This window comes from Enterococcus sp. LJL99, from assembly GCF_054871725.1.
Genome location: NZ_JBTXLT010000006.1, coordinates 230,687 through 283,056, shown reverse-complemented (window position 1 = coordinate 283,056; position 52,370 = coordinate 230,687). Strand labels below are relative to the sequence as shown.

Here is a 52,370-nt window from a genome sequence, read left to right as displayed (position 1 = left end):
TTGTTTAATCTGACGAGCCGTGAGCATTGTATCGTCATCGATTTTAACTTCAGAGTATTGTTTCACCCATCGAGCGACAGAAGATAGGGCAATACGATATTCGTTAGCTAATGCGTTTTGTGATTTTTCACTTTCATAAAGTTTTACGATTGATTTTTTAAATTCCTCATCAAACTTTCGCTTTGTTTTACGTTTATCTATCATAATCAAAAAGTCCTTTCTTAAATAGTGTCTAATTTATTAATAGTATAACAAAAAAGCTGTCTACTTTATTAGTATACATGCATAATGACTTTTCCAGTAAGTATGCAAGGAGAATCTATGGTTTCGGGAGAGTATACTGCAAAAATTTTAGTAAAAGGGGATAATGGAATCAATGAAAATTGGATTGAAGATTTCACGATAACTAAAGAAGAAGCAGATAAATATAATGAACGAGATATTGGCCTTTATGAAGAGAAAACGACCAACTAGAAATTGATTGCACTAATCGTTGATGGCACTCTAGCATTGATTGCTATCGTATACATAGTCATTTCTAAAATGCGTAAGGTAAAGTCGGATAAGAAAAAACAAAACATTCGTAAAAAGAAAAAAGCTACAAAATCTAAACAAATAAAATAGGGTGTTTTACATATAGAAATGATCGAAATGATTTTTTTGGGATTGATTTCAGCTGCCTTGATCTTTACGATAATTTCCCTTTTTTATGGAGTAAATTTTTTCAGGATTGGGAAAAAACTTAATCGCTTAAAAAAGCGAAGAGTGAAAAATAAAAAGAAAAAAAACGTTTGAAAAGAGAAATGTTTTCTTTAAGAAAGCAAAAAAAGAGAATGGGTAAATTTTTCTTCATTTGTTTAGTCCTGGGAATTTTTCTATTAGGTGGGTATATTTACTTGAAAGATTACATGAGTAAAAATTTATCTCAAGAGGATATGAAAATACTGATGCGAGCGTACTTTTTGATTAGGGATTATGATGCAGAATTAAAAAATACGAAAGACTCTGTTGGAGAAGCAGAAGAAATTTCGAAAAATTTAGCTGATATGTCGAATAAAATGTCTTCTTACATGGTGGAAACGCCAAGTGATTTAATTTCTGCTGATGGGCAACGTTTGTTGAACAGATATTATAAAAATATATCAGAATTAGGTGTTAATACAGTTCCTTTAAATAAATTGTTTTATGGGAATGCTGAAGGTGCAGATGAATACATTGCCAATATTGAAAATATCAAACAGAAGGAAAAGGATCTTTTTGATTACTTCAAAATTGACGAAAGTAGAATAAAGGAGAAATAATTTGACGCAGAAGAAAAAAGCTAATTCTAGAAAAAGAAAATTGAAAAAGAGTGCGAGTATTTCAGTGCCTCAATTAATGGTTTCTATCCTAATTGGTTTTATAGCCATGATTCTTCTGCTGCTGTTCTTTTTCAGACTGACCATTATTAGTAATAGCGCAATGACACCAACACTTGAAAAAAATGCTGTTATTTTGGTAAAAAAAAGAGTCAAAACACTTCGAAGATTTGATTTGGTTACTTGTCGAGCTGAAGGAAAAACATTTACTTTAAGGGTTATTGGTTTGCCAGAAGAGGTTATTTTTTATCATGACGACAGGTTGTATGTCAATGGGGAGCCAATCGATGAAAAATTTATTGTTGATGAAATCAATCAAACGAACAAGAAAAATGAATTCTATACAGCGTCGTTCTCGATGAATCTATTTGGAGATATCAATACCATTCCGAAAGGGTGCTATCTATTGCTCGGGGACAATAGAATGTACGGAAATGATAGTAGATATTTTGGCTTAGTGGCAGAAAATGAAATAAATGGGATTGTATTAGCTAGACTATTCCCCGTTAATGAATACCAACTTTTTTAACTATTTAAATTAGTAGAGAACAGTTAAACACGAAATGTTTTTTGTTTAATTTACATGAAAAAAATTTTATCAAAAGGAGAGTGAAATATGCATAAGCTTGGGATTTTATCTGAGTCATCCACTGCTTTAACAACGTTATTTCAATTAGAGGGGTATAATACATTCATTATTAAAGATAAGAATCATAGTTTAGATTTAGATGGGATCGTTCTTAATTTGGATAATGAAAATCGATTAGCGCAAACAATCGATTGGCTATTATATTTAAAGGATTATCCTAAAGTTTTTGTTTGGGTACTGACTCCTAATTTATCCAAAAAGGAAGAAGAAACAAAAATTTTTTTAGAATTAGGAGCAAATGATGTTTTATCAGAAGACAATGAATTAGAAAAACTGATGTATACAATCAAAAATACCTTTAGACGCATTCGGAAAATAGAAAAAGGGCAAAAGATTTCTGTGAACCAATTGTTGAATGAAAAAAATCGATCAATCGATATTAATGGCGATGATATTCAATTAACACCATTGGAATATAAAATGGTGTCTTTATTAGTTAGTGAAATAAACAGCACCCACACGTATGAGAGTATTTTTCAAATGATTTGGGGCGATGGAGCAATTGAATTGTCCGAACAAAAGTTTAGAGTATCTAATGTTATTTTTCATTTAAGGAATAAAGTGAAAGACAGTAGACAAATTGAAATTGTAACGACTCATGGAATTGGCTATAAAGTAGCCGAATTAGAAAACTTTTAGTCGTTCTGATAAGTAGAAATGAACGAATTTAACTAAATAAACCGCAAATCACGAAAATAGTCTCGTGATTTGCGGTTTATTTAGTTAAGAGAAGCTCTGAAATCAAAATCAGGTGACTAATGAATTAACGAGCTATTTCTAGCTGATGATAGATTTCTTGATTGTTAATTTTTTGAGAGTACGTTATTTTAGGATCATCTGAAGTAAATGATGCCACGTGAGGTGTTTTTTGATCGATATTGATCCCAGAGTAACAAAAACAAAGGGTCTGTTTCTTTGTTTGAATTTGTAATTTAGCTGTATCTGAATTTAGGTTTTGTGCGACATGATGGAGATAGTCGCGAATCACTGATGGATTTTCTACTAGCACATTGATTTCATGTTCAATTACTAAAGAAAGACTATCATCAAATATAGCTATAAAATCTAGAATCACTTTCCGAAGCTCTAAATTAGTTATTTTTCGCAACATCTGTAGTTGTTGTAAGTGTGCTTCGGTATTTTCCTGAATGGACAATAGATGTGTCTCGATATAGCGACTAGCTGCTTCTGGTTCATCTACTTCAGCATAGGCATAAACAGCTGCAATCATATTTTTATAATCATGTTGGATTTTTCGCAAATCTTTTTGTATGGTTTCTAAGTAATGAGTATACGTATTTTGCTCAGATATTTGTGCCTGAACGTGTTCTATTTGCTGTTTGGACTGAATTTCTTTTAAAGCAAGGATCAGTATGGTCACAAGAAATAAAAGACCAGCATTTATAATTATTGACGAGGTGTTGTTTGTACGATAGATAATATAAGCTAATGAATGGCTAAATTGATACATTAAGAAAAAGATAAATGAAAAAATAGAATAATTTGCTAGTGAATAAAGTTGTTTTACAATAGTTTTATTTTTCAAAAAATACAAAGAGGTTAGCTGAATAATTATAGTGATCAATGGAATGATACAGTTATATAGAAAAAAAATCGTTATTGACTTGGAGAGCGATTGCTCAAAATATCCTACTGGAATAAATAGTAACCAACTAATAAATTGATACAATGTAACTTGAAAAGTTAAAAGAAATAGTACCGAAGTCTTCTTTAAATTGTGGAATAAAAAGGAAATCAAAAGGAATAACATTAGTGAATCTAAAAAATTCACGATTGGGTAAGTCCAACTACGAATATGATGATAACGAACAATGTCAGCATAAGTTAAAAGAGAAAGAATCAAAGAAGATCCCAGAGCATAGATGAATACAGCGATTAAAATTTGTGGTCGTGTTTTTTGTTTTCCGAGTAATATAGTGCAAATGTAAATAACGGTAAATGGAAAAAGACAATTGTTTAGAAAATTCCCAAAAAATAATTGTATTAATGACATATCGTAACTCCTTTTTATAAGTTTTTTATTTTTAAGATTTGAATAAATTGCTGTTGTTCAATCCGAGTATCTTGAAATACATTATGGTAGTTACTAATGATCTGACGTAAATTGCTCAAGCCTAAACCACGATTTTCACCTTTAGTAGAAAAGCCTTCTTGCCATATTTGATGTAAGATAGGTTGTTTTCTAAAAGAATTTTTCACTATAATTGTAACGATTCCATTTTCTTTGAGGAGTAATAACGTAAGGGTATTTTGTTCTGCATGAATCGACTCTTCGATTGCATTATCTAATAAAATACCGATACAACGCAAAATATCGGAGGTTTCCATTGCAATGGCATCAATAGGTTCTTGGACTTCGACGAATAAATTCAGCCCTTTTTTTTCAGCCTCCATGATTTTTGTCAAAACCAAACCTTTAAGTTCGATAAATTCAATTTTCCCTAGTTGATTGATTTGTTTTAAATGTTGAGATACGGTTTGATCGACTTGGATCACTTCTTGCTTGATTGTTTGCTTAATAGCTAAGGTATCTTTCTCCAGCGATCGTTGATAAAGTTGTTCGATAATTTTTTTGTAATTTTGGTGTATCATTTGAATTTCTTTTTGTGTTTTTTCCAAATGCTCTGAGTAAACGACTTGTTGCTGAAAAATTTCTTTAGAAGCAGTTAACTGAACTTTTTTAGTAATAGAATAAACGAGGTAACTAATGATCAGTACGAATGAAAAATAGCAAATCAAGAGAACGAGACTATGTTCGGCGTAAACCGTACCTAGGAAACTATCTGCAATAAGGTAAAGGAAAATAATAATGAGTGATAATCGATTTTGGTCAAATAAACTGTTTAAATATTTATGTAGCTTTAATTTCTGGAAAAGTTTGATTATCTGCAAAAAGAGTATAAAAACTATGCTATAAAAAAAGAGATAGAATAAAGGCATTGAAAAAGTAAATATTCGATCATAAAGTGTTGAAGAGATGATGAAAACAGTAGTTAAATGATGAATCGTTCCATAAATCATTTCAGATATGCAAAACAATAACAGCAGATGTATAATTGATGTTTTCCGGAAAATAAGTTTGATAAAAAATAAATAGACGATACAAACTACTAGATTGATCACTAATTGAATCCATCCTTCAAAATGACCTAATTGTTCAATTTGTTGAATCGTTAGTAATGAACAGAAAATGCCTGCCGAAGTTCCAGCTAAGACAATCAACGCTATTTTTTTAAAAAATAACATCGTTGAAGTAAAAAAATGTTGCCCAAGGTAGCAATAACTTAGAAAATTCATTATCATTCCAAAACTATTTAATAAGACGGCGGTAAAAAACATAGTAAAATTCTCCTTTTATGCTATTAAGAACAGGTATTTATTGCTCAATCATAAGTCTTTGAACAAACTGATCTTGTTCGATTTGAGTGTCTATGAATACATTTTGATAGTGATTGATAATTTGTCTTAAATTACTTAATCCTAGCCCCCGATTGCTTCCTTTAGTGGAGTACCCTTCTTGCCAAATTTTATTCAGATTTGGTGACTTCTTAAATGGATTTTTGACAATGATCGTAATCATTGATGGCTCTTTATAGAGGACTAAAGTTAAAGCTTGCTGAGTTGAATTGGCGCTTTCTTCAATGGCGTTATCGATTAAAATGCCGAGACAACATAGGATATCAGGCGTCTCCATAGCGATGAAATGAATCGTTTCTGGAACCTCAATAAAAAGTTCAATGTCTTGTTTTTCTGCCGTCATGATTTTTGTTAAAATTAATCCTTTAAGTTCAACAAATTCAATTTTCACTAGTTGATTGGTTTGTTTTAAGTTATGAAAAATAGTTTGGTCGATGTTAAGTAAATCATCATGAATTGTTTGTTTGATGATGGAAGTATCGTTGACCAAAGAGGCTTGATAAAGCTTGTTAACAATACTTTTGTATCTTTGGTGAATCGTACGAATTTCTTTTTGGACTTTTTCTAAGTGATCCGAGTATATCGCTTGTTGTTCCAACTGTTTTTGGGCAATCCTAAGTCGGCTTTCTTGTGTAATCGAAAAAAATAGGTAACTACTAAATAAAATCAAGATAAAGTAGCTACTAAAAGCGGTAAAAAGGACTATAAGGCTTGCAGAAGAAGATAAATCAACCCAGGTATCAATAATGAAAAAAGACAAAATAATAATAAAGGATAGTTTGCGATAGACGAACAAATTTTTTATGTATATATCTATATGGCATGTTTTTAACAACTTGAGTATGAAAAAAGAAACAATTAAAACGACGCTGTTTGAAATCAGGTTTGCTAAAGGCATTGAAAAAGCTAACAAGTGAGAATATAGAGTTGAAGCTCTTAAAAGAAAGAGAACAAATAAATCTATGCTTTTCAACATCATTTCAAAAATACAAAACAACAATAGCAATCTAAAAAGCGAAATGTTTGGAAAAAGTAAGTGATTAGTTAATAGATAACCAATTATGTAAAAGCTAGTAGCAACAACTAAGAGTCTAGAATCTCGTATATAACCAAATTGATTGATTTGTTGAATGGACAGTAAGGTAGAGCTAAAACTAACCAAAATTCCTGATAAAATCGTCAGGGAGATTGGTTTGACAGGCGGATATCTTGGGGTGAGAAATAGCAAATTAATATAATAATGAACACCATATAAACTTATAAAAGTTATGCTGTTGACTAAAAATAAGGATAAAAACATAATTATCACCTCCTGTTAAGTAGTGGTTTGAATCTCTTGTTGAAAAATAATGTTACTGAAATCCATCTTTATAAAAGACCTCATCTGTCTCATACAAGCTACATGTTCTTTTGATTTGTAACAAAATTTTGGGGAAATTCGGCTATTACTATAATTTTCAAGTATGTCCTAATTAAAATACTCCTTTAGCAATTTTTTTCCTTTTCTAGAAATTAGACATGTATCCTCATTAATCATTTCCAAATTAGATTGTTGATAGTTCACGTGTTTTATTTTTTTTAAATGAACTAAGTAAGAGCGATGAATTTTACAAAATTCATCGCCTAGTTCATCTGCAATTTTTTGAAGATTTCCGCGAAACTCTATTAATCTATTTTCTGCACATAATTTTAAAAAATGAGGACGATCAGCTGTTTCAAAATAATAAATATCTTTGACAGGAATTTGTTGAATGGTATCCCCTAATTTGACGGTAAAATAACTATCAAGTGATCCTTGCTCGTGTTCTATTAATTGATGGATATCATCTAAGCATTCGTGAATCATACGAATCAGTCGTTCAGGGTTGTCTTTTGTTAGATAATTTAGCGCTTCCAATCGATACTTGAATGTTTCAAAAATCAATTCTTCGTGAGTCGTTACAAAGATAAAAAAACCACGGGGATCTAAAGCACGTAATTCCTTAGCTAGAAGAAACCCATCGTAATCTGAATGCTGTAAGTCTACATCCAAAAAATAAATGCTTCGTAAATTCTTTTCTTGTTTTCTATGCTGCAGCAAAGCTTTTGGATCATTAGAAGCGAAGACGATAGCCATATCATAATCAGCAATCATAATATAGGATTCAATTATTTTTTGTATAAAAGATAACGTTTCAGAGTGGTCTTCGCATAAATAAATTGGAATCATCATTTCCACCTCGATATATGCTACTAAAAGTATATCATTGAAGGGAACGTGTGACTATAAGTTTTTAAAAAATACAAAACGTGTATTTAATAGTCAGATTTTATTAACTATGGATGGTTAGAATCAATTTCCTATAGCTCAGTGTGAGGTAGTTTTGATTGAGTAATGAGTTTTGGAAGGCTGAATAAGTTTTTAATGATTCTCAGTTATAACAGGATATATTCGTAAATAGTGTTTCGCGAATAGGAATTTTTTTTATTTAGTAGTTGTTAATTCGGATGGCGAATAGTTGTTGATTTCTTTTAAACAATAGTGTAATAAAGGGATGGCTAATCTCCACTATTAGAACTATTTTTTATCGGTTTTGATTTATATAATAAAAGTAAAAATGGAAGCGATGTTATTTTTAAACTTTGTTTTAATTTAAAAAATAACAATGGTTTTTAATTAATAATATATTAGAAATATCAAAATACACTATTTTATATTGAAAAAATAATGTATTTTAGTTAATGTGACAAAACTTTCACATAGTAAAGTAACGTAGAGTTTTTATTTTATTAATAATCGTTAAGATTGTTTTGTTTTTTTAAAATGATATGATTGAAAAATTTTCATTGAAGGAATGGAAAAATAAAGCACAAAGATTTCCGAGTATATCATTCTTATGTTTAGTTGTTTATGATCCGTTGTCTAAGTGAAGGAGGCAGAATATTTGAATAAAAAAAAATCTTATTTAGCAGCTGTATTAATTATGACGGCCGCGATTCTCTATTTTTTTTGCTCTGATGGTTTATTGCAAGCAAAGTCGGATTTCCGTGGAAATCATGATCTATTCTTTTCAGTCATAGATTCTGACGAATCGATAAATGAGCTTGCGATTATGGAGCAGGAAAAAATTGAAGTTAAATTACATAATACAAATCAAGAACTCAATGAAGTGGGAATTACGATACCAGATGAGTTGAATTTCGATTTAGTTGAAACTCAAAAATTAATTGAACAAGTATTTCCAACTTTAGAGAAAAAGGACGGTATTGTAAGTGTTGATGGAAATAAAATAAAACTTCAATTTTCTCATCCAGAAATCAATCTGGAATCAATTCCGTTAGTTTTTTCTGCCAAACAATTTTCGAGTGAATCACAAAATAGCTCCAAGTTAATTGCGACAGCAAATCTTGGTGGAAAAGAGTATCAATCACAAGAGGTTGAATTGGTTATCCCTAAAAACAACAATGAACACACGATTCAGCCTCGAGCGGGCGATTTGAATGTTGATTTACATCTTGAATCGGTCTACAGTTCAATTGAAGCTGGAGCCGATGGGATTTTTCAATTGAATTTTAAAGTAACAGGAAGCCAAGCTAGTTATCAAGATGCGACAATAGAAGTAAAATTACCAGATAATGCACTATTTGATCAGGATATTGAACAGTTAAAATTAGCAGATGTCACTCCTACATATGATGAACAAACTCATGCCTTAAGTTATTTTTTTAAAGAACTAAATTCAGGTGTTTCTTTTACACAATTATTTAAAGTTCAGACTGAAAATGGATTTGTGAAAAATGGCACTAAATTAAAAGCCTCAGCAGAATTTAAAGCGCCTAATTATTTTGAGAATACATATACAGAAGCAATGATTACCGTTGCTTCGGGCTTGACGATGTCAGCTAATAAAGAATATGTACGTACATATTATAGTAATGGTGTTGAAAATGATGAAGTACCTCAAGAAGGAAATATTGGGGAATGGCAAGTTCGAGTAAATATTCCAAAGAAGGATACCGGTCAGCTTTACATTCAAGAAGAATCGCAAATCATAATCACGGATCAATTGCCAAAAGGCTTAGCTTATGTAGAGGGATCTACGGATGGAACATATGATGCGAAAAATCATACGTTGACTTGGCTATTTGATGCTCCTGATTTAGAAGAGCAGGAACGTATGACTACCGAATTATTTACCAGTGATTTTACAGTTCGGACAAAATTTCCAGATAAACTAACCAAAATTGAAAGTTATACCAATAATTTATCGGTATCTGTAGTTGATATAAATGGAGAAACGATTGAAGAGCAAGCTTCGGCTGCTGCGACTGTTTTTCCTCCATCAAGTAATGTGATACCGCCTGTAAATGGGACATTATTATACCCAACACATTTTGGTCCTTTAAATGGAAAAGGGGATATAAGTAATGATACTTCGAAACCTAATCCCAACCCTACAGTATATAATTCAGCAACATTAGGTTTTTCGTTTGAATCAACACCAATGCAAGCGGATAGTCCAAATAAACCGTTTGATAGTTATGATGTCACTTACAAAATCGATGACCACTTAGATTTGAAAAACATATACTTACAAAGACCACGATATGCACCGAATTATACTTACTATAGTAATAATTTGAATCAGACATTATCTGATAGTGCTGCGCAGATGGAGCTTTATGGAATGATTAATGGCAAAGAGCAACTATTAATCAAAAATCCTGAATCTTTAAAATATTATAATTTAGAAGAATTAGGTATAGATGAGCACATTAGTCAATTGAGATTTCATTATACATATCGTGCGGCAGGAACTGGTCAATCTGTTCGTATGCGTTACAGTATTCAAGAAGGGTATTTTGGACAAGTGAAGAATTCCTATGGGTTTAATTACACTGGATATAACAAAAATGGTACAAAAGTATCTCAATCACAAAGTGTAAATGGAACGCCAATCAGTCAGTACGCAGCTGCGAGAACAGCGAATGTTATTAAAGCGCCTACTGATAATAGTATTCCGATTGTTTCCAACACGATTAATTATGAAACGGAAGAAAATGGAACAGTTATAAGTGGTCCTAATCGAGTTCATGGGACTTTTAAAAGCGATCCTAGTTCATTAGTTACAGTTAAGGGTTCTTTTGACACCTATGTCTTATTATCACAAGGTGTTAAACTGGATACCGAAAATCCTGACGGTTTCTTTAGTTTGTATAATGGGTGGACACCTATCGATGAAACAGAAATTAAGGGAACTGTTTCAATCAAAGATGAAAATTATTTAGGACAAGAACGGCAACTGCTTCATGTTCATTGGGATTATGATACATTGGATGCAAATGATACGTTGACCTACAATTTTAACATTAATGTTGGTGATGATGCATCGTCACTACTCATGCCGGAAGCCTATAGTTTTTTGGGAAATGCAACGTTCAAAGTACCAACAAGTACTGGAAATTCAATCACTGATTCAGTAATCCAAAATGATATCAATGATATAAATGGTAATGGTGTTAAAAATGAAAAAATGGTCAAAACAGGGAATCAGTATTATTTAGCGAATGCTAGTGGTGTCGTTATCCAAGAATTAGTCAAAGGGGAGCTAGACGAAGATTTTTCTATGTTTGGCCATACCGTATTGGATGGGGATATTCACTATCGTTTTGAATTTACCAATAAAGGAACAAATAAAATCTCGACCATGACGTTGATGAATGTACTACCGTCCGTTGGAGACCTAGGAATCACAGATAATCAACCCTTAGATAGTATGTTTACACCGTTGATGAAAGGTCCAATTGACCTACCAGATGAATGGGACGACAAAGTAGAAGTTTACTACAGTGAAGCAATGAACCCAAAACGTGATGATTTGAATGATAGTGTCAATTATCCATCAACGACTCAACCAATTCCAAATCCAGTAGGTGCACAAGATCCGAAATGGATGAAAGAAAATGATGTCGACAAGTGGGAAGAAATTCATAGTTTCATGATCAAAATGAAACAAGGTGAGTCTTGGGAAGCTACTGAAACGATGACGTTGGATTTTGATATGAAAGCGCCGGATAAATTGGATAAAGAGTTGATTGATCCATCGCTTCCAGAATATGATCGAGCTGCTTGGAACTCATTTGCTTTTACTGTCAATGGTCTTCAAGCGGTTGAACCAAGTAAAGTTGGGGTCGTTGTAAATAATGAATTTAATTTACAGATGATTAAAGAAGACGATGAGGAAAGTAGTAAACGATTAGCTGGCGCAGAATTTACGTTTTTCGATCAAGAAAAAACAGAATTGGATACGCAAACGACGAATGAACAAGGTGAGCTTCAGTTTATGGGAATTGCACCAGGGACATACTATATTCAAGAAACGAAAGCACCGCCGTTTTATGAGTTGAATCCTACAGTTTATGAAGTTGAAATCAACAATAAAGGCGAAATCACGCTGAAAAATCCAGATGAGTTTGTCAAACAAACAGAAAATGCAAACGAAGAAGCACAAATCAAGCTGGTAGTATCTAACCGATTGAAGAGACTGCCTAATACAGGTAGTAAAAAGTTGATTACTTTGTTAATCGGAGGAGTCCTACTAGTAGCAGTTGGAATTGGTTATTTAATAAAACGAAATCAAGAAAGAGGAAGATCACATAATGAAACAAAATAGAAAAATTTTATCTGTCGCTATGGTTCTCTCGATATTTTTAGGAACACTGAGTGTCCTTTTGGGAACTACGCTTTCAGCGTCCGCGGCACCGAAAAATGCACCAGAAACATCTAATGTGATTGTACATAAATTACAGTACAAAGATGATGCACCAGTGACTATTGTTAATGATGGAACAGAATTAGAGTTACCTGATGGCGTGGAAAATTATGATCCAGCTAAATATGGTGAAGTAAGTTTTAGCTTAGTGGACATCACTGATTATAGTAAAAATAAATCAGAAGACGATATTCAAACAGAATTAAATGAGTTAGAACAAACAGGTTATCAAGGTTGGATTTCTGCTAATGGCACATTAGTTGCTCAAGAAACTGTAAATGCTAACGGAATTGCGACTTTTAACGATGTTCCGGCAAAAAATGCAGACGGAAGTCACCATGTATATACAGTGTTAGAAACAAAAAGCCCAGCTGGATTAGTGAAAAAAATCGCACAGCCAATTATCATTTCGTTACCGATGACTAATAAAGATGGCGACGGCTTTTTAACAGATGTGAATCTATATCCGAAAAACCAAGTCCAAGAATTAACGTTGACGTTAACCAAGTATGCAGATGAAATCAAAGCAGGACAAGAATTATCAGGTGTTGAATTTGATTTGTATTCCGGGAAAGCAGGAACAGGAACAAAAGTCAATGACGTGCCTTTAGTAACAAATGAGCAAGGACAATTGACCGTTACAGGATTAACAATTGGTAGCTACTATTTAGTGGAAACCAAAGCACCAGATGGGTATGTGATCCACGCGAATGCCCAAAATAATGCTAATAATAAATTAACCTTTGAAATCACTGAAGCAGGAATCGATTCTGATGCGTTGAAAATCGATTTTGTAAACTTTAAGAAACCAGTAAGTGAAAAAACGGTTGAAAATGGAACAGCATCTGGAACAAATAATAGTAGTTTTGAAATAGGCGATAAAGTTGCTTATAAAAATACCATAGATGTACCGAAAGATATTGCGGGTAGTCAATTTGTAAGTATTGATGGTGAAACAGTCACGACACAAAATTATACAGTATTTAACTATACCGATATCGGTGGTAAAGGATTAACGTACAATGGTAATGAAAATAGTGTGGTTGTAACAGGTGAAGAAGGTAAAAGCTTAATACTGGGTACAGACTATACGTATGAAGCACAACCAAATGGGTTTAAAATCGACTTTATTTTAGCAGATGGTAAAGTAAGTCGTAATGTAGAAGATTTAGCAGGTAAAAAAATCTATATCGATTACCAAATGACGATTAATGAAGAAGCAAAAGATGTGATTTCAAGCGGTAACGGGATTGATAACAGTTATGATTTGACTTGGAACAACAATCCAAAAGGTGACGTTGATGATGAGCATATCACAGGAAAAGTTCCAGTTTATACAGGTGGGGCGAAATTTGTCAAAGAAGACAGTAAAACACAAGACCGTTTAGCTGGTGCGAAATTTGTTTTAATCAATGCTAAAGGCGAGTATTTTAATGGTTGGGTAACAAATGACCTTGGGATGAAAGAAGCGCAATGGGTTACTGAACAACCAACAACTGGAGACGGCGTTTTAACGTCAAGTGAAGACGGAACGTTTGAGATTTTTGGTTTAGCTTACGGTAGTTATTCCTTGAAAGAGATTCAAGCACCAGATGGTTATGCCTTAGCAACAAAACCTTTTGAATTTGAAATTACTGCTGATACATACAATGGCGAAATCATTGGTATTCAAAATTCGAAAAAATCTAGTTTACCAATGACTGGTTCAATTCAATTAGTAACAATGACTCTGGCAGGTATGCTTTTGCTTTTTATTGCGGGATTTTATTACAAAAAAAGATTGCAAGGAAACTAAACTCTAAATAGCAACGAGTTTAAAACAAAATTGCTAAAAGTGATAAAATCGAAAATAGACTAGTGTAAAATAACGCTCCGAATTCCTCGGTTATTTATTCTTGTTTTTATTCCAAGAATAAATAATTAGAGGTTTTTTTATTTTGCTATCACGAATCTGCTTGGTCTTGCTAGAAATATTAATAAAAAAATATTATATTGCATCTCGTTAATGATATAAAAAAATATTATATCTAGTGTTATTTTTAATGGAGTGGTTATTTTAAAAATAACAAAAGTTTTTAATTAACGGAAAATTAGAAAAGTCATAAAACACTATTTTTAGTTGTTTTAATAATGTATTTTAGTTAAGTGTATAGAGTTTTTTGTTTTTAAAAGTAACGATGATTAATTAAGTTGGATAGACGTTGTTAACATAAGCACAGAATCCTATCATCAATAAACTGAAAGTAATAAAATCAAAAAAACAAGAACTTCAGACGTAAGAATAGTTAAGTAAAATTGAGTGGACGTTTCATAAAATATGTAATGATTTTATGGAATGTCTGTTTTTTTCTTTAGGTGTACTACGAAATAATTATTTTTTGAATAGTCAATTTAAACAGTTTAGCGGATAAGTTGGAGGAACGGTAGATTTTGAGCTGCTGTCTTTTCTGAAAAAGTGGTGCTTTTCATTATTGAAGAAAACCTCTATAATAACAGTAAACTTGAAAAGAGAAGAGGAAATCGTTTGCGTATATTATTTATTGGTGATGTAGTCGGTTCGCTAGGGCGTGAAACACTGGCTACCTATTTACCAAAAATGAAACAAAAATTTCATCCCCAAGTAACCATTGTTAATGGTGAAAACGCAGCAGCTGGAAGAGGGATTACGGAAAAAATTTATAAAACATTCCTGCAAAATGGCGTTGACGTTGTTACTTTGGGCAATCATTCGTGGGATAATAAGGATATTTTTAACTTTATTGGTGATGCTAAGAAAATGATTCGACCCGCTAATTTTCCCGAAGGAACGCCAGGACAAGGCCTTGTATTTGTAAAAGTGAACCAATTGGAATTAGCAATCATTAATTTACAAGGACGAGTATTTATGAATGATTTAGATGATCCTTTCAAAAAAGCTGAATTACTCATAACCGAAGCTAAAAAACGAACCCCATTGATTTTTGTCGATTTTCATGCAGAAACAACGAGTGAAAAACAAGCGATGGGCTGGTTTTTGGATGGCCAAGTCAGTGCGGTCGTAGGAACCCATACCCATGTACAAACCAATGATGCTCGTATCTTGCCAGCAGGAACGGCCTATTTAACAGATGTGGGAATGACGGGACCGTATGATGGCATTTTAGGAATGAAACGGGGCCCCGTCATTGATAAATTTTTGACAGCTTTACCTAAGCGTTTTGAAGTTGTAGAAGAAGGTAGAAGTATTTTGTCTGGTTGCTTGATTGAAATTGATGATACTACAGGGCAAGCTAAACAGATTGAACCGATTCAAATCAGTGAAGATCGACCATTCGAGTAAAAAAATAAAAACCACTAATCATGAAATTTTTTTAATTTTATAATTAGTGGTTTTTAGTATAGTTGGAGATTAAAAACGATTAAATAATTCGAATGTTCAGGGACTTAGCTGAAATTAAGAAAGAAAATTTTAGGTTACCTCAAATTTGAAGAACACCAAGTAAGAATCATTCAATATCAAAAGGAAATTTTTCGTGTTTCTTGTCATTTTCGTAAATTCCTTCTTATTACGATAAATCATGAAGAACGTAGTGAATTAATGAGGCATCGTACCTACTTGGAGCTGGACACTTTTTTTTAAAATTAACAAAATAAACTTTTTAGATGAATTTATTCATTTTTAACAAAAAAATCTTGAGCAGATAGCTATTTATTATATAATGTATAATAGGAATAGTTTATTGGAGGGGTTAAAAATGGAACAGTCGAAACTAAATTCATTGTTTTCTTTGACGAAAACTTCACAAATGATTTATGAAAAAATACCTGAACAAAAAATCATTAAAATCTATTCTTTGGATGAAAACGAATTGGTTAATGGTGTGCTTGAATTTGATATCAATCATACGAATAAATTATCAAAGAAAATCAATCAAAAAGGACTACGTTTTGTATCCACTGAAGATTATTTTAATGAAAAATGACGTATTTTAAAGTAAGAGAAGTAAATGAGTGTTGAGTAGAAAATATTTTTGTTTCATTTAGAAAATTGAGAGCCAAAGAGTAAAAAGTGGTTGATTTTGAAACATTTCTCTAATCATTTTCAGCACGAATCATTGTGAATCTTATCCAGAGAATTGTTTGTAGATCAGCTTTTTTTACCTCGTTTAGTAAGTTTTGTCGATGAAACAAATATTTTTTTTATTTTTACCTTATTTATATTTTGTGACAGATCATTTTAACATGAAAAAGTGTTGTTTTAGTTGTTGGTCTCTGCTGTGTTGTACCTAAAAAAAGTATGTTAAAATAGGCATAGCCGCTGATAGGTGAATTTCGAGAAAATGAAGGTGTGAATAATTATGGAACCATCTATTGTTGATGAAGAGATAAACAAAGAATTGTCCCGTTTATTATCACTTATTGGTGAAGATGAGGTTATTATACGTTACAAAGAATTAGAGAAGAAGATCAAAGAAAATGAAAAATTGACGAAGTTAGTGGAAGAAATCAAAGCAGCCCAAAAAGATGCGGTTCAGTTTGCGCATTATGGGAAACCAGAAGCAGAGAAAGAGGCTATTTCAAGAGCCGATGCTTTGACTCAGCAATTTGATGATCATCCACTAGTGATTGCTTATAGAGAACAGTTGATTGAAGCGAATGACTTATTACAATATATAACAGATAGAATTCAGTACCGCATAAATGAAGAGCTAGAAAAGGAAGGATAGTACTATTATGCCTCAAAAAACCAAAAATACACCGATGATGGAACAATATTTAGCGATTAAAGGGCAGTACCAAGATGCTTTTCTATTTTATCGCTTAGGTGATTTTTATGAAATGTTTTACGAAGATGCTGTAAATGCAGCTCAATTATTAGAATTAACGTTGACTAGTCGTAACCGAAATGCCGATGAACCGATTCCAATGTGCGGAATTCCTCATCATGCAGCCCAAGGCTATATTGATACCTTGATTGAACAAGGGTATAAAGTGGCGATTTGTGAACAAGTTGAAGATCCCAAGACAACCAAAGGAATGGTCAAACGAGAAGTTGTTCAGTTAATTACGCCTGGAACAGTCATGACTAGTAAAGGATTGGACGCTAAAGACAACAATTATCTGACTGCGATTGTAGAAGCGAATGGTTTATTTGGTTTATCTTATGTAGATTTAAGTACAGGTGAATTAAAAACAGCAATTTTGGAAGATGAAGAAAGTGTCGTTAATGAAGCGTCAGCACTTCAAACAAAAGAAATGGTTTTAGGTAGTGAACTATCGGAATCATTAAAAGAGACGTTACAAACTCGTTTGAATATTATTTTTTCAGAGCAAAATGAATCACAGGAAAATGCGGAATTTAATTTTTTAACAAGTGAATTAACACATCCATTAGCGATTGAAGTAACTGGTCGTCTGCTAACTTATTTAGCCTTGACCCAAAAACGTGGTTTGGCTCATATTCAAAAAGCGGTAAATTACCAACCTGATCATTTTTTAAAGATGGATCATTACTCAAAATTTAATTTAGAATTAACACAGTCGATTCGCACTGGACAAAAAAAGGGAACTCTTTTATGGTTGCTTGATGAGACGAAAACAGCTATGGGCGGACGACTTTTAAAACAATGGCTCGATCGACCACTAATTCAAGAAAAACAAATTTTTGCGCGACAAGAAATGGTTCAATCCTTATTGAATGCATATTTTGAACGTGTCGATCTACAAGCAGCGTTGACAAAAGTATATGACTTAGAACGTTTGGCTGGCCGAGTTGCCTTTGGAAGCGTAAATGGACGCGATTTGATTCAGTTAAAGACTTCACTTGAGCAAGTGCCAATGATCCGAGAATTGATTATTGGTATCAACCAAGGACAGTGGAATGATTTATTAGTTGATTTAACTCCTGTTGAGGATATTGTCGAATTAATCAATCGTTCAATTAATGAAGAAGCACCTTTACAAATAACGGAAGGAAATGTCATCAAAGATCATTACAATCAAAAATTGGATGAGTATCGGGATGCAATGCGTCATGGAAAACAATGGCTTGCAGAATTAGAAGCGAAAGAACGACAAGCTACAGGCATCAAAACGCTGAAAGTTGGTTTCAATCGAGTATTTGGTTATTATATTGAAGTGACTAAAGCGAATTTAGTTAACTTGGAAGAAGGAAAATATGAACGGAAGCAAACTCTTGCCAATGCGGAGCGCTTCATTACGCCAGAACTAAAAGAAATGGAAACCTTGATTTTAGAAGCTGAAGAAAAATCAGTCGATTTAGAATATCAGTTGTTTTTAGAAGTTAGAGAACAAGTAAAAGAAAATATCGATCGTTTACAAAAATTAGCTAAAACAATCAGTGCTGTTGATGTTTTGCAATCTTTTGCGACAGTTAGCGAACGTTATCAGTATGTTCGACCAACGCTAAAAAATAATGGGCAAGACTTGCAGATCGTTGAAGGTCGTCACCCTGTTGTTGAAAAAGTTTTAGGTCACCAAGAATATATTCCGAATAGTGTTCAAATGACGAAAGAAGATATTATTTTACTGATTACTGGACCCAATATGTCAGGGAAAAGTACTTATATGCGTCAACTAGCTTTAACCGTTGTAATGGCTCAAATCGGTTGTTTTGTACCAGCTGAATCAGCGACGCTACCAATCTTTGACCAAATCTTTACTAGAATAGGAGCATCGGATGATTTAATTGCAGGACAAAGTACTTTTATGGTGGAAATGATGGAAGCCAATCAAGCATTACGTCATGCGACACCAAATAGCTTGATTTTATTCGATGAATTGGGACGTGGAACGGCCACGTATGATGGAATGGCCTTAGCTCAAGCAATTATTGAATATATTCATCAAGATGTGAAAGCCAAAACACTTTTTTCAACACATTACCATGAATTGACCGTTTTAGATGAAAAACTTAATGGTCTAAAAAATATTCATGTTGGGGCAGTAGAAAAAAATGGTGAAGTCGTATTTCTTCATAAAATGATGGAGGGTCCAGCGGATAAAAGTTACGGAATTCATGTAGCAAAAATTGCTGGTTTACCAACCTCATTACTTGATCGTGCAGCAACTATCTTGAGTGCTTTAGAAGCAGAAGAAACGCCAATCAAAATCGAATATCAAGAAACAATTCAAGAAGAAACAGAACAACTTTCCTTGTTCAAAGAAGTATCAACGGAAGAACTTGGTGTAATCGATACATTGAAAAAAATCAATTTACTAGAAATCACTCCAATGGATGCGCTGAACAAATTACATGAATTACAAAAACGAATTTAACCTTTATTTGAAACTTCTAGAGTAAAAGAACAGTGGTTGAAACACAGGAAAACTGAGTAAGTGTTGTGCAAGAGTGACTCGTTTTTCGAAGTTAAGTAGGTTTTTCTATAGGTTATAGGATCTTTCTTGATTTCATCAAAATTTCTGGAGAGTTGATTTTTCCTTATCGTTTTAAAATAAGTTTTAGTTGATGAACGAATAAAAGCTAAGGATGGAAGGAGACCGCAAAGTAATGGCGAAAATCCAAGAACTATCGGAACAACTAGCCAATCAAATCGCTGCGGGTGAAGTTGTAGAACGTCCTGCATCGGTAGTGAAAGAATTGGTTGAGAATGCAATTGATGCTGGAAGTACCCAAATCGATTTATTTATTGAAGAAGCAGGCTTAAAAACAATCCAAATCATTGATAATGGTGAAGGAATCTCTAAAGAAGATGTGTTAAATGCTTTTAAGCGCCACGCAACAAGTAAAATTCATACGAGAGATGATCTCTTTCGTATTCGTAGTTTAGGTTTTCGTGGAGAAGCACTGCCCAGTATTGCATCTGTTTCAGAAATTATTCTTGAAACAGCTACTGCAGAAGAAAATGAGGGAAGTTATGTTGTTTTAAAAGGTGGTAAAGTCGAAGAACATCGTCCCGCAGCCTTGCGAAAGGGAACCAAACTAACGGTTTCAAATTTATTTTTCAATACGCCTGCTCGTCTAAAATATGTCAAAACGATTCAAACAGAGCTGGCTAATATTGGAGATATTGTGAATCGCCTAGCTTTGAGTCATCCTAAGATTGCTTTTCGTTTAGTTCATGATGGTAATAAGATGATGTCAACCGCAGGAAACGGCGATTTAAAACAGACGATTGCAGGAATCTACGGTATTAGCACTGCAAAAAAAATGTTGAAAATCGAAGCGGAAGATCTGGATTTCAAATTATCTGGCTATGTTTCCTTACCAGAAGTTACTCGGGCTAGTCGTAATTATTTATCCACAATTATCAATGGTCGTTACATTAAGAATTTTTCATTAAATAAAGCAATCGTGGATGGCTATGGATCGAAATTGATGGTTGGGCGATTTCCAATTGCGGTAGTTGAAATTGAAATGGATCCATTGTTGGTCGATGTGAATGTCCACCCGACAAAGCAAGAAGTCCGTTTAAGTAAAGAAAAAGAATTGATGAGTCTGATTAGTAATGCCATCAAAGATGTTTTAAGTCAAGAACAACTGATACCAAATGCGGTCAATAATTTAGGTTTCAAGAAAAAAGTAGAGCAGCAAGCTAAAACGGAACAATTAGAGATTCCATTATCGGAAGAACCGAAGAAAGATCGTTCCTTAAAAAATGGGGGACTATCATTTGATCCAGCAAGCGGAACTTTTTTCGTTAATCAAGAAAATCCTGTGGCTTCAGAAAATGAAAAAAAACCTGAAACTAAAGAGGCAACGGAAACTGTTTCAACGCCTTTAAATAATGAAGAGAACCGAATCGAAGAAATAGAAAATAGGACAACTTCATCTGAAATAGTCGCAGAAACAACTGAGATTTTTACAATTACTAATTCTAACTCTAGTTCAGTGGAAACTGATGCTCTGACGGTTGAACCTGTTACTGGTGAATCACCTGATTTTTCAGCGGATGATGTCGCTGGTTCAGCTTTATCAGAAGAACATCAAATAAGTGAGCATCCAGAATTCGATTTTTCTAAAGAACGAGAAATACAAAAAGCTTTGAACAAAGTAAATGATGAAAAACCAAAACAACGATTCCCAGAGTTAACTTATTTTGGACAGATGCATGGCACTTATTTATTTGCTTCGAGTAAAGATGGGCTATATATTATTGACCAACATGCTGCGCAAGAACGAATCAAATATGAGTATTTTCGGGAAAAAATTGGAGAAGTTTCTGATGATTTGCAAGAGTTACTCGTTCCCATTGTTATTGATTATCCAAACAGTGATGCACTAAAAATCAAAGAACAAAAAGAAATGCTTGAAGAAGTAGGGATCTTTTTAGAAGATTTTGGTCAAAATAGTTTTGTGATTCGGGCGCATCCGACGTGGTATCCGTCAGGTGAAGAGGAAATTATTATTCGTGAAATGATTGATATGATGTTAGTCACTGGCAAAGTGAGCGTTAAAAAATTTCGAGAAGCAACAGCGATTATGATGAGTTGTAAACAGTCGATTAAAGCCAATCATTATTTAAATGAGCAACAAGCACGTGTTCTTTTAAGCGATTTGGAAACTTGTGAAAATCCGTTTAATTGTCCACACGGAAGACCTGTTTTGATTCATTTTACTAACTCAGATATGGAAAAAATGTTTAAACGAATCCAAGATCCCCATTAAAATAATTCGGGCGTATCTGCAAGTTGCGATAAAAATTACCGCTAGGCTTGCAGATACGCCCTAAAACTATTAAATGGCTGGAAAACTAGAAGATAAGACAAATTGTTTTTGGAAAAGGGTTAGTAGCAATGTTTGATCTATTAGTTAATCTTCTTGCAACAAACTAGTATAGTTAAAACAATGAATCCTTTGTGTAATGATAAAATTCAGTTGTGTTTTTAATATGTTATTAAGAATGGTGGGCTATTGCTATTATGATTTTTGGTTTCAGCGTATAATAAAAGTGAATCATAGTAACGGAAGGTGTGAAACATGAGTAAAATAAAACAATATAGTTGGTTCTTTTTATTGCTGTTTACTGTCATTGATTTTTTGATTCCTTATATCTTAGGCTTATTTTATCCGCATTATCGCCCATTTCATCAAGTAATTAGCGATTTGGGTGAAGCAGGAAGTCCTGTCAAAGATACATTTCGCTGGACATCAGTAATTGTAGGACTCTTGTTAATTTTAGCTTTGCCAGGAATTTACCAATATTTTTCCAAAATAACAAAAAGAGGCGCAACTCTCTTGATTATGTCTCTTGCTGCATTTGGAGTAGGACAATGTTTATTATCAGGATTGTTTAGTGTCAGTCGTTTACCATCAGGGTTTGATTTATCAATGTTTATTCATCAAGCTGGATCTGCAATTGGAACAATTGGCATGCTGTTGGTTCCCCTTGTTCTAGCAGTAATTTATGGAAAAGCTAACAGTGTGAATGAACGAAATATTTACTTGATTTTGTTTGCTATATCATTACTTTTTTCTGGTATCAATGGATTATCACAAGCAGTGGAATTTACATATAAAGGTGTTTGGCAACGAATCTCAATGTTATGTATGTATTTGCCAACAATGTACTTAGCTCTATCGCTTAAAATCAATCAAAAATAAAAATAGTTTAGGAAAATTACATAGAGGTAAACAAAATAGAAAGAGCCTTTTTTATACTCGTAGAATGCATAGAATAATGTATTTTGCGAGTTTTTTGTAATTGTATCAGCTAACAATTGGTGCATTATAAGCTAATTGTCATTGTTCTACTTATTTTCTTCGGTATCATCCTTTGAGGTTTGTTTTTTTTCCATATAATTGATTGTTGCAGGGATGATTTTTTGGACGTACAACCAAATAAGTAGGAAAAAAACAGTAGGTAAAACTAAATTTATGAGCAAATGGATAGTGGCATTTTTGATAAACATATTAATAATTCCTGTCATATAGCAACTGCAATAAAACGTTAGCGAGATATTTTTAAATTTAATAATTTTCATTTTGGTATTTTCACTAATTGTTTTTTTATATTTTACTTCATAATTGTCTGTATTGATTAATAAGGTAATCATCGTTCCAAAAACACCAATTTTAGCTGTCGTATCTGCCAACAATAGAATAAAAGAAAGAACACAAATAATCGGAAGATAAAAAATAATATCTCTTACTTCATTTTTCATGCCATTCTTCCTCCTATTATTAATGATTACTGGGGCAAATTTTACCAGTAAAACTTCATCCTAACGATCTGTAGAACTATTCTTCCTCAATTACTTTACTGCGGAACTTTTGTTAGTTCAAGTAAAAATTACTTATTCCTAGTTTTATCAAGCTAAAATTAACTTTTTTATAAAAAAATTATTTTAGTTACCACTTTATGCGGATAACAATTCGGTTAATTAATTCTTTTTTCATAATTCTCTCTTTTTCAATAACGATATTTAGAAAAAAAAAGAAAAAAAAGCGAGTAGTTTGACTATAATGGATGCAATAAACCTATTTTGTAAATCATTCTATAGAAATAGTCGGGAAAAATGAGATTGGAGCAAAAGTGGTTAGCTCTGAGAACCGAGTAGGTACGATGCATCATCGAATCACTATGCTCTTCGTGATTTATCGCAATAAGACGGAATTTCCGAAAATGACAAGAAACACGAGAGGTTTCCTTTCGATGTTGAATGATTCCTACTTGGTGTTCTTCAAATTTCCGGTAAATTTCGGCTTGTTTCCGAAAGAGCTGCTTTTGTACCACCGTTTGTTCAGGTTTAGAAGATAGAACAAAGGTGCTCTTTACTTTTGTTTTACTAACCGTATCTTTTGTAAAAAAAATAAATCCGTAGTACATTAATTTTGTAGTCTATAAAAATGTCGTTTCTGATAGAAGTAAATGTTATACGAAATAGTTAAGGAACTTATCGTGCGTCCTAATAACATTTTTAGATGAAGTTTTTGTCGAAAATTGTTCATTATAAATTTGATTATTAAAGCGATTTGTTTTACGGGTGTTGGTTTTTAATAATCAAGGAACGAGTTATTAGGGATGAAATTGTATTTAAAAAAATTGAGAAAGGAGGAGTAACGAAGAATGCTAGGTGTTATTTTATTATACGTAGGTATGGTGCTGATGAGTAATGGATTTTACCGTCTACAAGGAACAAAGGATAAATCGATTGTGGTGATGAATTTGTTTACAGGTGGACTAAGTTTAATCTTAAATCTTGTCGCGCTTTCTTATGGAATTATTGCAGATAAAGAAGCTTCATGGTTCTACGCTAGTGCAACAGGACTTCTATTTGCCTTTACCTATTTGTATACTGCGATTAATTCAATTTTTAATTTGGATCAAAAATTATATGGCTGGTTTAGTTTGTTTGTCGCAATCAATGCAATTCCAGCAGGTATTTTATGTTTCTATGGTTATGGCGGAAACGCATTATACGGCATTATTTGGTTTTTATGGGGCATTTTATGGCTTACAGGTTTTATCGAAAATACCCTTGGAAAAGATTTAGGAAAATTTGTGGGATATCTAGCGATTGGCGAAGGAATTTTCACTGCATGGATTCCAGGCTTTTTGATGCTAGTTAATTTATGGCCTAAATAAGTTGAGAGGAGAATGAAAGGATGCAATTGACAACAAGAGAACAAGAAAAAATGATGATTAGTTTGGCAGCAATGATTGCTCAAAGAAGAAAAGACAAAAAAATCAAATTAAATCATCCGGAAAGTGTGGCATTGATCACCGACTTAGTTTTGGAAGGGGCTCGTGAAGGGAAAACTGTTTCAGAATTAATGAATGAAGGTCGTGTACTGTTAACAAAAGAAGATGTTATGGAAGGTGTTTCCGAAATGATCCCAATGATTCAAGTAGAAGCAACTTTTCCAGACGGTACAAAATTAGTCACGATTCATGATCCTATTCAATAAAAAATAAGCATAATATTTTTGATCAAGGAGGAAATGATATGATTCCAGGAGAATACAAATTAGCAAAAGAACCAGTTGTATGTAACGAAGGATATGATGCAATCACGATAGAAGTCAAAAATGTGGGCGATCGTGCGGTTCAAGTTGGTTCACATTTCCATTTTTATGAAGCCAACGAAGAAGGGCTGAAATTTGAACGTGAACAAGCTCGTGGTAAACGGTTGGATATTCCAGCAGGAACAGCGATTCGTTTTGAACCAGGTGAAACAAGAAAAGTAAACTTAATCGATATGGGTGGTAAACGCCGTATTTATGGTTTTAACAATAAAGTAAACGGCTATTTAGATGACGATCGTAGAGCATAAATGCCAAAATAATTGAAAAGAGGGAAAAATATGAGCTTTGAAATGGATAGAAGTAAATATTCGCAAATGTTTGGCCCTGTACTAGGCGATAGCGTACGTTTAGGAGATACCGATTTATTTGCAGCAATTGAAAAAGATTATACTGTTCATGGTCAAGAAAGTAAGTTTGGTGGAGGGAAAGTACTAAGAGATGGCATGGGTGTCAGTGCAACTGAAACACGTAAAGCCAATCCTTTAGTCGCCGATACCATTATTACGAACGCGACTATTGTTGATTATACTGGAATTATTAAAGCTGATATCGGTATCCGTGACGGAAAAATCTTTGCCATTGGTAAAGGCGGTAATCCAGATAATATGGACAATGTTGATTTCGTTGTCGGAGCAAGTACAGAAGCTATTTCAGCAGAAGGATTAATTGTTACTGCTGGCGGATTAGATATTCATGTTCACTTCATTTCACCAGGACTAGCACATGCAGGTCTTGATAATGGGATTACAACACTGTTTGGTGGCGGAACAGGTCCGGCAGATGGAACGAACTCTGCGACGACTTCTCCAGGTAAATGGCACATTGAAAAAATGTTGCAATCAGCTGAAACGTTACCAATTAATATGGGCGTCATGGCAAAAGGTTCTGGTGCAACACCAGATACAATTGCAGAACAAATCGAAGCTGGCGCGATGGCCATTAAAACCCATGAAGATTGGGGCGCAACCAGTGCTGGAATTGATAATTCATTAAAAGCAGCTGATAAATATGATGTTCAATTCGCAGTTCATACGGATTCATTGAACGAAGGTGGCTTTGTCGGCAATACGTTAGATGCTTTTGCTGGTAGAACGGTTCATACCTTCCATACAGAAGGTGCTGGTGGCGGACATGCCCCTGATATTATGGTTGTTGCTGGTCATGATAATGTATTACCGTCTTCAACTAACCCAACTAATCCATATACAATCAATGAAATCAGTGAATTGTTTGATATGGTTATGGTTTGTCATAATTTAGATCCTAAATTACCAGAAGACGTTTCTTTCGCAGAATCACGTGTGCGTAAACAAACTATTGCAGCTGAAGATGTGCTTCATGATATGGGTGCGTTGAGTATTATGACGTCTGATGCGATGGCAATGGGACGTGTTGGTGAAGTTGCAATGCGTTGTTGGCAATTAGCTGATAAAATGAAAAAACAACGTGGTCCATTAGATGGAGATACAGAATTTAATGACAACAATCGTATCAAACGTTATGTAGCGAAATATACAATCAATCCAGCGATTACAAATGGTGTTTCAGATTATATTGGATCCGTTGAAGAAGGCAAATTTGCTGATTTAGTGATTTGGGAACCTGCTAAGTTTGGGACAAAACCAAAAATGGTCTTAAAAATGGGCATGATTACGTATGGTGTCATGGGCGATGCAAGCTCAAGCTTACCAACACCACAACCTCGTTTGATGAGAGATTTATTTGGTGCTTGTGGAAAAGCTGTTGAAACGACAAATATTACCTTTGTCTCTCAATATGCTTATGATCATGGTGTCAAAGAAACAATGGGCTTAGGAAAAGTTGTTTTGCCTGTTCATAATACTCGAAATCTAACCAAACGCGACATGAAATTAAACAACTATAGTCCAAAAACGATTACGGTTGATCCTCATACCTTCGATGTGAAAATCGATGACGAATTGATTACCTGTGATCCAGTTGAAACCATTTCATTAAGTCAACGTTATTACTTATTCTAAACTTATAGGAGGTTGGGACAAAAGTGATGAGCTATCGGAAGGAAATGTTCTTAGCTAGTAATTAGCTATGAAGAATCGATTTTTGAATGAAGCGAATCAAAACTTTTGTCCCATTCTTTCTCTAATTTTAACTGAAATTTTCATGAAAAAAATCTAAAGGAGGCAGCTTATGATTTTAACAAAAGTAGATACAACCGTTGAGGAATTAACAGATATTGAAAACTATCATGTAGAAACGGTTGTTTTAAGCAGTGACGAATTAAATAAAAAAATTATTCGCGTAACAACTGATCATGGAAATGAATATGGGATTCGCCTATCAGATGAAAGTGAAGGGTTACATAATGGCGCGATTTTTTTCTTAGATGATCATAATTTACTAGTCATCAATGTTCGTTCGGAAGAGATGATTATTATTGAACCAAAAACAATGGATGAAATGGGTGAAATTGCCCATATGCTAGGAAATACGCATAAACCTGTTGTTGTAGAAGAAGGAAAAATCGTACTAGAGCTTGATCCAACAGTGATCGAGTTATTGAATAAAAAGCAAGTCAGCCATAAAGTCGAAAAAATCAAATTGAAAAAACCATTGAAACACGTGGACTTGTCTCATGCACATTAATGGAAAAGCCTTTGAAAATTATCTAGATGTGGTTCAAGTTTGTGATTCAACGTTTCCAATCGGTACCTTCAACCACTCATTTGGAATGGAGAATTATTTAAGAACAGACAAAGTGACGAATGCAGATGAATTCGAAATTTGGTTAGATACCTATTTAAAAACACAGTTCAAATATGGTGAAGGATTACTGATTGCTTTGTGTTTCGAGGCATTAGAAAAGCACGAAATTGAAAAAATTTGGACCTATGACTCGATCATTACTTGTTCTTCTCAAGCGAGTGAAACTAGAAATGGTACTAAAATGATTGCCAAACAAATGATTGACTTAGTTCAAATCTTACATGATATTCCACTTTTAGATGGTTATAAAAAATTGATCAAAGAAGAAGTTGTTTATGGCAATCCGGCAATTGTTTTCTCAATTTTTGCTCATTTTAAAGGTTTGGAAGCACAAGAAGCGACATTATTATATGGCTATAGTATTAATTCTACGATGATTCAAAATGCTGTACGTGCAGTTCCGTTAGGTCAAAAAAGTGGTCAGTTAATTTTACAACGAACGTTTGCTTTATTAGAAGCAATTATCCAAGAAGTTGCAACGTTAGACAGCTCTTATCTTGGTGCGAATGTACCAGGAATTGAATTATCTCAAATCAAGCACGAAACACAAGTCTTTCGATTATTTATGTCTTAGGAGGAAGAAAACAGATGAAAAAAACAGTAATAATCGGCGTTGGTGGTCCAGTTGGATCAGGAAAAACGCTACTTATTGAACGCTTAGTTAGACAAATGAGCCAAGATTTAAATGTAGCAGTTATTACCAACGATATTTATACAAAAGAAGATGCCAATTTTTTAACTAAAAACTCTGTTTTAAGTGAAGATCGCATTATTGGCGTTGAAACAGGCGGTTGTCCTCATACTGCAATTCGTGAAGATGCTTCAATGAACTTTGCGGCAATCGAACAATTACAAGATCGTTTTGACGATTTAGATATTATCTTTTTGGAAAGCGGTGGCGATAATTTAGCAGCAACTTTTAGTCCAGAATTAGTTGATTCTTCGATTTATATTATTGACGTAGCTCAAGGTGAAAAAATTCCGAGAAAAGCGGGTCAAGGAATGATCAAAAGTGATTTGTTCATCATCAATAAAATCGATTTAGCTCCATATGTTGGCGCAGATTTAGATGTTATGCGAAAAGATACAGAAGTCTTCAGAGATGAAAATACATTTTTATTTACCAACTTAAAGGACCAAGAGGGTTTAGATGCTGTCAATAGCTGGATTCGTAAAAATGTTTTACTAGAAGGATTATAGTATGAAGCACGATGTAGATGGCTTGATTCAAATGGCGTTTATCAATCGTAATGAACGTACCATCGCTTCAAAAGTTTATCATGAAGGTAATTCGCGTGTTTCTTCGAATATCCCGTTACCCAATGAAAAAACGCCTTACTATTTCTTTATCAGCACTGGCGGTGGCTTTATTGAAGGTGAAAACTATGAAGTCGATATGACAGTGGAAAAAGAAGCGCATGCAATTGTTACGACGCAAGCACCAACCTATGTTTATAAGTGTGAAAATGGCAAACAAACCACTCAAACTGTTCAGATAAACTTAGCAGACGAAAGCACGTTTGAATATTTGACGGATGAAGTAATTCCATACAAAAATTCAATCTATAAGCAAGAAACGATGATTCACATGAAAGACAGTTCAACAATGGTGTTAATCGACGGTGTGACTGCAGGCTGGTCAGAAGATGAGAAGCCCTTTCAATATACAAATCTTCAAATGAAAACGACGATTTTTATGAATGACCGCTTGATTTATAACGATCATTTATTATGTGAACCGCCAGTCAATGAAATGTCAGCATTAGGGTATTTTGAAGGACAATCAAATTATAATAGTTTGATTGTTGTTAGTCCTAAATGTACGGATGATGTGATTGAAAAAGTCAGACAAGCATTAGACGCAATCGAGACCGATGTCGATTTTGGTCTTTCAAAATTAGAAAAGCCAGGTTTTGTCTTAAGAACTTTAGGTGATAAAGGGGAGAAAAATAGGCAAGTCTTAATGGCAGCCTTAAATTGTTTCCGAATGGAAGAATTAAACGCACCTGAATTAGTGCTTAGTAAAAATGATCATTATTTCCAAAATTGATTATGTAACAATCAGTGATTGATGGAGAAAATCGGTGGAATTTTTAAAAATCTGACTGAAAAAAGATTCGTTTGTAACTAAGTCGCTAAAAGGTATAGATTGAAGGGAAAACTAAAATGGATATTGCAAAGAGTACATTTAAAGATGAAATGATTGATTACTGGTCAGAACGCTCCGAAACTTATGGACAGCAACACCAAGAAGAATTGTTGGGCGAACAAAAAAAACGCTGGCAAGAAGTCATTGTAAATCAATTAAACACAAGTGAACAAACCGTTCGAACGGTTTTGGATATTGGTACAGGCCCAGGTTTTTTGTCCATTTTATTAGCTGAATTAGGATATGAAGTAACTTCAATCGATATGACCGATGAGATGTTGGCGCAAGCTCAAAAAAATGCAGGTGATTTGGCTGATGTAATTAATTGGCAACTGATGGATGCGCAAGAATTACAATTTGAAGCAGAACAATTCGATGCCGTTGTCACTAGAAATGTTACTTGGAATTTAGAAAATCCTGAACAAGCCTACCAAGAATGGCAGCGCGTTTTGAAACCAGGCGGATTATTATTGAATTTTGATTCCAATTGGTATCACTATCTTTATGACGAAAATGTTCGAGAAGCCTATGAAGCCAATCGGAAGCAAACGCAAAAATTAGCAGTCAAAGATTATTATGTAGATACAAATATTGATTGGATGGAGAAATTAGCCAAAGAAATGCCGTTATCAAAAATTTCTCGTCCAGTATGGGATAAACAATTATTGCAAGCGCGTGGCTTTGATTCGGTTAGAATCCATGAAAACATGAATGATCAGCTATTAAGTGACGTTCAAAAAGTTAACTTTCAATTTTCACCTATTTTTCTAATTATAGCAAAAAAATAATAATTTATTTAGGTGAGTTTAAGTTTTACTGGAAATGATGGTATGGAGGAAAAAATAAAAATGAATAAAAAACGGGTAATTGTTGGTTTTTTCAGTCTATTATTTATGGTACTAGTCCTTGCTAGTTGTGGCAAAAAGGAAAAGCAAGATCACGAAGTAGGAAAATTAAATTACGGTAGTACCAAAGATATTAGAGATATCAATCCGCACTTATACAATGGAGAAATGTCGGCTCAAAATATGGTTTTTGAAGGTTTAACCAAAAATGAAGACGGCAAAGTCAAACCGGCTCTAGCTGAAAGCTGGATGATTTCAGAGGATGGGAAAGAATATACCTTTAAATTGAGAGACGGTGTAATGTTTTCCGACGGTGAACCATTCAATGCAGATGCGGTTAAACAAAACTTTGATGCGATTTTAGCCAATAAAGAGCGCCATGCGTGGTTGGATATGGTCAATGAAATTGATACGACAGAAGCTGTGGATGAACATACGTTTAAATTGACCTTGAAACATCCCTACTATCCTACCTTGATTGAACTTGGTTTGACACGTCCTTTCCGTTTTATTTCACCCAAAAGTTTTAAAGACGGGGGCACTAAAGACGGCGTAGTTAATTATGCGGGGACAGGTCCGTATAAATTGACTGACCACAAGGATAATCAATCAGCCAGTTTTGAAGTGAACGATACGTATTGGGGAGAAAAGCCTAAAATCACCGAAGTTGATTGGAAAGTAATTCCTGATTCCCAAACGCTGCTTTTGGCACTTAAAAAAGGAGACATTGATTTGATTTATGGTGCGGATGGCGATCAGCTGAATATGGATGCGTTCAACTCTTTGCGTAAAGATAACTCTTTTGAGTCTGTTTCAAGTCAGCCCGTTGCTTCAAGAGCGATTTTATTGAATAGTAAACGGGAAAATCTCCAGTCACTAGCAGTTAGAGAAGCAATCACTCATGCTATCAATAAAGATAATATTATTAATGGTGTTTTAAATGGTGCGGAAGATGAAGCAGAGACATTGTTGCCGAAAACAGCTCCGTATTCTGATGTTGATTTAAAGCATTTTGATTATAATGTGGAACAAGCTAAAACGTTATTAGATGAAGCGGGTTGGCAAGTCGGTGCGGATGGAATTCGGTATCAAAATGGCAAACCACTCAACCTAACTTTTTCTTATAATGCCCAAAATGCCCAAGAAGGAACTATCGCTGAATCAATCCAAGCCGATTTGAAAGAAGTAGGAATTGATATGTCGATTATTTCCGAAGAAAAACAAAACTTCCTTGATCGGCAAAAAAATGGTGATTTTGATTTACAATATTCTTTATCGTGGGGAACACCTTATGATCCGCAATCTTACGTATCTTCTTGGCGAATTCCAGCTCATGGCGATTATCAAGCCCAAACTGGCTTAGAGAAAAAAGCTTGGTTGGATCAATTAATTACTGAAGTAATGATTGAACCAGATGAAGTGAAACGCCAAGCGGATTATACCGAAATTTTAACGTATATTAATGATCAGTGTGTCTATGTTCCTATTTCCTATTCTAAAACGAAGGCCATCGGAACAGCACAACTCAAAAACGTAACGTTCAATGATTCCCAATACGAGATTCCTTTTGAAAAAATGTATTTTGAAGCAGAATAAGAGAGTGGTGGTGAAATGCTCAAATCAAGTGTTAAAACTATTGGAAAAGCGTTGGTCATTTTGTTTTTAACCACCTTCATTCCCTTTTTTCTCTTGACTTACTTGTCTAATGATCCAGCCGAAGTGGCTTTACGAGTGCAAGCAATTACGCCGACAGAACAAAATATCAGCCAAAAACGTCATGAGTTAGGCTTAGATCAACCATTTTTCACGCGTTATAGCCATTGGCTAACAGATGCTTTGAGAGGGGATTTTGGAACAAGTTATGCGACCGGAAAAAATATAAGGGAAATGATCATACAAGCATTTCCTTACACCTTATTTTTAACGTTGATAACCTTGGTTTTTGTTTTTTTAACGTGTCTTGTGCTAGGGATTTTAGCAGCGAACTACACGGATCATTGGATTGAAAAAACATTGCGTGTTTTGACCTTCATTTTAGCTGCAATTCCTTCTTTCTGGTTAGGAATCATGTTGATTTCGTTTTTTTCAGTTGAATTGAACTGGTTTCCTACTGGTGGCTATACAGGCTTTTTGTCCGTTATTTTACCTGCAGTTACCTTATCATTAGTGTATTCAAGTTCTTATATTCGCTTGATTCGTAATGATTTGGTTCAAAATAGACAACTTCCTTATGTCGCTTACTATCAAGCAAGAGGTTTTTCAAAAAATAAGATTACTAAGCATTTATTAAAAAATTCATTGCGCTCATCAATCGTTTCGATTGGTGTTAGCATTCCTAAGCTGATTGCTGGTAGTGTTATCATCGAAAGTGTTTTTGCTTGGCCTGGGATGGGATTTCTTTGTATTACAGCTATTCATAACCGAGATTTACCTGTTTTACAAGCTTATATTGTGATTATGTCATTATTTTTCATTTTCAGTAGTTTTTTGATTGATGGACTAAATAAACGAATCGATCCACGGTTAAGAGAAAGAGGGAACCAATGAAGTTAATCAAGCAGATAACAAAAGATAAATTCGTTGCGATTTCTTTTATCGTTTTAAGCCTCTTGTTGCTTGGAACTATTTTTGCCGATTTTTTAGCACCCTATGATCCAAATGAACAAGAAATCTTGAATAAATTAGCTTCACCAAGTTTGACCCATTGGTTGGGCACCGATCAATTAGGGCGTGATATTTTTTCCCGTATTTTATATGGCGGAAGAGTAACGATTCTACTATCCTTTGTGATTGTTGTGCTGATTCTACTTGCTGGTTTTATTTTTGGCGGTTTAGCAGGAACGATAGGTGGAACATTTGATGTAGCTGTTATGCGAGTTTGTGATTGGTTGCTTTCCTTGCCGAGTGAAATGATTTCTTTATGTATTATTGGTATTTTAGGTCCAAGTATGTTGACAATTGTCTTGGCGTTAACTATTGTTCGCTGGCCTTGGTATATTAAAATGATTCGTTCAGAAGTGAATAAGGACAAAAATAAAAATTATGTATTATTTTCTTTGAGTTCTGGGAAAAGTAAGTTTTGGGTGTTCAAAAAACATATTTTCCAACCATTAATGCGTTCATTGCTTGTTTATTCAACCTTGGATATTAGTGCTGTTGTGATGAGTATCAGCGCCCTTTCTTTCTTGGGAATCGGTATTCAACCGCCAACAGCTGAATGGGGCCGTATGTTAAACGATGCTAGAGAAGTTGCGGTTGTGGAGCCTTGGCAAATGGTTCCAGCAGGTGTGGCAATTTTTATGGTGGTAGCTATGCTTAATTATATTGGTGATGCAATGACAGAAACGATGCATGGAATGAATTGAGGGTTGTAAATGGAAGAAAAAGAAATTTTATTTGTCAATGATTTGACTGTTGAAGAACTAGCAACTAAAACTCGTGTATTATCAAATGTGAGTTTTGATGTCAAACAGAATAGTTGTTTAGGGATTTTTGGCCCTAGTGGAAGTGGAAAAACAACCTTATTAAAAGCAATTATGCGGATTTGTCATCCTTCTTTACAGCCAAAAGGCGAGATACTGTATCTTCCAGAAAACGGTCAAGAACAACTGATTCAAACAAAGGATCAAACCAATAAAAAAATTAAGTTAAGTCATGAGTTTTCTTACATTCCTCAAAATGCAGCAGAGGCCTTTGACCCAATCGAAAAAATGGGCACCCAATTGGAAGAAACGTTTCTTGAAAATCAATTGAGTAAAGAACAAACGAAGCAACGAATCAATACGCTGCTTAAAAAGATGGAGTTGTCAGAAAGTATTCTAATGAAATATCCTTTTCAATTATCTGGTGGTACGTTACAACGTTGTGCGATTGGACTAGCGATTGAGATGAAAACAAACGTAATCGTTGCAGATGAACCGACCAGTGCCTTGGATAGTTTAAATAAAAAAAGAATCGTTGATCTTTTATTTGAGTTAAAACAAAAAAATCAAACAACGATTCTATTAGCTACCCATGATGTAGCAATTTTAGATCTTTTATCGGATGAAGTGTTGGTATTAGTGGATGGCAAGAAGGCTGAACACAAAAAAACAAATCCGTTAGATGAAGATGATCAAACTTATTTAGGGGCAATCCGCAAGAAAAAGCGTAAAATAAGTGGCCCGTTTTGGAGATTAAAAAATGAAAAATTGGCTCGAGGTTGAACATATTTCAAAAACCTTTTATAAAAAAAATAATTGGTTCAAAAAAAATAAACTTGAAGGTGGACTAAAAGATATTTCTTTTACTGCTTCGGAGCCAGTCATCGGTATTTTGGGTGAGAGTGGGAGCGGCAAGACAACCTTAGTCAAACTAATTGCGGGCATTGAAAAACCAGATAAAACGTCTGGGGATATTCGATTTGCGGATACAAATGAGAGCAAAACAAATCATGTTAGTTTAATCTTTCAAGATTATACAACAGCTATCAATCCCAACTTTACGATTGAACAAGCGCTGTTAGAATCCCTAGAACCATTGACAAATAAAGATGAAGCAACTGAAAAAGTCAAAACCATGGTAAAAAAAGTGGGTTTATCAGAGGAATATTTAGTTAAAAAAGCAACACAGTTGAGTGGCGGACAGGTTCAGCGTGTTTGTATCGCAAGGAGTTTATTATCAAAGGCGAAGATTTTGATTTTTGATGAAGCCTTTAGCTCGTTAGATTTATTGACAATCGACCGCTTACTTGATTTACTACTACAATTAAAACAAGAATTTGATTTACGCTATATTTTCGTGACACACAATTTAGAACTCGCTACTTATTTTTGTGATAAGATCATTTTTTTGAAAGAGGGTCGCTTAGTTGAAGCAGTGGCAACGCGTGAGTTGATGTCAACAACGTCACTTTATGTTCAAGCATTGATTGATGCACAATTGTGATCCTTTTAGTGGGACGTATTCAGAAAATGAGTAGTAAAAATTCAAGTATTTTTCGCCAAATTGGTAAAAATCTCCAAAGCTTGACTTTTATCAATGTTTTCTAAAAAGTTCCTATAGCCTTGTTCGAAAACGATTATTTTCAGACAGGTCTCAGAATAGATCGATTAAAAGGGAAAAATAAATTTATGGTTGATTGGTAGAATAATTTATTTTAAGAAGGGAAGACGTTTTATGTCGAACGCAATAAATACAGGCGATACTGCATTTATTATTTTATGTACAGCAATGGTTTGTTTAATGACACCAGGCTTGGCCTTTTTCTATGGTGGATTATCAAGAAAAAACAATATTTTAGTTATTATGGGGCAATCATTTGTATCAGTAGGAATTACTACATTAATGTGGGTTTTTGGCGGTTTTGGCCTAGCTTTTGGTTCTGATATTCATGGAATTATCGGAAATCCAGCTGATTTTTTCTTAATGAAAAATGTTGGCTCACTAGCTAATTTATTACACGGTGCAACCATCCCGTTTATTATGTTCTTTGCATTTCAATTAATGTTTTGTGTCATCACGGTTCCTTTAATGACGGGTGCTTTTGCAGACCGTTTGACAATGAGTGGGTATATTTTATTATTAGTTGCATGGAACTTATTGATTTATTTCCCTGTCTGTCACTGGGTGTGGGGCGGCGGCTTTTTAGCTGATTTCAATTTTAAAGATTTTGCAGGTGGAACTGTTATCCATACAACTGCTGGTTTCGGCTCTTTAGCAACAATCTTGTATTTAGGACAAAGAAAATTGAGTGAACAACAAAAAAATCAACATAATAATTTAATGGTTGCTGCAATCGGTACAGGATTATTATGGTTTGGTTGGTTTGGTTTCAACTCTGGTGGGGCATTACGAGCTGATTTACAAGCTGTAAATGCATTCGTCTCTACTTTTATCGCACTAGCAACGGCCTTAACTGTTTGGATTATCTTTGCGAAAATCAAAAAAGGTTATTATGATTTTGTCGATATTTTAACCGGTTCAGTTGCTGGATTAGCGACAATCACTCCGTGTGCGGGATATGTAAAACCAACACAAGCACTAATAATTGGAGCGATTGCTGGGATTGTTTGTAACATTGCTGTTGATTTCCGTAAGAAAAAAGGTTGGGATGATGCGTTGGATGTTTGGGGTGTACATGGAATCGGTGGCTTTACTGGTACCATCTTGATTGGTATTTTTGGAACAGGAGCTTCTTTGGTTACAGCTGAAGGAATGCACGGATTACTTGTTCAAATCTTAGGTGTGTGCTTTGTTGCTGTGTATTCATTTGTGGTAACTAGAATTATTTTGATTCTTGCTTCAAAAATCACTAGAATTCAAACAACAGATGAAGAACAAGCCGCTGGTTTGGATCAACAATTCTTCCATCAAAGTACGTATGATGAGTAAGTACTAGAGATAAAGAGGTTTGTCCAAACTCCTAAATTAGAGTAAAAAACAAAAAAACAGTGAGTAAGATCGTTTGAAGACAGACGTTCTTACTCACTATTTTTTTGCAAACAATTACAGAGAAATAGCGATAATACTTGTATGATTAAATGGTTTGATAGCATTTCTGGATGAAAGCCAAAACTTTAAAAGGCAATGTTCGATAGATAGAGTTGATATCATTTTTCAAAAAAGAGATAGAAAAATAATGAAAATTTAATTTTAAGCAAAAAAAAACAATTTTTTAGTATTCATCAATAATTTTATATGATAAAATTTTAACGGATATAAACATTTATTATTTTGGTAATTTTTTGTTAGTGTTTTTAGTAATATTTGTGAATTTAAAGACTGAATAATTTTAAGATTCTTTTTGGTGTATATAAAACAAGTAAAGTAATTATAACTCAAATATCGAAAATGGCGATTTCTTTATATTTAACAAAAAAATTTAAATTTAAAAAAGATACTTATGATTATCTCTTCAGAAGAAAATATTTAGACTCAAGTTCAATTAGTAAACAAAGAAGGGGAAATTATGATATTAGATAATTGTTATTTAAAATATAAATTAAGCTTATTTTTTAAGGGAATATTTTGCTTTAGATAAGCAGATATATTTTAGTATTCAAACAGTAATTAATCGATAAGATAGTGAATAAATGTACAAATTTAATTTGTTCAACTTGTTATTTTGTCAATATTTTCTGTTTTTATGTTTAAGTATAAAAACTTTTTATGAGATGTTTAAAAAGGACGAAAACGCATCTTTTTTCATAGTTCTAATAAGAATACGAAAAAATATATCGTTTTATTTCTAAAAAAATTCGTTTTTATCTCAAATTATTAATGATATATTAATGATAGTGGTTTACAATTCGTTTGTCAACGTAATCTGAAATAAGTAAGAAACGTTATTTCAAATCCAAGTAAATGTTTATTTTATAGTTTTTCAAACTAATAACTCGTTTTGATTAAGTTATATAATTAATATTTTATCAAAAATTTAACTATTTTAAAAAAAATTTGATAAAAATTGTAATTATTAGTACGCCGTCATTGTCGCCGTCAATTTATCTACATATAGAAAGGATGTCATCTTTATGGCTAAAAAAGGTGAAAATATATATAAAAGAAAAGATGGACGTTGGGAGGGACGATTCATTAAAGAAAGAAATAATAATGGAAAGATTCGTTATGGGTATGTCTATGGTCCAAAATACGGAGAAGTTAAAAAAAAGTTGATGGAGAAAAAAATACTATTTGATGCGCAACAAATAGATACTCAATTTCAAGGAACTTTCAACGAATGGTTGGCTTTTTGGCTAGAAACAGCAGTCGCTCCTAATTTGAAGCAAAGTACATATATTAGTTACAAAAATAAAGCGTACGTACATATTGTTCCTGTTTTTGGCTCAGAAAAATTAGTTGATATTTCCCAGAAAAATGTGCAAGATTTTTGTATTGATTTAAGCTATTGTCTCGCTCCAGGAACCGTTCATGCTATTTTTCGTGTTTTAAGAACTTGTTTTCGATATGCAGTAGGTTCAGGAAAATTGCAAATCAATCCAACTGATAATATCAATTTGCCGAAAGTTAATCGTCAAGTTCGTGCATTGAGGAAAGAAGAACAACGGCAAATTCGCATGAGAGCTAAAAACGACTCAAAAGGATTACCGATTCTTTTTGCCATGGATACTGGATTAAGAATAGGGGAAATTAGTGGATTAAAATGGGAAGATATTGATTTTACAGCTAAAACTGTTCAAATTAGTCGAACCATGCAGAGATTATCGGACGGGTCAGGTCATACTGAATTGGTAGAGCAAAAACCAAAAACTTTGGCCTCTCTTCGTGTCTTACCTTTATCAAATTATTGGATAGAGAGACTACAAGAAGAAGCAAAAGAGAAAAAAAGCAATTATGTTTTTGGCGATCAGGGCAAATGTATTGAACCTCGTTTATTAAGTTATCATTTTGAAAGAATTGCTAAAGAATCGAATGTTTCCGGCGTTACTTTTCACACTTTGAGGCATAGTTTTGCTACTAGATGTTTGGAAATGGGTATAAAAATAACGAGTATAAGTGCGTTATTAGGACATAGTTCTACAAAAATGACACTAGATGTATACACCCATTCATTCGAATCAGATGAGCGCCATGCTATGGAGCGAATTTCTAATCTTTGATGCTTCGTTTTAGTTATTAATAGTATAGTAGAAATACGGTGGAGCAGAAGTATTCCGTTCAAAAAACAAGTATGTACGTTGCACCAGCAAATCACTTTGTTTTTCGTAGGTTGTTACTTATTCTCGTGGGAGCTAATTTTATTTTGTTCTATTCTCTTACTTTAAAATTTTTTGTTTAAAAAGATTCAACAAGTAAAAACTAAAATAGTCCATCATCAAAAATGATTTTTAATTTTTGATGATGGACTGTTTTTTAACCCAAATAGACTATTTATTTTTCTGAAAGCAATCATAAAACTGTACTGAATACATTCCTATTTCAAATAAATGAACTATAAAAATCAGTGTGTAAAAATAAAATTTAGTTTTTTTACTCTCTTTTTTATATGAGTATTTATTTTTTTTTTTGAAAATAAGCCGTCGAATGCTCCGTCAAAAATTTTTTTAAGTATTAATTTGTAGCTGTTTTTAGAAATAAATTCATGTTCTTATTAGAACTATGAAAAAATTAATGTGTATTTATATTGCTTATAAACATATTTGATATGAAAAAGATACATAAAATCAACGTTTATACGTTTTATTTTGCAGGCTATTAACTTGTTAATTATTGTATAGAGATATGTTTTTCATCAATTGTTACAAGTTTAGATTTGTGAGAAACATCATTTATTACAAATTTTATTGAATATTTGTTAGAAATCAAAAATATCTTTCCAGAAAAGTGAGGTTATAAGATGCATAATATAGGTTATATCTCAATGACTAAAGATTGGAAACAAGAATACTTCGACATGTTTGATACAACAAAATTTACCGTGCATCAATTAAATGACGATGAAATAGAATTGTTTTCTGAACAACAGGTTCTTTTAATTGAAACGTCATGTTTAGAAGATTTACCAAGTATTTGTCAAGTATTAATCAAAGCAAAAGAATGTCCAGGTTTATTGATTTATATCATTTCATCGCTTGAAAAAATAGATCAAGTAACACGGACTGTTTTTCTGCAATTAGGTGCAAATGGCATCAAGGATGAAACGATGAGTACAGAAGAATTTTCTTTGATTATTACTAATACATTAAACAAGATTTCTACCAGTAAATCAAATGGTATGCACCTGTTTGACACAGATTTAGTAAACGAAGATCTGAAATTCCAATTGAATGCAAATAACCTGAGCCTTTTCACGAATCGAGGCGAGATTGGATTAACTAAATTGGAATATCAAATCATGGATTTATTGTATAGAAATATGGGACGAGCAGTTACTTATACAGACATTTATGAAAGTGTTTGGAAAAGTAACAATATCGATGATGAAGAAAAAAAATCTCGTATCGCAAATGCGGTATTCCATTTAAGAAAAAAAATGACGGGCGATTCTGATTGTATCAAGACCGTTCGTTCAAAAGGTTATATGTTAAGTGTTTAAGGTTGGTTTCCTTTCGTCTTATTTCTAACTTTGGAAAAGAAATAAGAGGAATTGAAATAAATTATCTTTAAAACCATAAAGATAAGAAATACTAGAGGAAAGGAGGAAAATAAAGTGAAAAAAAAAGGGGGATTTTTCTTCGGCAGTATTAGTCTCTTAATGATATTTACTTTTGTACTGTACCTCAATTTTGGAAATACTATTAAAGCAAACGAATCAAATAAAACTTTTCAAGGCAATGTTATTTTAGAAAAAAAATCTGAAAGTACTAATCAAGTATCATATGAGTTAGAGGTAGAAAATCCAGGGCAAGGAACATTGACACTCTCATTAACAGATCTAAATGCTAAATTACTTTATGCTGAAAATATTGAGGAATATTTTAATGATGATATCGAAGATAAGTTTGACTTAGAGGATATCGATGATGGGACAAAAGTCAATATTACTTTTAAACAAGAGACTGGTAGTTACAAAATACCTATTGTACTTGTAGCAAACTCTACTATAGATAATCCGGACAACAACTTGGTTATCTCTGATGGATCTGGAAATTTAGCTCAGGAACCGTTTTCGATTAAATATTCTAAAGAAAAATCTTCAAAACTACAAGTAAAACCTGATGCTTTAGAATCAGCTGATTTTGCAATAACTCCAAGGATAGCTACTAATGTTTCAACTTGGAAGGAATTTACTGATGCATTAGCAAATACATCAGTTGATGTAATTAATATCACAGAAGATTTGACTAGAAACACTACAACCGCTACAGGCACTGTCTCAAGAGATATAACAATTAATGGAAATAATCACAAAATAGATTTTGGTTCAACGGCAACCAATGGTTCAATAGTATTGGGGGCTGTGAGTGACAAAAATTTCATTATAAACGATGCGGTCATTACGAAATTAGGAACTACATCGATTTTAAATTCTACGTCAACTTCAGCAATATGGAAGATCCAATTGAATAATGTTACAACACCATCGTCAAATGCTGCTGGTATTGTTGATTCTACTAACAGTACGCTAACTTTGCTAGGTACCAATAAATTTTATTCAACTAGTAATACGGTAACTGTTTTGCATATTTTTTCTAGTTCTGGAGCTTCGAGTGAAGTAAATACTACTCAAAGTAGTAACGGTCTTACTACTTGGGCTATTGGTGTAAACGACGGAAATATGGGTGGCGGTAGTATAAATTTAGATGACGCAACACTTGTTGCTTATTCAACAGGAAGTTCAGCCATACGATTACGTTATGGAGGTAATAGCTTCGTTGTTAAGAATCAGTCTAATTTAGTTGCCACGACTGATTATACAGCAGGTGAAGCTGCCACAGTACGTTTTTCAATGAATAATCCTGATAACGAATTTCAAATAGATAATAATTCTGTTATAGACATTAAACATTTAAGCGGAGTAGCTCCTGCTCTAAGGTTGAATGGAGATGGATTTGTTACTAATGTGACTAATAAGTCGAAATTGAGTTTATACAATAAAGGCTCAGGGAGTCTAAGCAATAACAGTAATGAAGCGTTGAATTTGCCAGGCACAAATAATACGTTTACTATATCAGGAAAAGATAGTCAAGTTAACATGATTGCTGATTCAGGACCTGCCATATATGGTGGATCAAATGTTTCAACAATAAATGCTCAACAAGATACCGAATTTATTGCTCGTGGAACAACTTCAGGTGCTAACTATGGAATTTTTAATATGGGTGCGAATGCTAGTGTTTTAATCGATAATCCAATTTATTACGATTTTGCTAATGTAAGAAGTGGCGGAGCCAATATATTTGGATTGTCTGGAAGTACAGGTTCTTTTACTGCTACAAATACTGATGTAAGTGTTTGGAAAAAAGGATCAAAAGTATATGTAGATGATCCAGTTTATGACTGGACATTGATAGATTTTAAACTAGGCGGCGCCAATTTAGCTAATATTGTTTCTTCAAGTGATACTGGATTTAAAAGTTTGTTTGGAGCACCAAACAATTATTCGCGTATGAGTGGAAATAATGCGCGACCAGTTGTTGATAAATTAAGACAACCTACTAATGCGGATAAAACAATTTATGGTCACGTTACTGTGCCAGAGGGTGTTGAAGGAATTCGAGATGCTTGGACAGACGAAGTTGAAGTAAAAGTAAGAGTTAAAAACGCAGATGGATCTACAGCGTATGACTTATCGGGAAAAACTGTTGGAGAACCAGGTATTTCAATTTGGGGAGAGGATCCTGATAATGGTATTTTTCAGATTAAACTTCCAGATGATAAGTTTTTTGAGGTAGGTCAGACTGTTGAGGTAATAGGTGCAAGTAGATCAGGAGCAAATTCGTTAAATGGTAAGGTTCATGAAAGCCTTCCAGAAGATATTTTAACTGGCGTAGAAACAACCATTGATGTAACGCCACCAAAACAATCGAGTTTCGAAAATGACTACAGTTTAACAAACGCAACAAAACAAATTACTGGAACTAGTGATGAAAATGGCGCAAAAGTGTTCATTAAAGTTAATGGGTCGTGGTTAAAAAATTCTGCTGGGGATTTGATTACAACAACAGTTGCAGACAATAAATGGTTGGTTAATTTGCCAGCATATCTGACTAAAGATGATAAAGTAGACGTGTATTTGAAAGACACAACTACTATAGATCCTATTCCTTCGTATAGTTTACCCAAAACTTATACACAGGAACCTGATGGTGTTTATGGAAATCTTAATGAGGAAGTTGATGGTTATGACACATATACAGGATATCATGATGCCATAAAAACAGCTACAGTAGATGAACGGTTCAATTCAGCTAAACGCTTTGTCGTAAATGATGTTATTCCAGATCAACCTGATATTGTTAAATCGGTTGTTTCAAGCGGAGGCTCAATTGCCTCTGTAGGAGATACTTTAACGTATACACTAGTAACCACCAACAAAAAAGCGAATTCTGAAAGTTGGAAAAATGTAGTTATAACCGATGTATTACCTGAAGGATTAAAATTTGATGCTGAAAAAAGTAAGGTAATGATTGCTGACGTTGTTGCAACAAAAGATCAGTACAGCTATGATTCAGATGCGCGTACATTAACTATTAACGTAGGAGACATTGCTGCTAATGCTAGTATAACTACTAGTTTTGATGCTGTACTTGAAACAGCTGCTTACAATAAGGAAATTAAAAACAAAGCAACTGCTACAGGAGATTCTCCACAAGAAAAACCATTTGTAGAAGGACCGATAAATCCAGATTCAACGCACGAAGTTATTTCAGCCGTTTCAAATGAAGTAGGTGTTCCAGGGACTACCGTAAAAGGAACGTTATCTCTTGTATCAGCCCCAGAAAAAATTGATTTTGGGAAAAAGAAAACGACGGCTTATGGAGAATTTACTGCTGAAAAACCAAGCTACGATCTCCCGCTTATCGTGAACGATACTCGTCCAGTTTCTACTGGTTGGTCATTAACTGTAACACTAAACGAAGTAATGACGTATGACGATGATTCTTCTTATAAAATGCCAGATGCACTTGTCTACAAAAAAGGAACATCAGAGACACATTTAGAAGAAAACATGCCATTAGTTATTTTATCAACTGCAAAAGATGAAGCTGTTGGTGATTATAACGTTAGTGATAAGGAATGGGAAGCAAAAGGGGACGGATTTAAACTAGTGCTAAAAGCATCACAATATCGAAAAGATGGTGATTATACTGGGAAAATGACGTTCACATTGAATAATACACCATAAATGGAGGAGTAAAATGAAAAAAAAGATTTGGTTTTTAATGGTCTCTTTTATTGGATTTCTCTCATTGATGGTCCCTGTTACTTCAGTAACTGCTGATGATGTAGGTGGAGTTGTTCAAACTAAAGGTGAAGTAGGCTTTTACGAAGAAACTAGTTCTTCCACTACTACTTCACAAAGCAGTACACCAATGAAAGTGACCAAACCTAAGGGGAAATTTCCATCGACTGGGGAATTGATCAAAAAAAGTATGATGGTAAGTGGTGCGTTGATTTTACTTCTACTACTGTTTGTGCTGCTAAATAAACAAAGGAAAAAGGAGTGAGACTGATGAAACTTGTAAAAATAAAGACAAGTCTTGTCTTATCTAGTAGCTTGTTTTGTCTTCTGTTTTCTCCTAACTTTGTCATGGCAGAGAATAGTTCGAATGGAGGAGCACATATTGGTTTTACTGGTGATTATTCCGATGTTGGAATTCAAGATCCGGAAAATCCAAGTAAAAAAGTAGATCCTGGAGATAGTCCAAGTACCTCTGGAGATCTGAGGATAGACTTTGTACCACAACTCAATTTTACAAATGAGAATAAAGTTTCAACTAAGGATTCAGTCATTCCAGTTAATGCACAACTGTTTCATGATGAGACAGAAGCAAGAGGAAACTTTATTCAAATATCGGATTATCGTGGAGCTTCCTTAGGATGGACATTGCAATTGAGGCAAGAAACTCAATTTCAAAATAAAAACACAGCAAATAGCCAGTTAGATGGCGCTTACCTATCTTTCGATAAGTCATGGGTAAATTCAATAATGCCCGCTGATCAGTCCCCGAATGTGTCAAAAGAAGTGATTCGACTAAGTAATATCGGGGAAACCTATAATTTGGCGGAAGCTAAATCTGGAACTGGTGCCGGCACATGGTCTATCTCATTTGGGGCCTCTAATAATAATCCCCTAGAAATCGATAATACATTGAAGCCTAGGAACAATCATAAGAACCAACCCATGTTGGATAGTGATTTTGACAATAAACAAATGACTGAAAATAGTGCAATTTCTTTAACTGTACCTGGTTCTACAAAAAAAGATCCAGGGACCTATTCAACGGTGTTAACTTGGATATTAGCCGAGTTGCCATAAATAATCAAAAAAATTAGGAGGAAATACAAAATGAAAATGACACACAAATTATGCGGAGCTGCTTTATTAGCTGCAACAGGCGTTGCTTTGGCTTTACCAAATACAACAAAGGCGGTAGATAAAGACGGTACTGGACACATTGGTTTTACCTACGACACTAGTGGTACCTCAAATGTTGTTCCTACAGAACCAGGAAACTCAACAGGAACAACAATTACTAATATTCCGGATGTTACAAATCCAGGAGAATTCGGGATTATTGCTGTTACACCACTTGAATTTGAAAACCATGATGTCTTAACTGCAAACACAAAACGTAGTTATGATGCAAGTGTGTTCCATGCAAATACAGAAAATCCAGCAAAAGGAACTGAAACATTTGATGTACAAAATTTTGTGAAATTCCAAGATTTGAGATCCAAAGAAGTACATGATTATAAACTAAGTGCAGCAATTACTTCTGAATTCCAAACAACTACGGGTGTTAAGTTGAAAGGTGCTTCACTTACTTATAAGAATGCCTATACAACTCAAACTGGATCAGCAGATTTGAATATTTTAGACGCTGATGTTACAAGTAATCCAGATAAATTAGAATCTACAGGGAATTCAGTAGATTTCATTAAAAATACTGGTGTAAATGGTCGTGGATACGGTCAATTTGAAATTAACTTTGGGAAAATGAACGATGCAACACAAGATGCTGCAAAATCAGTAACCTTAGATATTCCAACGACATCTGCAATTGGTACGGGTGATTATAATGCAGTAATCACTTGGACATTGTCTGAAACACTTTAATTGGTAAAAAACAATAGGGTTCGCTCGTTCAAAGAACAAGTGAACCCTTGTTTTTTGAAGTAGAAAGGAAGAAAGTATTTATGAAGAAAAAAATTATTATTTGTTTTATTTTTGTTTTATACATAGTACTATGTGCTGTTCCAACATATGCCGATGAAAAAACCGCTAGTCCTTTAGGTTTTTCGTATGAAGTGGTGAAGCCAGAAAATCAAAAGAATAATGATGTAGGTTATTTTGATTTGAAAATGACGCCTGGACAGACACAAAAAGTTCAAATTCAGTTAACTAACGGTGGAGAAGAACCTTATGAAGTATTAGTTTCTTTAAATGGAGCTAAAACCAATGGGAATGGGGTTATTGAATATGGACCGGCCAAAATAGATAATGACAAATCTCTAAAATATGATTTTGTTGATGTGGTGAAAGCGCCTGAATCTATTGTGATTCCTGCTAAAAGTACGATCCCACTTGATTTAGAAATAACAATGCCACAAGCCAGTTTTGATGGGGTCATTTCTGGTGGGATTCAATTGAAAGGAAAAACAGACGAAGAAGCTTTAAAAAAACAAAGTGGCGTCATTAATGAGTATGCCTTTATGATTGGCATGTTGCTTAGTGAAACAGATACAGTAGTAAAACCGAATTTAGAGTTGAATCGTGTCTATGCTGGTTTAAGTAACTATCGAAATAGTATTTTTGTTAATTTTTCAAATGTCGAAGCGGCCTATTTAGAAAACTTAACGTTAGAAGTACAAATAACAAAAAGTGGCGAAGAAGCCGTATTGTACGATACCAAAAAGGCAAATATGCGCGTAGCGCCTAATAGTTTAGTTGATTTTCCAGTATCAATGAATGGGGAAAAAATGGTGCCAGGCAAATACCGTGCCAAAATCAATGCTACCTCTGGAGAAGATAAATGGAGTTGGGACCAAGAATTTGAGATCACAGATGAAGACGCAGATAAATACAATAGTCAAGATGTTGATTTGGTTCAAGAACAAGGAATTAACTGGATGTTAGTAGGAATGATTGCTGCTGGTTTGATTCTTTTATTAATTATCATTTTTGTAGTTGTTCGATTGGTTCGAAAAAAGAAAGAAGCACAAAGAAAAGCTAATAGTAAAAGAAAGAAAAAGAAAAAAAAACCAGTAAGCAAAAAGTAAGGAGAATGTAAATGGGTGTATTGGACTGGTCTTTTGTATCATTTTTAGCGTTAGCCATTCTTTTTTTATTTTTAGCAATTAGTTTTTTAGGCTTTTTTTTGATGACTAACGCTAAATATAAAGCCAATAAAAACAAGCGGATCAAAAATAAGAAGAAGCGACGTAAATTTCTTTCTTTTCAGAAAAAATTACAAAAAAAGAAAAATAAAGAATTGGTTAAAAGTATCATTTTTTTGTGTATTTCTCTCACGTTTTTGGGCGGAAGTTATTATACGAGAACTTATCAACAAAATCATTTAGATGGAGAAGATTCGCAAGCAATTCTTCAAAGTTATTTTTTATTGCAAGAGTTACAAAGCCAATTAGAGAATATTCAGAAGAATGAGAATCCTCAAAAATCAATTAAAAATATTAAAGAAATATCTTCCAGATTAGCTAGCTATGGATCGCGAAAGGCTTCAGGAATTTTACAGGAAGATGGACAAAATTTATTGAATCGCCACTATCAGTTATTAAGAGAAATTGGGGTTAATTTAAATAATCAGACATTAGAAATGCTTCAAGAATCCTCTGTAAATGAAGCGTATGTGAATGATGCAAAAAAAGTGACTGAGAATCAAAAGAAAGTGTTTGAACGATTTAAGATTAATGAAAAGGCCTTGAAAAAGAAAAAGTAAACGAATAATTAGAGGTGCTTAACTTGAAAAAAAGTTCAACACATAAACGTGTAAAAAGAAAGATACCTGTTAACGCTGTAAAAAAGAAAAATAATAAGTACGTTAAAAGTAAAAAAAAGAAAAAGGGAACGACGAATAAGAGAGGACCAATAACTTCTAAAAAAAAGAAGCGACGCAAAAGAAAAACGAAGAAAAAATACTTGCTTTACGAAATGTTGTTATCCATGACTATTTTTTTAGTCATTGTTGGAACGATATGCTTTTTTACCGTTCGGATAGTGACTGTTGATGGGTATAGCATGACACCACGAATAAACGATCAAGATCGTTTATTCGTAATTAAACAGAAAAATTTTCGTCGGTTTGATTTAGTAGCATTTAAAAATCCTGAAAACTCAGAAATATTGGTACAACGAATAGTCGGGCTTCCTGGAGAAGAGATTAGTTATAAGAATGGTGCTTTACTGGTAAATGGGAATGAAATCCCTGAACGTTTCCTTCAGAGTAAACAGTCAAAAGAGGCGTTAACAGAGGATTTTTCATTGAGTGAACTAGGACTTGCAAGCCGTATTCCAGAGAATCATTATTTTATTTTGGGAGATAATCGTGAATATGCGAATGATAGTCGCTATTTTGGTTTTGTAAAAAAAGAAAATATCATTGGAAAAATAGAAGCTAGAATTTTTCCAATTCATAAAATACAGCAGTTTTAGATAAGTTAGTATGAGGTAGAGTGAATGACGCAGCATAAAAGAAAAAGAGAGCACGTACAAAAATCATCTGTAAAACAAAAAAAGGAAACCACCAAACGTACAAAAAAGGGTAAAAAAAAGAAATCAAAACAAAAAAATAATTTTTTTATACAGATGAAAACAGCCAAAGGACGAAAAAAAATTGCTAAAAAAGTAATCGCTACATTAAAACAAAAAGAAACGCTACTGTTAATTGCATTATTTTTCATACTGTTGCTTTTTTTTATAAATTTCGGTAGAGACAAAGTGGATGGCCAATCTATGGCCCCAACGTTTGAAACAAATGATCGAATCATTCTAGCGAAACATACGGAACCTTCACGGTATGCAATTATTTCATTTGAGGCTACCTACGAAAAAGATACCTCTTATGTGAAGCGTATTATTGGTCTACCAGGTGATAGAATAGGTGTCAATGGAACAAAATTATATTTGTTACCACGTGAAAATGAAAAAGATAATCTAGCGGATGAGCGGTCAGATGGAACAATTAGTATTGATGTCTCTGAACTAGTTGCTAAAGAATTAAGTGAATATGAACGAATCCCTGAGAATATGTATTTTGTACAAGGAGATAATCGGTTGCATTCTGACGATAGTAGAGTGTTTGGTTTAATCAACAAAAAACAAATTGAGGGTGTTGTTGTTTATCGCTATTACCCATTCTCTAGAATCGGGACAGTTCATTAAATCCATAAATTGAAAGAGAGAACAATTATGAAAAAGATTTGCAAATTTTTTAAAGAAAATTATTTAGTTATTGGATGTAGTTTTTTATTGCCTATTCTGTTATTAGGAATCGCCTACTACAATATCGGTATCTATCCTGGGAGTGCCAAAAGTATACTTGCTACGGATTCTTTTTCTCAGTATGCTAATTTTCATGCAAGTTTAAAAAATGTCTTACTGGGGAAACAAAGTATTTTTTATACGTGGTCAGGTTCATTGGGATTAAATTTTTGGGCATTAACTGCATATTATTTAAATGGTATTTTTACGCCACTCGTTCTTTTTTTTGATAATTCAAATATGCCAGATGCATTGTATTTTTTGACATTATTAAAATTTGGAGCTAGTGGAGTTGCTTTTTGGTTTTTCGCACATGATACTTTTAAAGTGAATCGATGGATAATTGTTGGCTTAAGTGTTTCTTATTCTTTAATGTCCTTTTCTGTGGGGTATTCAGAAGTAATTATGTGGCTAGATACATTTGTCTATCTTCCACTAATTGTTTTAGGAATTAATCGCGTATTTTTAAATAAATCGCCAATTCTTCTTTTCATTAGTTCTTTGTTGCTATTTTTGTCGAGCTATTATATGGGGTTTATGGTAGGTGTATTTACATTTCTGTATGCAATTATTCGTGCAGTTTGTTATGAAAATAAAAATAAAAAAGGATTTCTTCGGTATCTTTTTACGTCAATTTTAGCTGGTGGAGCCTCAATGCTTACGATCTTACCAGCCATTATTGATTTGAGGACAAACGGGGAAAGTCTCACGTCAATTTTCTATTATGTACTTACACCAGATGTAGGTCCTTGGGATCTTATTGCTAAAAATATGGTAGGTGCTTACGATACTTCCAAATTTGAAAGTATGCCATTTGTGTATATTGGTTTGGTACCACTAATTTTTTTCTTTTATTACTTTTTTACAAGAAGAATAACATGGAAAGAAAAAATTGGCTATGGATTACTGAATTTATTGCTTGTTGCTAGTATATATTTGTATCCATTAAACTTATTTTGGCATGGCTTTCATACACCTAATATGTTTCTCTTTCGATTTAGTTTTTTAATTTCTTTTTTGGTTATTTTATTGGCGGGTTATGGACTAGAAAAATATACGAAAGAAGACAGTTCTTTTCTATTGAACCTAATTTTAGCTATTTGTGGAGTCTTTCTTCTTTATGTATTTTTAGCGAATAAAAAAAGGTATGATATTCTCTCGATAGAATCGCTCGTGGTCACAATTTCGCTACTATTTATTTATTTAGCACTCTGGCTTTGGCTTGATTCAGGGAAAAAGGGTAGTAAATGGGTACCGATGCTCATCATGTTTTTTATGGTATTTGAAGCGGGTATAAATTCAAAGGATATGATTTTAGGAATTTCAAATGATTGGGGATATCCAAACAGGGAATTATATACTGAGAATTACGAAGAAATAAATACTCTTGTTAAAGAGGCTGAGAGTAGGGAAGAAAATTTTTTTAGGATGGAGAACATAAGTGCTAATTCTCCGAATACTAGTTTCAATTATGGATTCCATGGAGTATCGATGTTTTCATCCATTCGTAATAGACACTCATCTGAATACTTACATGCCTTAGGATTTCGCTCGTTAGGAACAAATCTTACAATTAATTATGAGAATAATACGTTATTGGCGGATGCATTACTAGGAATAAAATACAATTTAGCAAAAGAGGATGTAATGAAATTTGGCTATAAAAAAGTAGCTACAGAAAAACACTATACATTATATCAAAATCAATATGCCCTTCCACTTGGAGTGCTTACCGATGATAAAATTTATGGAGCATCTGCTGTAAAAAATCAAACAGAATTATTTAATCATTTGGCTGGAGTGGGAGACGAATTATTTAGTTTTGGTGAGGCAACTCTTATTAATAGTAAAAATTGTCTTGTAACGGAAGAAGATAAAAAATTAATAATTGCCGAAAAAGAACCTGGATTGAGTAAAGAATTAACATGGTTGGTAACAATTCCGGCAAAAACACAAGGATACCTTAGCCTTGTTCCTACTGATTTTACAAAAAGTTCTGGGGTAAAAGTAGATGCAAAAATACAAGGTGTAAACAGAAGAACTGATTTGTCTGCTACAGGTCAGTACTATAATCTAGGATATTATGAAGAGCCAACAACAATGGAAGTCACGGTTACTTTTTCTGGTGGGAATTACCAACAAGCGGTAGAAATTTATCGTCCAGATGCGGTATTTTTAGATACTGTAAAATTTGCAGAAACAGCGAAAAAAATTCAAGAAAAGGGCGTGGACTTTAAAGTTGATGGGCGACATGCGAAAACAACTATAACGAGCAAAAAAAATCAAGTTCTTTTGACAACCATTCCTTACGATAAAGGTTGGCGTGTATCTATTGATGGTA

General features: G+C 33.6%; 44 protein-coding genes (1 of these 44 cut by a window edge). 38 read left to right on the top strand and 6 right to left on the bottom strand.

All coding sequences use genetic code 11. The features are described 5' to 3' along the window. Positions 1 to 204, bottom strand: a 204-nt coding sequence (locus tag ACYSNW_RS11415; protein WP_461744627.1) for a transposase, incomplete at its 3' end; no start/stop codon positions are given. 84 nt (positions 205 to 288) lie between these two features. Here ACYSNW_RS11415 and ACYSNW_RS11410 point away from each other — a divergent pair. From ACYSNW_RS11410 to ACYSNW_RS11395, 4 genes are all read left to right on the top strand, one after another. Beyond that, a complete protein-coding gene (locus ACYSNW_RS11410) occupies positions 289 to 474 on the top strand; it encodes a WxL protein host-binding domain-containing protein (RefSeq protein ID WP_461744626.1) in 186 nt (61 codons plus the stop codon). A gap of 422 nt (positions 475 to 896) precedes the next feature. Then, entirely contained in the window at positions 897 to 1,301 is a 405-nt protein-coding gene (locus ACYSNW_RS11405; RefSeq protein WP_461744625.1) for a hypothetical protein, read from the top strand. A gap of 1 nt (position 1,302) precedes the next feature. Beyond that, positions 1,303 to 1,887: a signal peptidase I gene (gene lepB / locus ACYSNW_RS11400; protein WP_461744624.1), complete on the top strand. Its 585-nt coding sequence runs from the start codon at positions 1,303 to 1,305 to the stop codon at positions 1,885 to 1,887. A gap of 87 nt (positions 1,888 to 1,974) precedes the next feature. After that, positions 1,975 to 2,646 carry a winged helix-turn-helix domain-containing protein gene (locus tag ACYSNW_RS11395; protein ID WP_461744623.1) on the top strand — a complete coding sequence of 224 codons (672 nt, stop codon included), beginning with the start codon at positions 1,975 to 1,977 and terminating at the stop codon, positions 2,644 to 2,646. Between the two features lie 124 nt (positions 2,647 to 2,770). On the opposite strand, the gene ACYSNW_RS11390 is transcribed toward ACYSNW_RS11395, so the two are convergent. The 4 genes from ACYSNW_RS11390 to ACYSNW_RS11375 all read right to left on the bottom strand — a co-directional run bounded on the left by ACYSNW_RS11390 (position 2,771) and on the right by ACYSNW_RS11375 (position 7,654). Then, positions 2,771 to 4,021: a hypothetical protein gene (locus ACYSNW_RS11390; RefSeq protein WP_461744622.1), complete on the bottom strand. Its 1,251-nt coding sequence runs from the start codon at positions 4,019 to 4,021 to the stop codon at positions 2,771 to 2,773. Positions 4,022 to 4,035: 14 nt separating this feature from the next. Beyond that, positions 4,036 to 5,367: a GHKL domain-containing protein gene (locus tag ACYSNW_RS11385; RefSeq protein ID WP_461744621.1), complete on the bottom strand. Its 1,332-nt coding sequence runs from the start codon at positions 5,365 to 5,367 to the stop codon at positions 4,036 to 4,038. 37 nt (positions 5,368 to 5,404) lie between these two features. Further along, entirely contained in the window at positions 5,405 to 6,115 is a 711-nt protein-coding gene (locus tag ACYSNW_RS11380; protein WP_461744620.1) for a GHKL domain-containing protein, read from the bottom strand. A gap of 798 nt (positions 6,116 to 6,913) precedes the next feature. Continuing rightward, a complete protein-coding gene (locus ACYSNW_RS11375; protein WP_461744619.1) occupies positions 6,914 to 7,654 on the bottom strand; it encodes a LytR/AlgR family response regulator transcription factor in 741 nt (246 codons plus the stop codon). A 715-nt stretch (positions 7,655 to 8,369) separates the two neighbouring features. Here ACYSNW_RS11375 and ACYSNW_RS11370 point away from each other — a divergent pair. The 8 genes from ACYSNW_RS11370 (at position 8,370) to ACYSNW_RS11335 (ending at position 22,761) form a co-directional block, all read left to right on the top strand. Further along, complete coding sequence (locus ACYSNW_RS11370) at positions 8,370 to 12,098, top strand: prealbumin-like fold domain-containing protein (RefSeq protein ID WP_461744618.1); 3,729 nt, start codon at positions 8,370 to 8,372, stop codon at positions 12,096 to 12,098. Further along, positions 12,085 to 13,992 (top strand): SpaH/EbpB family LPXTG-anchored major pilin, encoded by a 1,908-nt coding sequence (locus ACYSNW_RS11365; RefSeq protein WP_461744617.1) that lies wholly within the window; start codon positions 12,085 to 12,087, stop codon positions 13,990 to 13,992. The genes ACYSNW_RS11370 and ACYSNW_RS11365 overlap by 14 nt, the downstream gene beginning before the upstream one ends. A 729-nt stretch (positions 13,993 to 14,721) precedes the next feature. Beyond that, on the top strand, positions 14,722 to 15,516 hold the full coding sequence (locus ACYSNW_RS11360) for a TIGR00282 family metallophosphoesterase (RefSeq protein WP_461744616.1): 795 nt from the start codon (positions 14,722 to 14,724) through the stop codon (positions 15,514 to 15,516). A 415-nt stretch (positions 15,517 to 15,931) separates the two neighbouring features. Continuing rightward, a complete protein-coding gene (locus ACYSNW_RS11355; protein ID WP_461744615.1) occupies positions 15,932 to 16,159 on the top strand; it encodes a hypothetical protein in 228 nt (75 codons plus the stop codon). 375 nt (positions 16,160 to 16,534) lie between these two features. Continuing rightward, positions 16,535 to 16,903, top strand: coding sequence for a YlbF/YmcA family competence regulator (locus ACYSNW_RS11350; protein WP_461744614.1), 369 nt, complete (start codon positions 16,535 to 16,537; stop codon positions 16,901 to 16,903). 7 nt (positions 16,904 to 16,910) lie between these two features. Continuing rightward, positions 16,911 to 19,475 carry a DNA mismatch repair protein MutS gene (mutS, locus tag ACYSNW_RS11345; protein ID WP_461744613.1) on the top strand — a complete coding sequence of 855 codons (2,565 nt, stop codon included), beginning with the start codon at positions 16,911 to 16,913 and terminating at the stop codon, positions 19,473 to 19,475. A 211-nt stretch (positions 19,476 to 19,686) separates the two neighbouring features. Further along, entirely contained in the window at positions 19,687 to 21,825 is a 2,139-nt protein-coding gene (mutL, locus tag ACYSNW_RS11340) for a DNA mismatch repair endonuclease MutL (protein WP_461744612.1), read from the top strand. A 312-nt stretch (positions 21,826 to 22,137) separates the two neighbouring features. Next, entirely contained in the window at positions 22,138 to 22,761 is a 624-nt protein-coding gene (locus ACYSNW_RS11335; RefSeq protein WP_461744611.1) for a DUF998 domain-containing protein, read from the top strand. A gap of 146 nt (positions 22,762 to 22,907) precedes the next feature. On the opposite strand, the gene ACYSNW_RS11330 is transcribed toward ACYSNW_RS11335, so the two are convergent. Further along, the gene (locus tag ACYSNW_RS11330) at positions 22,908 to 23,321 is read right to left on the bottom strand and encodes a hypothetical protein (protein ID WP_461744610.1); all 414 of its coding nucleotides are present in this window, start codon (positions 23,319 to 23,321) and stop codon (positions 22,908 to 22,910) included. Positions 23,322 to 24,226: 905 nt separating this feature from the next. Between ACYSNW_RS11330 and ACYSNW_RS11325 the strand changes: the two genes are divergently transcribed. From ACYSNW_RS11325 to ACYSNW_RS11200, 26 genes are all read left to right on the top strand, one after another. Then, positions 24,227 to 24,745, top strand: coding sequence for an AmiS/UreI family transporter (locus tag ACYSNW_RS11325; RefSeq protein ID WP_461744609.1), 519 nt, complete (start codon positions 24,227 to 24,229; stop codon positions 24,743 to 24,745). 20 nt (positions 24,746 to 24,765) lie between these two features. Further along, on the top strand, positions 24,766 to 25,068 hold the full coding sequence (locus tag ACYSNW_RS11320) for an urease subunit gamma (protein WP_461744608.1): 303 nt from the start codon (positions 24,766 to 24,768) through the stop codon (positions 25,066 to 25,068). A gap of 38 nt (positions 25,069 to 25,106) precedes the next feature. Then, on the top strand, positions 25,107 to 25,433 hold the full coding sequence (locus ACYSNW_RS11315) for an urease subunit beta (protein ID WP_461744607.1): 327 nt from the start codon (positions 25,107 to 25,109) through the stop codon (positions 25,431 to 25,433). Positions 25,434 to 25,463: 30 nt separating this feature from the next. Then, positions 25,464 to 27,185: an urease subunit alpha gene (gene ureC, locus ACYSNW_RS11310; protein ID WP_461744606.1), complete on the top strand. Its 1,722-nt coding sequence runs from the start codon at positions 25,464 to 25,466 to the stop codon at positions 27,183 to 27,185. 169 nt (positions 27,186 to 27,354) lie between these two features. Continuing rightward, positions 27,355 to 27,810, top strand: a complete 456-nt coding sequence (locus ACYSNW_RS11305) for an urease accessory protein UreE (protein ID WP_461744605.1) — start codon at positions 27,355 to 27,357, stop codon at positions 27,808 to 27,810. Then, positions 27,800 to 28,504 (top strand): urease accessory protein UreF, encoded by a 705-nt coding sequence (locus tag ACYSNW_RS11300; RefSeq protein ID WP_461744604.1) that lies wholly within the window; start codon positions 27,800 to 27,802, stop codon positions 28,502 to 28,504. The genes ACYSNW_RS11305 and ACYSNW_RS11300 overlap by 11 nt, the downstream gene beginning before the upstream one ends. Before the next feature lie 14 nt (positions 28,505 to 28,518). Beyond that, positions 28,519 to 29,130, top strand: a complete 612-nt coding sequence (gene ureG, locus ACYSNW_RS11295; RefSeq protein WP_461744603.1) for an urease accessory protein UreG — start codon at positions 28,519 to 28,521, stop codon at positions 29,128 to 29,130. 1 nt (position 29,131) lies between these two features. Continuing rightward, positions 29,132 to 29,980 (top strand): urease accessory protein UreD, encoded by an 849-nt coding sequence (locus tag ACYSNW_RS11290; RefSeq protein ID WP_461744602.1) that lies wholly within the window; start codon positions 29,132 to 29,134, stop codon positions 29,978 to 29,980. Positions 29,981 to 30,096: 116 nt separating this feature from the next. Further along, positions 30,097 to 30,867, top strand: a complete 771-nt coding sequence (locus ACYSNW_RS11285; protein WP_461744601.1) for a class I SAM-dependent methyltransferase — start codon at positions 30,097 to 30,099, stop codon at positions 30,865 to 30,867. A 60-nt stretch (positions 30,868 to 30,927) separates the two neighbouring features. Beyond that, positions 30,928 to 32,520, top strand: coding sequence for a nickel ABC transporter substrate-binding protein (gene nikA / locus ACYSNW_RS11280; protein ID WP_461744600.1), 1,593 nt, complete (start codon positions 30,928 to 30,930; stop codon positions 32,518 to 32,520). A gap of 15 nt (positions 32,521 to 32,535) precedes the next feature. After that, on the top strand, positions 32,536 to 33,471 hold the full coding sequence (locus ACYSNW_RS11275; RefSeq protein ID WP_461744599.1) for an ABC transporter permease: 936 nt from the start codon (positions 32,536 to 32,538) through the stop codon (positions 33,469 to 33,471). Continuing rightward, positions 33,468 to 34,289, top strand: coding sequence for an ABC transporter permease (locus ACYSNW_RS11270; RefSeq protein WP_461744598.1), 822 nt, complete (start codon positions 33,468 to 33,470; stop codon positions 34,287 to 34,289). The genes ACYSNW_RS11275 and ACYSNW_RS11270 overlap by 4 nt, the downstream gene beginning before the upstream one ends. 9 nt (positions 34,290 to 34,298) lie before the next feature. After that, complete coding sequence (locus ACYSNW_RS11265) at positions 34,299 to 35,129, top strand: ATP-binding cassette domain-containing protein (RefSeq protein WP_461744597.1); 831 nt, start codon at positions 34,299 to 34,301, stop codon at positions 35,127 to 35,129. Then, positions 35,107 to 35,850 carry an ABC transporter ATP-binding protein gene (locus ACYSNW_RS11260; RefSeq protein WP_461744596.1) on the top strand — a complete coding sequence of 248 codons (744 nt, stop codon included), beginning with the start codon at positions 35,107 to 35,109 and terminating at the stop codon, positions 35,848 to 35,850. The genes ACYSNW_RS11265 and ACYSNW_RS11260 overlap by 23 nt, the downstream gene beginning before the upstream one ends. Positions 35,851 to 36,081: 231 nt before the next feature. Next, positions 36,082 to 37,296: an ammonium transporter gene (locus tag ACYSNW_RS11255; protein WP_461744595.1), complete on the top strand. Its 1,215-nt coding sequence runs from the start codon at positions 36,082 to 36,084 to the stop codon at positions 37,294 to 37,296. Between the two features lie 1,142 nt (positions 37,297 to 38,438). Beyond that, positions 38,439 to 39,524: a tyrosine-type recombinase/integrase gene (locus ACYSNW_RS11250; RefSeq protein WP_461744594.1), complete on the top strand. Its 1,086-nt coding sequence runs from the start codon at positions 38,439 to 38,441 to the stop codon at positions 39,522 to 39,524. 737 nt (positions 39,525 to 40,261) lie between these two features. Further along, entirely contained in the window at positions 40,262 to 40,960 is a 699-nt protein-coding gene (locus ACYSNW_RS11245; protein ID WP_461744593.1) for a winged helix-turn-helix domain-containing protein, read from the top strand. A gap of 114 nt (positions 40,961 to 41,074) precedes the next feature. Beyond that, positions 41,075 to 44,713, top strand: coding sequence for a pectate lyase-like adhesive domain-containing protein (locus tag ACYSNW_RS11240; protein ID WP_461744592.1), 3,639 nt, complete (start codon positions 41,075 to 41,077; stop codon positions 44,711 to 44,713). A gap of 13 nt (positions 44,714 to 44,726) precedes the next feature. Then, positions 44,727 to 45,035, top strand: coding sequence for an LPXTG cell wall anchor domain-containing protein (locus ACYSNW_RS11235; protein ID WP_461744591.1), 309 nt, complete (start codon positions 44,727 to 44,729; stop codon positions 45,033 to 45,035). Between the two features lie 5 nt (positions 45,036 to 45,040). After that, positions 45,041 to 45,847 (top strand): WxL domain-containing protein, encoded by an 807-nt coding sequence (locus tag ACYSNW_RS11230; RefSeq protein WP_461744590.1) that lies wholly within the window; start codon positions 45,041 to 45,043, stop codon positions 45,845 to 45,847. A 30-nt stretch (positions 45,848 to 45,877) separates the two neighbouring features. Next, positions 45,878 to 46,648, top strand: coding sequence for a WxL domain-containing protein (locus tag ACYSNW_RS11225; RefSeq protein ID WP_461744589.1), 771 nt, complete (start codon positions 45,878 to 45,880; stop codon positions 46,646 to 46,648). A gap of 80 nt (positions 46,649 to 46,728) precedes the next feature. Continuing rightward, the gene (locus tag ACYSNW_RS11220; RefSeq protein WP_461744588.1) at positions 46,729 to 47,811 is read left to right on the top strand and encodes a DUF916 and DUF3324 domain-containing protein; all 1,083 of its coding nucleotides are present in this window, start codon (positions 46,729 to 46,731) and stop codon (positions 47,809 to 47,811) included. Between the two features lie 11 nt (positions 47,812 to 47,822). After that, positions 47,823 to 48,488, top strand: a complete 666-nt coding sequence (locus ACYSNW_RS11215; RefSeq protein ID WP_461744587.1) for a YccF domain-containing protein — start codon at positions 47,823 to 47,825, stop codon at positions 48,486 to 48,488. 23 nt (positions 48,489 to 48,511) lie between these two features. Further along, a complete protein-coding gene (gene lepB, locus ACYSNW_RS11210) occupies positions 48,512 to 49,201 on the top strand; it encodes a signal peptidase I (RefSeq protein WP_461744586.1) in 690 nt (229 codons plus the stop codon). Positions 49,202 to 49,225: 24 nt separating this feature from the next. Beyond that, on the top strand, positions 49,226 to 49,930 hold the full coding sequence (lepB, locus tag ACYSNW_RS11205) for a signal peptidase I (RefSeq protein WP_461744585.1): 705 nt from the start codon (positions 49,226 to 49,228) through the stop codon (positions 49,928 to 49,930). 27 nt (positions 49,931 to 49,957) lie between these two features. After that, positions 49,958 to 52,370: the 5' portion of a YfhO family protein gene (locus tag ACYSNW_RS11200; protein ID WP_461744584.1), read on the top strand. 194 nt of this gene lie beyond the right edge of the window; the window shows 2,413 of its 2,607 coding nt (coding positions 1-2,413); it begins with the start codon at positions 49,958 to 49,960; its stop codon lies off the right edge, out of view.

Coding starts and splice junctions, on each gene's coding strand:
- ACYSNW_RS11410 (WP_461744626.1), top strand. CDS start 289: ATGACTTTTCCAGTAAGTATGCAAGGAGAATCTATGGTTTCGGGAGAG.
- ACYSNW_RS11395 (WP_461744623.1), top strand. CDS start 1,975: ATGCATAAGCTTGGGATTTTATCTGAGTCATCCACTGCTTTAACAACG.
- ACYSNW_RS11390 (WP_461744622.1), bottom strand. CDS start 4,021: ATGTCATTAATACAATTATTTTTTGGGAATTTTCTAAACAATTGTCTT.
- ACYSNW_RS11385 (WP_461744621.1), bottom strand. CDS start 5,367: ATGTTTTTTACCGCCGTCTTATTAAATAGTTTTGGAATGATAATGAAT.
- ACYSNW_RS11375 (WP_461744619.1), bottom strand. CDS start 7,654: ATGATTCCAATTTATTTATGCGAAGACCACTCTGAAACGTTATCTTTT.
- ACYSNW_RS11365 (WP_461744617.1), top strand. CDS start 12,085: ATGAAACAAAATAGAAAAATTTTATCTGTCGCTATGGTTCTCTCGATA.
- ACYSNW_RS11355 (WP_461744615.1), top strand. CDS start 15,932: ATGGAACAGTCGAAACTAAATTCATTGTTTTCTTTGACGAAAACTTCA.
- ACYSNW_RS11350 (WP_461744614.1), top strand. CDS start 16,535: ATGGAACCATCTATTGTTGATGAAGAGATAAACAAAGAATTGTCCCGT.
- mutS (WP_461744613.1), top strand. CDS start 16,911: ATGCCTCAAAAAACCAAAAATACACCGATGATGGAACAATATTTAGCG.
- mutL (WP_461744612.1), top strand. CDS start 19,687: ATGGAAGGAGACCGCAAAGTAATGGCGAAAATCCAAGAACTATCGGAA.
- ACYSNW_RS11335 (WP_461744611.1), top strand. CDS start 22,138: ATGAGTAAAATAAAACAATATAGTTGGTTCTTTTTATTGCTGTTTACT.
- ACYSNW_RS11330 (WP_461744610.1), bottom strand. CDS start 23,321: ATGAAAAATGAAGTAAGAGATATTATTTTTTATCTTCCGATTATTTGT.
- ACYSNW_RS11325 (WP_461744609.1), top strand. CDS start 24,227: ATGCTAGGTGTTATTTTATTATACGTAGGTATGGTGCTGATGAGTAAT.
- ACYSNW_RS11320 (WP_461744608.1), top strand. CDS start 24,766: ATGCAATTGACAACAAGAGAACAAGAAAAAATGATGATTAGTTTGGCA.
- ACYSNW_RS11315 (WP_461744607.1), top strand. CDS start 25,107: ATGATTCCAGGAGAATACAAATTAGCAAAAGAACCAGTTGTATGTAAC.
- ureC (WP_461744606.1), top strand. CDS start 25,464: ATGAGCTTTGAAATGGATAGAAGTAAATATTCGCAAATGTTTGGCCCT.
- ACYSNW_RS11305 (WP_461744605.1), top strand. CDS start 27,355: ATGATTTTAACAAAAGTAGATACAACCGTTGAGGAATTAACAGATATT.
- ACYSNW_RS11300 (WP_461744604.1), top strand. CDS start 27,800: ATGCACATTAATGGAAAAGCCTTTGAAAATTATCTAGATGTGGTTCAA.
- ureG (WP_461744603.1), top strand. CDS start 28,519: ATGAAAAAAACAGTAATAATCGGCGTTGGTGGTCCAGTTGGATCAGGA.
- ACYSNW_RS11290 (WP_461744602.1), top strand. CDS start 29,132: ATGAAGCACGATGTAGATGGCTTGATTCAAATGGCGTTTATCAATCGT.
- ACYSNW_RS11285 (WP_461744601.1), top strand. CDS start 30,097: ATGGATATTGCAAAGAGTACATTTAAAGATGAAATGATTGATTACTGG.
- nikA (WP_461744600.1), top strand. CDS start 30,928: ATGAATAAAAAACGGGTAATTGTTGGTTTTTTCAGTCTATTATTTATG.
- ACYSNW_RS11275 (WP_461744599.1), top strand. CDS start 32,536: ATGCTCAAATCAAGTGTTAAAACTATTGGAAAAGCGTTGGTCATTTTG.
- ACYSNW_RS11270 (WP_461744598.1), top strand. CDS start 33,468: ATGAAGTTAATCAAGCAGATAACAAAAGATAAATTCGTTGCGATTTCT.
- ACYSNW_RS11265 (WP_461744597.1), top strand. CDS start 34,299: ATGGAAGAAAAAGAAATTTTATTTGTCAATGATTTGACTGTTGAAGAA.
- ACYSNW_RS11260 (WP_461744596.1), top strand. CDS start 35,107: ATGAAAAATTGGCTCGAGGTTGAACATATTTCAAAAACCTTTTATAAA.
- ACYSNW_RS11255 (WP_461744595.1), top strand. CDS start 36,082: ATGTCGAACGCAATAAATACAGGCGATACTGCATTTATTATTTTATGT.
- ACYSNW_RS11250 (WP_461744594.1), top strand. CDS start 38,439: ATGGCTAAAAAAGGTGAAAATATATATAAAAGAAAAGATGGACGTTGG.
- ACYSNW_RS11245 (WP_461744593.1), top strand. CDS start 40,262: ATGCATAATATAGGTTATATCTCAATGACTAAAGATTGGAAACAAGAA.
- ACYSNW_RS11235 (WP_461744591.1), top strand. CDS start 44,727: ATGAAAAAAAAGATTTGGTTTTTAATGGTCTCTTTTATTGGATTTCTC.
- ACYSNW_RS11230 (WP_461744590.1), top strand. CDS start 45,041: ATGAAACTTGTAAAAATAAAGACAAGTCTTGTCTTATCTAGTAGCTTG.
- ACYSNW_RS11225 (WP_461744589.1), top strand. CDS start 45,878: ATGAAAATGACACACAAATTATGCGGAGCTGCTTTATTAGCTGCAACA.
- ACYSNW_RS11220 (WP_461744588.1), top strand. CDS start 46,729: ATGAAGAAAAAAATTATTATTTGTTTTATTTTTGTTTTATACATAGTA.
- ACYSNW_RS11215 (WP_461744587.1), top strand. CDS start 47,823: ATGGGTGTATTGGACTGGTCTTTTGTATCATTTTTAGCGTTAGCCATT.
- lepB (WP_461744585.1), top strand. CDS start 49,226: ATGACGCAGCATAAAAGAAAAAGAGAGCACGTACAAAAATCATCTGTA.